Consider the following 54,942-nt stretch of genomic DNA (forward strand, 5'->3'; position numbering starts at 1 on the left):
GCCGCCCCCCCCCCCGGCCCCGGGCGGCGACTCGTTGGTGATGTCCCCCCTGTGCGCCCCGGCGCGGGGGCCCCGCGCCCGGGGCCCCCCCCGGCACCCGCCCCGGCGGGGGGTCAAAACGCGGGGCCCCCGGGCGCGGCGGGGGCGGGGGGGGCCCCCGGGGCCCCCCCCACACCCCGCCGGGGGGGCGGGGGGGGCGGGGGCGCCCCGCCGCCACGGCCTGCGGGTCCTCGGATTCATGTCGCCGTGGCTGATCGGGTTCGCGCTGTTCTTCGCCTACCCCCTCGCCGCGACGGTCTACTTCTCCTTCTACCGCTACAACCTGTTCCAGCTCACGCCGATCGGGCTGACCAACTACCGGTTCCTGCTCCACGACCCGTACGCGTGGACGGCGATCAAGAACACGTTGTGGCTGGTCGTGGTGCTGGTCCCGCTGCGGGTGTTGTTCGGCCTGGGTCTCGCGCAGCTGCTGACCAACATCCGGCAGGGCGGCAACATCCTGCGCTCGATCTTCTACCTGCCGTTCCTGATCCCGCCGGTCGCCGCGACGGTCGCGTTCGTGTTCGTGGTCAACCCGGGCACCGGACCGATCAACGACATCGCCGCCAAGATCGGCATCAACCTGCCGGACTGGTTCAACGACCCGACCTGGACCAAGCCGGGCCTGACGCTGCTCTCGCTGTGGGCCATCGGCGACGTCATGATCATCCTGCTGGCGGCGCTGCTCGACGTGCCCAAGACCCTGTACGAGGCCGCCGCGATCGACGGCGCGAACGCCTGGCAGCGGTTCCGGCGCATCACGCTGCCGACGATCTCGCCGGTGCTGATGTTCTCGGCGGTCACCGGTGTCATCGAGACCCTGCAGTACTTCACGCAGGCGATGGTCGCCGCGCACGTCTCCCAGGGCAACGCCGACCAGGCCGGCACCACCACCGCGCCCGGCTACCCCGACGGCGCCTCGCTCACCTTCCCGCAGGTCCTGTACGACGAGGGGTTCCGGCAGTTCAACATGGGCTACGCGTGCGTGCTGGCGCTCGTGCTGTTCGCCGTCGCCATGTTCTTCACCCTCATCCTGCTCCGCCAGTTCCACGCGTTCGCCGACGACAACTGAAGGGAGGCCCCATGACCAGCACGACTCTCGACGTACGCCGCGCCTCCGCCGCACGCCGCCCGCCGCAGGTCGCCCGGCGGGAACGGCGCAGGCAGCGCCTGTACTGGATCGCGACGCACGCGGTCGCGATCGCCCTGGCGATCATGTTCCTGGCGCCGCTGATCTTCATGTTCCTGACGGCCGTGATGAGCAGCAACGAGACCCTCACCGGCAGCCTGTGGCCCAAGAGCTGGCACTGGGAGAACTTCGGCCACGCGCTGACCACCGACCACGGCGCGATGCTGCACTGGCTGTTCAACACGCTGATGTACGCCGTGCTCGCGACGGTCTTCATGCTCGTCTCCAGCATCCCGGTCGCCTACGCCCTGGCGCGGTTCCGCTTCCGCGGCCGCAAGCTCGCGTTCGTCCTGGTGATCAGCACGATGATGCTGCCGCCGCAGGTGACGATCGTGCCGATGTACATCATGTGGGCGCGGTTCCACCTGACCGGGACGCTGTGGCCGCTGATCATCCCGATGCTGTTCGGGGACGCGTTCTCCATCTTCCTGCTGCGGCAGTTCCTGGTGACGATCCCCAAGGAGTACGCCGACGCGGCACGGGTGGACGGCTGCGGCGAGCTCCGTACGATGCTGCGGGTCATCCTGCCGATGGCCCGGCCGGCGATCGCCGCGGTCGCGCTGTTCCAGTTCTTCTACGCCTGGAACGACTACTTCGGGCCGCTGATCTACGCCAAACCGGACTCGTGGACACTGGCCGTGGGCCTGTCGACGTTCCGCGCCGCGCACCACGTGGAGTGGAACCTCACCATGGCCGCGACGCTCCTCACCGTACTTCCGGTGATCATTGTTTTCTTCCTCGCCCAGCGGGTGTTCATCCAGGGCGTGACCTTGACGGGAGTGAAGGGTTGAAGCTCTGTGTGGTCGGCGGCGGCTCGACGTACACGCCGGAACTCGTGGACGGCATCGCCCGCCTGCGCGACACGCTGCCGGTCTCCGAGCTCGCGCTCGTCGATCCCGACGAGCGCCGCCTGGAGCTGGTCGGCGGGTTCTCCCGCCGCATCTTCGCGCGGTACGGCCATCCGGGCGTGATCCGTACGACGACCGTGCTCGACGAGGGGGTCGAGGGCGCCGGGGCCGTGCTCCTGCAGCTGCGCGTCGGCGGCCAGGCCGCCCGGCACGTGGACGAGACGCTCCCGCCGACCTGCGGCTGCGTCGGGCAGGAGACGACCGGTGCGGGCGGGCTCGCCAAGGCGCTGCGCACCGTGCCGGTGGTCCTGGACATCGCCGACCGCGTCGCCGCCCTCGCGCCGGACGCCTGGATCGTCGACTTCACCAACCCGGTCGGCATCGTCACGCGCGCCCTCCTGGACGCCGGGCACCGCGCGGTCGGGCTGTGCAACGTCGCGATCGGAATCCAGCGGCACGTCGCGAAGCTGCTCGACGTCGCGCCCGCCGACGTCCGGCTCGGCCACGTCGGCCTCAACCACCTGACCTGGGAACGCAGCGTGCACGTGGGCGGCGAGGACGTGCTGCCCAAGCTGCTCGCCGACCACGCCGAGGACCTCGCGTCCGGTATCGGCCTGCCTCCCGCGCTCCTGCGGCGGCTCGGTGTCGTACCGTCCTATTACCTGCGGTACTACTACGAACATGACGCGGTCGTCGCCGAGCAGCTGTCCGCCCCGTCACGCGCCGAGGAGGTGACGGCCATCGAGGAGCGCCTCCTGGAGATGTACGCCGACCCCTCGCTCGACGTGAAGCCGCAGCTCCTGGAGCAGCGCGGCGGCGCGTACTACTCCGAGGCCGCCGTCGACCTCGTCGCGTCCCTGGCCGGCGACCGCGGTGACGTCCAGGTGGTCAACGTGCGCAACGGCGACCGGCTGCCGTTCCTGCCGCCCGAGGCGGTGATCGAGGTTCCGGCCCGCATCACCTCCGCCGGCGCGGACCCGCTGCCGGTGGACCCGGTCGAGCCGCTGTACGCGGGCCTGATCGCGCACGTGACCGCCTACGAGGAGCTGGCCCTGGAGGCCGCGCGCAAGGGAGGTGCCGACCGGGTGACCGACGCCCTGCTCGCCCATCCGCTGATCGGGCAGGTGAGCCTGGCCACCGATCTGGCCGGCCGCCTCATCGCCGCGAACGCGGCCCACCTGCCCTGGGCGGTGGACGCGTGATCGTCGCGATCGACGGCGGGAACAGCAAGACCGACGTGGCGGTCCTCACCACCGGCGGCAAGGTGCTCTCGACCGTACGCGGCGGCGGCTTCCGGCCCGTCGCCGACGGTGTCGAGGCGGCGGTGAACACCCTCACGGACGCGGTGACGCGCGCCCTGGAGGCCGCCGGGCTGACCGAGTCGTGGCCGGTCGCCGACCACGTGTCGGCCTACCTCGCCAACGTGGACCTGCCGGAGGAGGAACAGGAGTTCCACCGCATCATCACGGCCTGCAACTGGGGCCGGAACGTACGGGTCGGCAACGACACGTTCGCGCTGCTGCGCTCGGGCGTCACCGAACGCTGGGGCGTCGCCGTCGTGTGCGGTGCCGGCATCAACTGCGCGGGCGTCGGCCCGGACGGGCAGGTCGCCCGCTTCCCCTCGATCGGCCGGGTCACCGGCGACTGGGGCGGCGGCCACCACCTCGGCGAGGAGGCGCTGTGGCACGGCGTACGCGCCGAGGACGGCCGCGGCCCGCAGACGGCGCTCGCCGGCGCGGTCGCCGCGCACTTCGGCGTGGCCACCGCGCTGGAGGTCGGCCTCGGCATCCACTTCGGGGAGATCTCCGAGGACCGCCTCGGCGAGCTGTCGCCGGTGCTGTTCTCGGCCGCGGCGGCCGGCGACGAGGTCGCCGCCCGTCTCGTCGAACGCCAGGCGGACGAGGTGACGGCGCTGGCCACGGTCGTGCTGCGCCGGCTGGGGCTGCTGAACTCGCCGGTGGAGGTGGTCCTCGGCGGCGGCGTCCTGGCGGCGCGGGACGCACTGCTGATGACCGCGATCCAGGAACGCTTCTCACGCGTCGCACCGCAGGCCAAACTCGTCGTCGTCGACGCGCCGCCCGTCCTCGGCGCCGCACTGCTCGGCCTGGACGCCGCCGGCGCATCACCGGAGGCCCACGAGCGCCTGCGCGCCTACTACGCCTGAGGCGCGGGTCTCGTGACGCGATGATCGCGACTGGTCAGTCTTGTTCGCGTGGATGACGTCCCGGGTGACTTCCTCTCTTCGACCGAACCCGACCGGCTGTGGCTGTCGAAGATCGACGCGTCGCCGACCGTACGTTCGGAGGTGACGGCATCTCCCAGTTCCTCGACATCGGCACGGGCATCCCGACGGTGGGTCCCACTCACGACATCGCCCAGCGTGTCGACCGAGAGGCCCGGGGTGCCTGGGTCGACAACGACCGTTGCAAGTCGGATTATTCACACCGCAATTAGGACGCGCCGATTACCACGCAGATGTACGACCACCTTCAAGAGGTGAGCGTTGCAGCAGGCGTGTGCGGCGTGGCCGTAGGTGTCATAAGGAGCCCAGCCGTCATGCACCGCCACCCCGGTGAAGGCGGGCAGGCCCCGAGCGGCGTTCGTCGATCGGACGATGGTGGACCCCTGCAGGCACTCCACGTCAGCCTGAAGCGGCGTGTGGGGCCTTGATCGTCTTCTGCCGGGGCGGAGTGAGAATGCGGATAGCCCTGCGCCAAGACAAGGACGCGCGTGGCCGCGTCCAATTGCCAGGGCAGTGATCTATTGGATCCCCTTGCAGAGGGATACATTGAGCACATCTTGCTCAGGCTCGCCGGTGCGACGGAGGGTGACGTGGCGGATCCGAGGCGCTCAACGCCCAAGTGGGCGAATAAGAAGCGGAGATTACCCGCGGAGAAACCCTGGTACAAACGGACCGTGATTTGGGTCACCACCGTGATAATGGCCCCCGCACTCGTCGCCGCCATCACCGCAACCATCACCGGCCAGACCCAGAAGCTGATCGACAGACTACCGAAGCCCGGCTCGTCGACCTCCTCCGGCGTTTCCCCATCCCGCACGGCCGAACCGCCCCTCCTGATCGTGAAAGCGACGGCAGACACATCCGAGGACGCCGGCGGGACCTGGGCTGCGGCCGGCAAAATCCGGCTGACCAAGGCAGCGATCGCACAGTGGCAGAAGGAGATGGCCACGGAGGGCGGGACCGATGGTTACAGCCGGTTTATACTAGGGCTAGGCGCGGTCACGGCGCACGGCATGGTCATCGATCTGAAGATGTCCACCCTGACATCCCAGCAGGTGCGCCTAGAACGGGTGCGCATGGCCAAGACCTGCACCGATCCACTCAGCGGGACGCTCTTTTTCAACCCGCCTGCCGGGGGTCCCGGACGGCCTGGCGAAATTGGCTTCGACCTCGATCAGCAGGTGCCGATCGCACAAGAAGTGCGATTGGAAAATGATTTTCCGGAGTTCACCGGAAGAGACTTCTTCAGGACGCACATTCAGTATTTCACGAAGAACGACGGTTACGTTTACCACGTTATAGTGCATACCCGAAAGCACTACTGCACTTTCCGGCTGCTGCTGGACGTGACAGGGGACTACAGGTCCGAGACGATCACCGTCGATGATCACGGAGAGCCGTTCCGCGTCACGGGCGTCTATATGACCACCGACACCCATGGGTTCCCGATCGAAAAGTTCCGAGCCTATAAGAAGGTGTATGCCACAGCCGCCAGCGGATCGCACGGCCCGGACTGGTGGAACGAGGAAGACCCAAAGACTTTCAAACCGTATGGACCATGACAGCTTTGCAATCCACGCACACAACGGGCAACCCGAGAGGCCGGGATCCAGGCGGCAGGTTCTAAGGTGTTCTGGAAGGCGCATCGCTTCTCAAGATGTCTACGCCATCAACTTCGATCAGTCGAAATCCCAGCCCTGGGAAATCACACACTGCTTTCAGGCCGCTGCCGTCACAGCCGTTTCCTCGATCAGTTTGTTTCCTACCTGCATAACTGATCCGACGAAGACTATCGTTTCGAGGCCGCCCTATGGCTGAAGCGTCATGCCGACGACGAGGAATTACGACTCTTCGCCATGACTCTTATCGAAGAGCACCCAGATCGACGAGCGCTCCTGAACGAGCGGATGAGACGTGGCGAAATCACAGCCGATGATGTTGTCGAGCTCGGGAGTCCACCCGAGCCACTCGACACCTGACGCGACGCCGTGGGCCCTGCCTCCAGTTTCCCCACACGGTCGGGCCGGGAGTGTCTAATCAACGGCGGATCTGATGATCAAGGAGATGTGTCCGATGACGGAGATCGCCGTGGAGAACGAGCAGGCCGACCGGGTTCAGGCACTCTCGAGTGCGGTGCCGGACGAGGAGCTCGTTGCGATGCTGGTCGACCGGGCTCGGAACGAAAAGCTGCAGCTGACCGGTGCGCCCGCATCCGCAAGGCCATCCGCGCCCGCGGCCACCTTCCCGCTGCACTCAGCTCTTCTCAAGCCACGCGGCACCGTCGAGGCCGGGACACGGAGCGGCAGACAGTGGTCGTGAGGTCTACTTCGGCCTTGACGGTGCCGAAAGGCCCATGGTTCGATTCCGGCGATTCGTGACATACAACGCAGGCTTTCCCGGGGGAGACACAGGCTCGGGCGTGTCGCCGGACAGCGGCAGCGCCCACAACGCCGGGAGCTGACCATGGGCCGAAGAAGACGTGTGGCGGCGATCGCGACCGCGCTCATGACGCTCGCCCCCCTGGCCTCCGCCGGGACGCCCGCCGCAGACCCGGCCGACGAGACCGCGATGCGGCCCGCGCGCCAGGCGGCGGACCAGAACGTCGAGGCCCGCGTCAACGCCCTCCTGTCGCGGATGCGGCTCGACGAGAAGCTCCAGCAGATCCAGCTGCTCTCCGACGGCCAGGTGACCGACGACGACGCCGAGAAGGGCGTCGGCGGCGTCTTCAGCCTCACCGATCCGCGCAAGATCGATCACCTGCAGCACGTCGCCGTCGAACAGTCCCGGCTGCACATCCCCATCCTGTTCGCCTACGACACCATCCACGGATACCGGACGGTCTTCCCCACGCCGCTCGGCGCGGCGAGCAGCTTCGACCCCGGCGTCGCGACCGCCGACGACACGTACGGCGCCCGCGAGTCGGCCGCGGTGGGCATCAAGCAGATCTACTCCCCCATGGTCGACGTCTCCCACGAGCCGCGCTGGGGGCGGATCGCCGAAGGCGCGGGCGAGGACCCCTACCTCGGGTCGGTGTTCGCGGCGGCCCGCGTCAAGGCCGCGCAGGGCGCCGCCTACAGCGCGCCGGACAAGGTCGTGACCAGCGTCAAGCACTTCGGCGCGTACGGCCAGCCCGAGGGCGGCCGGGACTACAACACCACGGACATGTCCGAGCAGCGGCTCCGCAACCTGTATCTGCCGCCGTTCAGGGCCGCGGTCGACGCCGGCGCCGACACCGTGATGTGCTCGTTCAACTCGATCAACGGCTCGCCCGGCTGCGGCGACGGCCACACCGAGACCGACATCCTCAAGCGCGAGTGGGGCTTCGACGGGTTCGTCGAGAGCGACTACACGGCGGTCTCGGAGATGCGCACCTGCCCGCCCAGAACGCCGGACGAGGGCCCCTGCGGCCACGGCGTCGCGGCCGACGGGCCCGGCGCGGGCGCGCTCGCGCTCAACGCCGGCACCGACTCGGAGATGGTCAGCACCAACATCCGCGACTACGGGAGGCAGCTGCTCGCCGACGGCCGGATCTCCCAGCGCCGCGTCGACGACGCCGTACGGCGGATCCTGCGGGTGAAGTTCCGCGCCGGGCTGTTCGACCACCCCTACGTCGACCCGGCCAAGGCCGAGGCCGCGCAGCTGCTGCCCGACGCGGTGGCCGCGGCCCGTACGGCGGCCGGCCGCTCGATGGTCCTGCTGAAGAACGACGGCGACGCGCTGCCGCTCGACCCGGCCAAGTCCACCGCCGTGATCGGGCCGCTCGGCGACGACCAGCACGACATGCTCGGCCCCTGGTGGGGACAGGGCCGCGACCAGGACGCCGTGTCGGTCTACGCGGGCCTCAAGGCGCAGAGCCCCAGGACGACCTTCACCCAGGGCTGCACGATCGTCGACAAGGACCCGCCGGACAACACGCCCGGTGACGTCTGCGGGTCCGACGCGGGCTTCCCCCAGGCCGTCGCGGCGGCCAAGGCCGCCGACCAGGTCGTCCTCGCGCTCGGCGAGTCGCGCGGGCAGAGCGGCGAGGCCGCCGCGCGCAGCGACATCGACCTGCCGGGCCGGCAGCAGGAGCTCATCGACGCGATCAAGGCGACCGGCAAGCCGTTCACCGTCGTGCTGTTCAACGGCCGGCCGCTGACGCTGGCCAAGGTCGCCGCGAGTGCGCCGTCGATCCTGGAGGCCTGGTTCCCCGGCGTGCAGGCCGGCAACGCGGTCGCCGACGTGCTGTTCGGCAGGGTCGACCCGGGCGGCAAGCTCCCCGTGTCGTTCCCCCGCGCGCTCGGGCAGGTGCCGATCTACTACGACCACGAGCCGACCGGCCGCCCCTGCGACGCGAGCCAGAAGTACACCTCGCGCTACCGCGACCTGCCCTCCTGCGATCCGCTCTACCCGTTCGGCTATGGCCTGAGCTACACGACGTTCGACGTCTCCGCGCCGAAACTGAGTTCGTCCACGATGCCGTCGAACGGCCGGATCAGCGCGACCGTCGACGTGAAGAACACCGGGAAGCGGACCGGCGACGAGGTCGTACAGCTCTACGTCCACGACCCGGTCGCGAGCATCTCCCAGCCCGTACGCCGCCTGCGCGGCTTCCAGCGCGTCACGCTCGCCCCCGGCCAGACGAAGCACCTGACGTTCCGGCTCGGCCCGCAGGACGTCGGCTTCTACGACAACGGCGGCCGTTTCGTCGTCGAGCCCGGCACCATCGACGTCTATGTCGGCGACAGCTCTGCCGCCGGCGAGCACGTCTCCTTCAAGGTCCGCTGACGGCGATCCCGGTGAGTGGAACTCCGGTCCCGCGCGCGTCCCCGGCTGGGTCAGGCTGAGGCTGCCGACCAGGGACGCTGTCAGGGAGCCGCGATGAGCAAGACCAAGGTGGCCATCATCGGGTCCGGCAACATCGGAACCGACCTGATGATCAAAGTGATACGCCTGTCGGAGACGCTGGAGATGGCCGCGATGGTGGGCATCGACCCGGACTCCGACGGGCTCGCCCGTGCCGCCCGGATGAACGTTCCGACGACCGCCGAGGGCGTCGACGGGCTGATCGCGATCGACGGGTTCGCCGACATCGAGATCATCTTCGACGCGACCTCGGCGAAGGCGCACGTCGCGAACGCCGAGCGGCTGGCCCCGTACGGCAAGCGGCTCGTCGACCTCACCCCGGCCGCGATCGGCCCGTACGTCGTGCCGCCGGTCAACCTCGAGGAGCACCTGCGGCAGGACGCGCCCGACATCGACAACGTCAACATGGTCACCTGCGGCGGCCAGGCCACGATCCCGATGGTGTACGCGGTGTCCCGTGTCACACCGGTCCCGTACGCCGAGATCGTCGCCTCGATCGCCTCCAAGTCGGCCGGGCCCGGGACGCGGGCCAACATCGACGAGTTCACCGAGACCACCGCGGCGGCGGTCGCCGAGATCGGCGGCGCCGGCCGCGGCAAGGCCGTCATCGTCCTCAACCCGGCCGAGCCGCCGCTCATCATGCGCGACACGATCTTCTGCCTCATCGGCGACGCCGACCACGAGGCGATCCGCGCCTCGGTCGCCGAGATGGCCGAGCGCGTACGGGAGTACGTCCCCGGCTACCGGCTCAAACAGCAGGTGCAGTTCACCCCGATCGCCGAGGGCGAGCCCGTGCGGGGGCTCCTGCCCGAGGGCGCGGGCCCGGTGAACACCAAGGTGACGGTGTTCCTCGAGGTCGAGGGCGCCGCGCACTACCTCCCCGCGTACGCGGGGAACCTCGACATCATGACCTCGGCCGCGCTGCGCACCGCCGAGAGCATCGCCCGCCGGGCGGACCGGCAGACGGAGGTGGCCCGGTGACCAGGGTCTACATCCAGGACGTCACCCTCCGGGACGGCATGCACGCCATCCGGCACCGCATCAGCCCGCGCGACGTCGGGCGGATCGCGTCCGCCCTCGACCGCGCCGGCGTCGACGCGATCGAGGTCGCGCACGGCGACGGGCTGGCCGGCAGCAGCCTCAACTACGGCCCCGGCAGCAACACCGACTGGGAGTGGGTCCAGGCCGTCGCGGACAACGTCGAGAACGCCGTCATCACCACGCTGCTGCTGCCGGGGATCGGCACGATCGCCGAGCTGACGCGGGCGTACGCGCTGGGCGTCCGTTCGGTACGGGTGGCCACGCACTGCACCGAGGCCGACGTGTCCGCGCAGCACATCGCCAAGGCGCGCGAGCTGGGCATGGACGTCTCCGGTTTCTTGATGATGAGCCACATGGCCCCGGCCGCCGACCTCGCCGCGCAGGCGCGGCTGATGGAGTCCTACGGCGCGCACTGCGTCTACGTCACCGACTCGGGCGGCCGCCTGACCATGGACGGCGTACGAGAACGGATCCGCGCGTACCGCGACGTCCTGGACCCCGCGACCCAGCTCGGCATCCACGCGCACCAGAACCTCTCGCTCGCCGTGGCCAACTCGGTGGTCGCGGTCGAGGAGGGCGTCACGCGCGTGGACGCGTCCCTGGCCGGGCACGGCGCCGGCGCCGGCAACTGCCCGATCGAGCCGTTCGTGGCGGTGGCCGACCTGCAGGGCTGGGAGCACGGCTGTGACGTCTTCGCGCTGCAGGACGCCGCGGACGACCTCGTACGGCCCCTGCAGGACCGGCCGGTGCGGGTGGACCGGGAGACGCTCACGCTCGGGTACGCCGGGGTGTACTCCAGCTTCCTCCGGCACGCCGAGAGCGCCGCCGAGCACTACGGCATCGACGTACGGCAGATCCTCCTGGAGGTGGGCCGGCGCGGCCTGGTCGGCGGGCAGGAGGACATGATCGTCGACATCGCGCTCGACCTGACCGCCGCGACCACGGGCCCATGACGGCTCTCACCCTGCCCGGCGTCCTGCGCGCGACGGCGGGCGCTCACCCGGACCGACAGGCGATCCTGGACGGCGAGGTCTCCCTGTCGTACGCGGACCTGCACGCCGAGGTCCGCACGACCGCCCGCGCGCTCATCGGGCTCGGCGTCGAGCCCGGCGACCGGGTCGGCATCTGGGCGCCGAACTCCTGGCGGTGGGCGGTCGCCGCGCTGGCCGTCACCTATGTCGGCGCGGTCCTCGTCCCGGTGAACAGCCGGTACACCGGGCACGAGACGGCCGACATCGCGCGCCGTACGCGGATGCGGGTCCTGTTCGCCGCTGACGGGTTCCTCGGCCGGAACCAGTTCGAGGAGCTCCTGAAGGCCGCGGCGGGCGAGGGCCCCGACGCCTCTCCCGTACCCGGCCTGCCCGACCTGACCGCCCTCGTACGCATCCCGTACGCCGGAGGGGCCGACGGCGTCCTGACGTACGCCGAGCTGCCCGGCCTGGCCGAGAGCGTGCCCCTCGCGGCGGTGGAGGCGCTCGCGGACGCCGTCGCGCCCGGCGACGACGCCGACATCCTGTTCACCTCCGGGACCACCGGGCGGAGCAAGGGCGCGCGCTCGGCGCACCGCCAGACGGTGAGCACCGCCCGCGCGTGGGCCGGGCACGGGCGGATGAGCGCGGAGGACCGGTACCTGATCGTCAACCCGTTCTTCCACAGCTTCGGGTACAAGGCGGGCATCCTGGTGTGCCTGCTGCACGGCGCGGCGATGCTGCCCCAAGCCGTCTTCGACCTGCCCGAGACACTGCGGATGATCAACGAGGAGAAGGTCACGCTGCTCGCGGGCGCGCCGACCATCTTCCAGGCGCTGCTGGACGCTCCGGAGCGCGGCGACACCGGCTCCCTGCGGCTCGCGGTGACCGGCGCGACCATCGTCCCGGTCGCGCTGGTCGAGCGCATGCAGGCCGAGCTCGGCTTCGACCTCGTGCTGACCGCGTACGGGCTCACCGAGGCCGTGGTCGCCACGATGTGCCGGCCCGGCGACCCCGACGCGCTCGTCGCCGGCAGCGTCGGCCGCGCGGTGGACGGCTACGAGCTGCGGATCGGCGCGCAGGACGAGGTGCTGCTGCGGAGCGAGAACGTCATGCTCGGCTACCTCGACGACCCCGAGGCGACCGCGGCGGCGGTCGACGCGGACGGCTGGCTGCACACCGGCGACGTCGGCCGGGTGGACGAGCGGGGCTACCTCACCATCACCGACCGGCTCAAGGACATGTTCATCACGGGCGGCTTCAACGTCTACCCGGCCGAGATCGAACAGGTGCTGGCCCGGCTGGACGGCGTGGTCGAGTCCGCCGCCATCGGCGTCCCGGACGGGCGGCTCGGCGAGGTGGGCAAGGTGTTCGTCGTACGGCGCGGCGAGCTGTCCGAGGACGACGTGATCGCGCACTGCCGCGAGCGCCTCGCGCGCTTCAAGGTGCCACGTCAGGTGGCCTTCGTCGACGCGCTGCCGCGGAACCCGTCCGGCAAGGTGCTCAAGCGGAACCTCCGGCAGGACACGGTTGAGGAGCAGGCATGACCGAAGAACAGGTGGTCCTCTACGAGCGGCGCGGTCCCGTCGCGCTGGTGACCATGAACCGGCCGGGGTACGGCAACGCGCAGAACTCGGCGATGACCTACGCCCTGGACGCCGCCTTCACCCGCGCCGTCGACGACGACGAGGTCAAGGTCGTCGTCCTCGCCGGCAGCGGGAAGCACTTCAGCGGCGGCCACGACATCGGCACCCCCGGCCGTGACATCGACCGGTCGTTCGAGCGCAAGGCCGTGATCCACTGGGACCACGTCGACAAGGAGGGCGTCGAGTCCCGCTTCGCCCGCGAGTCCGAGGTCTACCTCGGCATGTGCCGCCGCTGGCGCGAGATCCCCAAACCGATGATCGCGATGGTCCACGGCGCCTGCATCGCCGGCGGGCTCATGCTCGCCTGGGCGTGCGACTTCATCGTCGCCTCCGACGACGCGTTCTTCTCCGACCCGGTGGTGCGCATGGGCATCCCCGGTGTGGAGTACTTCGCGCACCCGTGGGTGATGAACCCGCGCGCCGCCAAGGAGTTCCTCTACACCGGCGACCGGGTCCCCGCCGAGCGGGCGCGCGAGCTGGGCATGGTCAACCACGTCGTGCCGCGCGCGGACCTGGAGACCACGGTCCTGGGCATCGCGGAACGGATCGGCGCCATGCCGCGGCTCGGGCTGGCCCTCACGAAGAAGGCGGTGAACCAGGCCGAGGACCTGATGGGCATGCGCAGCGGGATGGACTCGGTCTTCGGCCTGCACCACGCCGCCCACGCCCACAACGCCGAGGTCGGCCGCGACTCCCTGGCCGGGATGGACGCCCGCGGCATGGCCGAGAAGAACGGCCGTACCTGAGGGGTTCAGTCCGCGATGAGGCCCCGCCTCGACCCGGCTCCTAGACGAGGTTGTCCTCGACGGTGAAGCCGAACTCACCGCGGCCGTACATCGCCAGGGCGCGCTCGACGTCGTTGGCGACGTGCACGCCTCCCGCGTGGGCGTCGCGCCAGGCGCGTTCGATGGGGTTGCCGCGCTTCAGGGAGTTGCCGCCCGCGGTCTTGAACAGGATGTCGATGGCCTCGAGGGCGCGCTCGGTCCCGCGCACCTGGTCGCGGCGGGTGCGCAGCCGCAGCTCCATCGGGATCTCCTCGCCCGCGGCGGCGCAGGCGTACAGCTCGGCGACGTTGCGGTTGAGCTGCAGGATCGCCGCGTCGATCTCGGAGGCGGCGCGGGCCACGGCGACCTGGGCGAACTGGTCCTCGGCGAAACGGCCGCCGCCGACGCTGAGGCGGATCCGGTCGCGCATCGCCGACAGGTACGCGTCGTAGCAGCCCGTCACCGCGCCGATCACCGGTGCGGTGACGGCCGAAGTGAAGATCGAGGCGAACGGCATGCGATACAGCGGGGCGGTGTTGACGCGCTGGCCCGGGCCGCGCAGGTGCGCCTGGTCGTGGTTGCGCAGGACGCGATGGTCCGGGACGAAGGCCCGCTCGACCACGATGTCGTCGCTGGCGGTCCCGCGCAGCCCGATGACGTCCCAGACCTCCTCGATCGCGTAGTCCGCCCGCGGCACGAGGACCGTGACGAAGTCCCGGCCCCGCTCCCCCGTCGCCAGGCCGCCGAGCAGGGCCCATGAGGCGTGCCCGCAGCCGGAGGAGAAGCTCCAGTGGCCGGTCAGCTCGTACCCGCCCTCGGCCGCCGTCAGCCGGCCGGCCGGCGCGTACGAGGACGACACCAGCGTGTCCGGGTCCTCGCCCCACACCTCCCGCTGGGCCCGCTCGTCGAAGAGCGCGAGCTGCCACGGGTGGACGCCGAGCACGGAGGCGACCCACCCGGTGGAACCGCAGACCCCCGAGATCGCCCGGACGACCTCATAGAAGTGCACCGGGTCGCTCTCCGCGCCGCCGAAGCGCGCCGGCTGCAGCATCCGCAGCACGCCCGCGGCCGTGAGCTCCTTCATGGTCTCCCCGGCGACGGACCCGCTCGCGTCCGTCGCCGCCGCCCGCTCGGCGATGCCGGGCAGCAGCGGGCGTACTCGTTCCAGGACCTCGTTCGTCATATCTCCGCTCCGTGAACGCGCGGAAGACTCATCGTGCTGCGAACCGGATCGGGCGGCGGGGGCGGTCCCGCCCAGTGGGACCTGGGGCCGGGCCCCGCGCTCGCGCCCGTAGCGTGCGGTACATGACCACAGCCCCCGAGAGCGGAGTCCGCGCGATCGAGGCCGCAGCGACACCCACACGCTTCGCACGCGGGTGGCACTGCCTGGGCCTGGCCGAGAGGTTCCGCGACGGAAAGCCGCATTCCATCCACGCCTTCGGGCAGAAGCTGGTCGTCTTCCAGGGCGGCGACGGCAGGCTCAACGTCCTCGATGCCTACTGCCGGCACATGGGCGGCGACCTGTCCCAGGGCACCGTCAAGGGCAACGAGATCGCCTGCCCCTTCCACGACTGGCGCTGGGGCGGCGACGGGCGGTGCAAGCAGATCCCCTACTCCCGCCGTGTGCCGCTGCGGGCTCGTACGGCGGCCTGGCCCACGCTCGACCAGGACGGCATGCTGTTCGTCTGGAACGACCCCGAGGGCAGACCTCCGCGCGAGGAGGAGGCCCTGCCGCGGATCGAGGGCGCGCTCGACGACGAGTGGACCGACTGGCTCTGGTACGAGACCGTCGTCGAGACGAACGTGCGCGAGGTCATCGACAACAACGCCGACATGGCGCACTTCTTCTACGTGCACCTGACGTTCCCGACCTACTTCAAGAACATCTTCGAGGGCCACATCGCGGCGCAGTACATGAACGGGAAGGCCCGCGAGGACGCCCGTCCCCGTCTCCCCGAGGGCAGCCCGCAGCTGATCGGCAACTCCTCGGTGGCCGCCTACTACGGGCCCTCGTTCATGACGGACGAGATCACCTACAACTACGACCGCATGGACGTCCGTACGACGCTCATCAACTGCCACTATCCGATCGACGCGAACTCCTTCGTCCTGCAGTACGGGATCATCGTCAAGAAGCAGGACGGCCTGGACGAGGAGGCGGCAATGGAGGTCGCCAAGACCCAGGCGATGTACGTCAAGCGCGGTTTCGAGCAGGACGTCCAGATCTGGAAGAACAAGGCCCGCATCGACAACCCGCTGCTGTGCGAGGAGGACGGGCCGGTCTACCAGCTGCGGCGGTGGTACGAGCAGTTCTACGTCGACGTCGCCGACATCGAGCCGGAGATGGTGGAGCGGTTCGAGTACGAGCTCGACACCACCAGGCCGAACGAGGTGTGGGAGAAGCAGGTCCAGGACAACCTCGCCGCCAAGGCGGCCGCGAAGGCCACCGAGGGCAAGGCCCCGGTCGCGTGATCCGCTCCGACGAGCGGCTCGACGACCTGCCGATGACTCCGGTGGAGTGCCAGCGGTGCCGGGCCACCGTACGGGTCCGCAAGTCGAGCTGGCAGCAGACCAGCGTGCAGTGGGACGAGGCCGGGACCCGGGCCTGCCCGGAGCGGCGCTCGCCGGCGGACGCCGGCGGGCCCGTCCGCGAGGCCGACTTCTTCACCTGCGCCGGGCTGCGCGAGTCGATCGCCCAGGCCACCCTGTCGGGGGCGATCCCGATGCCGGAGGGCTCAGTGGCGTACGGCGGCACGGCCGGCGCGGCGGCCGAAGAACGCGCCGTCCGCCAGTGAGGTGCCGCTGATGTAACCCGCGCCATGGATGCCCGAGCTCGCCCGGCCGGCCGCGTACAGGCCGCCGATCGCGACGCCCGAAACGTCCAGGACGGCGCCGTCCGTCGTGGTGCGCAGCCCGCCGAGGGTGAAACCCGAGACGCCGCCCGACGGGCTCTCGCCGCCGAAGCCGCGGTTCGGGTCGATCGCGGCGTACGGCGCCCGCAGCGGCCGCAGCCAGCGCCGGTTCTTGTGGAAGTAGGGGTCCTCGCCCTGCTCGGCGTGCCGGTTGTAGGTCGCGACCGCCGTCTCCAGCGAGCCGGGCGGCAGGCCGAGGTCCTTCTCCAGCCCGTGGAGGGTCTCGTCCGCGAACGCGGGGCGTACGTTCCACCGGTCGCGCTCGGGGATCTCGTCGTACCCCTGCTCGTCGACGATCACCCAGTACGGCCGGGGCTGGTGGCGTACGGCGGCGGCGCTCGCCAGGCCGGGGTAGACGTCCTCGTTGATGAAGCGCCGGCCGAGGGCGTTCACCAGCATCCCGCGGCAGATCATCGCGGGCAGGAACGACGCGGCGATCTGGGTGACCGCCATCCCGCGCGTGGCCGCGCCGATCGCGAGGCCCATCGCGATGCCGCTGCCGTCGTCGAGCCCGGCGCTCACCTTTCCGTGGCCGAGCAGAACCGGCGCGTGGTCGGCGAGCATCTCCTCGTTGTCGACGAAACCGCCCGTGGTGAGGATGACCGCCCGGCGCGCCCGGTACGTCACCGGCTCGCCGTACCTGCGCGCGACCACGCCCACGACCCGCCCGCCGTCCAGGACGAGGCGGGAGGCGGCGGTGTCCGTGTGGTGCCGCGCGCCGGCCGCCGCCACCGCGGCGACCAGCTTCTCCATGAGCAGCCAGCCGCCGAAGGACTCGGTGGCCGGGCGGTGCCCGCGCGGCACGGGGCGGGCGACCTCGTCGTAGGGATGGGCGTTCTCGCCGAGCCACATCAGGCCGTCCTGGGTCGGCGGCATCCAGCTCTGGCCGTCGTAAAGACTCGGGTTGAAGGTCAGCCCGATCTCGAGGTACCACTCGAACAGCTCCAGGCTCCCGTCGCAGAACAGCCGGAGCTTGTCCTCATCGCTGCCCGGCCCGAGCGCCGCCCGCAGGAAGGCGAACATGTTGTCCGCGCTGTCGTCGTACCCGCAGGCGCGCTGCACCGGCGTGCCGCCGCCGAGGTAGAGCTCGCCGCCGGACATCGCCGCCGAGCCGCCCGGCCCGCCGGCGCGCTCCAGGACCAGCACGTCGGCGCCGGCCCGCGCGGCCTCCCACGCCGCGGCGCCTCCCGCGCACCCGAACCCGACCACGAGCACGTCCGCCTCGTGATCGAAGGAGGCGATGTCGGCGGCCCGTACCGGAGCGAAGGAGCGCGCAGGGTCCATGGCCGGAAAGTAGCGCGCTCTCCCGTCCGGCGCCCGCCGATCCCGTTGAGCGAGATCCCCGCCCGGAGCCCGCGCACGCGCCCGGAGCCCGCTCGCGCGCGGGTTTCACTCATCGGGATGGGGCCGGGCCGCCCGTACGCCGCGTGTCTACGGTGCTCGCAGGAGCATGGACGGAGGCGGAGACATGAGCGTCACGACCTCGCCGGGTAAGGAGACCGGTCCGTCCCCGCAGGAGATGCGCCGGGCCATGGGCGCCTTCGCCAGCGGGGTGACGGTCGTCGCCGGCATCGACGGCGGCGAGCCGGTCGGCTTCGCGTGCCAGTCCTTCGCCAGCGTGTCCCTCGAACCGCCGCTGATCCTGTTCTGCGCCGACCACCGGGGCCGCTCCTGGCCCCGGATCCGCCCGGCGGGCCGGTTCAACGTCAGTGTGCTGGCCGAGGGCCAGGACGAGGTCTGCACGCGGTTCGGGTCCGGGCAGGGCCGCAAGTTCGAGGACCTCGCCTGGCACGCCTCGCCCTGGGGGACGCCGGTCATCGAGGGCGTGCTGCTGCGGGTGGAGTGCGTGGTCCACGACGTGCACGTCGCCGGCGACCACGACGTGGTGATCGGCCGCGTCCTCGCCGTCGACGCGCCCGGCGAGGAGGCCCAGCCGATGATCTTCTTCCGCGGCGGGTTCGGGCTCGGCCCCGCCGTCGCGGCGCCCGAGCTGTGGGGCTGGGGCGACCACTGGGGCTGACCGCCGCACCGGCCGTCAGAAGGTGTCTTCGCCGCGCAGGGTCGCGTCCGCGCCGCCGTCGACGAAGACGACCTGGCCGGTCATGTGGGTGTTCTCCGGGGCGACCAGCCAGAGCAGCGCGTGCGCGATCGCCTCCGGCGGGGCGTACCCGCCCAGCGGCATCGGGACGGACTCATCCACCAGCGCGCGGCCGTCGTCGGTGGACAGGAGCGCGGCGGTCATCGGGGTGACCACGACGCCCGGGGCGACGGCGTTCAGCGGGATGCCCGCGCCGGCCCAGCCGGGCTCGACGGACGTACGCCGGACCCAGCGGGCCAGCGCCAGTTTGGAGGCCGCGTACAGCTGGTACCCGCGGCCCTCGGCGACGGCCTTCCCGGCGAGCGACAGCGCCCGTTCCTCGTCCCGTTCCGCGCAGGCGGCGGCCACGTCCGCGTCGGAGGTCTGGATCGAGGAGATCGAGGAGATGACCGCGGCGCGCGGCTCCTCCGCGCGCACGAGGCCGGGCCGCAGCGCGCCGAGGAACTCGACCACGCCGAAGTAGTTGACCGCGACGGCCGCCTCGGTCGGCTCGGCCGTGCCGGCGCAGGCCACGACGGCGTCCACGACGCCGCCGGCGCGCCGCAGCGCGGCACCGGCGGCGTCGCGGCGGCCCTGGCGCGTGGACAGGTCGGCCACCACCTCGGCGTCGCGCAGGTCGACGCCGATGACCTCGTCGCCGCGCCCGCGCAGCAGGGCTGAGACGGCCGCGCCGATGCCCGACGCCGCTCCCGTGACGACCACCTGACGCGCCATCGCCGTTTCTCCTTGGTCCGGGCCGGATCGGCCCACGTCAGCCGGAGCGGGGAACGAAGGCGGCCAGGGGCTCCGAGCCCGACCAGTCGTGGCCCCAGTACGAGTCGGAGCTGATCTCCTCGGCCGTGTAGTGGCTCTCGTCGACCCGCAGGCCGTCGGTGCCGTACTCGATGTCCCACCCGCCGGGAGCGCGCACGTAGAAGGAGATCATCTTGTCGTTGGTGTGCCGTCCGAGCGTCGAGGACAGCGAGAAGCCGGCCTTGCCGATCCGGTCCAGGGCGCGTCCCACGGCGTCGAGCGAGTCGACCTCGACCATCATGTGGATCAGGCCGGGCGCGCCGCCGTGCGGCGCCGGGCAGATCGCCAGGCTGTGGTGGCGCTCGTTGACCCCCATGAACCGGATCCGCGGCGCCGTGCCGTCCCGGCCCGCCGCGCCCACCTTCATGGCGCCGCGCGGGAGGAAGCCCAGCACGTCCGTGTAGAAGGCCACGGTCTCCTCCAGGGCCGTGGTGGGCAGCACCACGTGGCCCAGGCCCTGCCCGCCGGTCACGAACCGCTGGCCCAGGGAGCCGACCACCGGGGAGTGGTCCAGCACCGGGCCGAAGAAGACCTCGACGGGCACGCCCGCGGGGTCGAGAAAGGTGACCGCCTGCTCGACCCGGCGGTCGGCGCACTCGGCCGCGGGCAGGGGCTTCACCGCGACCCCGGCGGCCTCCACGGCGGTGCTCACCGCGGCGAGACCGAACTGGTCGCGGACCTCCCAGCCCACCGACAGCACCTGGTCGGTCTCCCCCGGCAGCACGACGACCCGCGCGGACCGCTCGTCCATCCGCAGGTAGAGCCCGCCGGGGACCGGTCCGGTCCCCTCGGCGAAGCCCAGCGCCTCGACGGTCAGCTCGCGCCACCGCGCGAGGTCGGTCGCCTGCACTCTGAGGTAGCCCAGGCCGCGGATATCGCTCATTGCGTCGCCCTTTCCGAACGAGGTCAGATCATCGAGCGCATCGGGCCGGGGGGCGGCTCGATGCCGAGGTTCGTCAGCGCCGACGCGTGGAAGACCGGCCCGGGAACGTGGATCGCGTGCACCAGGCCCATGTGCGCGTCGCGCCAGAACCGCTGGATCGGGTTGCTCATCCGCATCCCGTTCCCGCCGGAGCGGCCGACGATCTCATCGACCGCCCGTACGGCGCGCCAGGCCGACTGCGTCTGGATGCGCCGGCCGACCGCGCGTTCCTCGATCGTCGAGCGCACCCCCGCCTCGGCCTGGTCGTAGAACCGGCAGATGTTCTCGATCAGCGCCGTACGGGAGGCGGCGATCTCGGCGGCGGCCTCGCTGACGGCGTACAGCGAATACGGGTCGTCCTTGATCTTGGTGCCGGTGATCTGCACGCGGGTCCTCTGGTACGCGAGGTGGTGGGCCAGCGCGCCCTCCGCGATGCCGATCACGGCCGAGGTGATGCCGAGCGGGAACGCCTGGGAGAACGGCACGTGGTAGAGCGTGCCGGCCAGCCCCGCCTCCTCGGCCGCGGACCCGTCGGATACCTTGGCGAACGGCAGCACCCGGTAGCCGGGCACGAAGGCGTCCTTGACGATGACGTCCTTGCTGCCCGTCCCCTTGAGCCCCACGACGTCCCAGGAGTCCTCGACGATCTCGTACGAGGCCCGGGGCAGGATCACGTGGTACTGCGTGGGCGGCCTGGCCATCTTGCCCTCGGCGTCCCCGAGCATGCCGCCGAGGAAGATCCAGTCGCAGTGGTCGGTCCCGGAGGAGAACTGCCAGCGGCCGTTGAAGACATAGCCCCCGTCGACGGGCCGCAGGATCCCCATGGGCGCGTACGGCGAGGCGATCCACGTGTCGGGGTCCTCTCCCCAGACCTCCTCCTGCACGCGCGGGTCCGCCATCGCCATCTCCCACGGATGGACCCCGACGACCCCGGCCACCCAGCCGGACGCGCCGTCGAGACTCGCGATCTTCATGATCGTCTCGGCGAACTCCCGCGGGTGGGCCTCCAGGCCGCCGTGCGTCTTCGGCTGCAGCATCCGGATGACCCCGGCCTCGCGCATGGCCTTGACCGCCTGGTCGTCCAGCCGCCCGAGGTCCTCGTTCACCGGCCCCAGCGCCGCGATCCGCTCCGCCGACTCCATCACGGCGTCGAGCACGTGGTTGCTCATGGTCGTCCTCGCTTCGTCGATCGATGGAGACGCGCGTCTCTACTGGTCATACGTCACCCGGACCGTGTCGCTGCGCGGGATCGACTGGCAGGCCAGGACGATGCCGTCGGCGATGTCCTCTTTCTCCAGCACCTCGTTGTGCAGCATCTCGACCTCGCCCTCGACGACGATGCACGCGCAGGCGCTGCAGCGGCCCTCGCGGCAGGAGAACGGCGCGTCGAGACCGGCGGCGAGGAGCACGTCGAGCAGCTTGTTGTTCTCCGGCCAGGCGAGCGTGGTCATCTCCCCGTCCAGCTCGACCTCGACGGTGCCGGCCGCGCCGTCCTCATCCAGGACGACCTCCGGCTCGGCGAACGGGTCGTTGTCCAGCGACACGAACCGTTCGTGGTGCACGCGCCCGGCCGGCATCCCGAGCCCGGAGACGCCCTCGGTGACCGCGTCCATGAACGGCGTCGGCCCGCAGATGAACACGTGCCGGGCGGTGTAGGGCCGGGCCAGCTCCCGCAGGGTCGGCACGCTCGGGATGCCCTGCACGGACTCCAGCAGGTGGACGGCGTGCAGGCGGCCGGCGTGCTGCTTCTCCAAGGCGACGAGCTCGTCGCGGAAGATCACCGACCGTTCGTCGCGGTTCGCGTACACGAGGGTCACGTGCCCGCGGCCCGCGTGCAGGGCGGACTTCAGGATCGACATGAGCGGGGTGATCCCGCTGCCGCCGGCGAAGAGCAGGAGGTCGGTGTCGAGCGTGTGCGGCGTGAACGTGCCCGAGGGCCGGAGGGACTCGATCTCGTCGCCCTCGTGCAGGTTGTCGCAGATCCAGTTCGAGCCGTAGCCGTCGGCGGTGCGCTTGACCGTGACCTTGAGCCGCTCGCCGAGGACCGGGGAGCTCGACAGGGAGTAGCAGCGGGCCGCGCCGCCCGCGCGGTCGGTCGGGATGTTGAGGGTGAGGAACTGGCCCGGCCGGTACGCGAGGTCCCCGTCGCCGGCGTCGGCCGGTTCGAAGACGATCGAGTGGGCGTCCTCGGTCTCGCGCACCACCTCGACCACCCGGAGCCTGAACGAATGCTGTCGGATCACGGCCTCCCCGGGTAGCTACGCGATCCGCTCGGAGTCGGCCGGCGCCGCGGCGCGCGCGGCGGCGTGCCGCGCCGCGATGTAGCCGAAGACGATGGACGGGCCGATCGTGCCGCCGGGTCCGGGGTAGTCGTTGCCCATGACCGAGGCGGTGGTGTTGCCGGTCCCGTACAGGCCCTCGATGGCCGAGCCGTCCGGGCGCAGCACGCGGGAGTTCTCGTCGCACACGAGCCCGCCCTTGGTGCCCAGATCCCCGGCCTCCACCCGGATCGCGTAGAACGGGCTCTTCTCGATCACGTCGAGGGTGGGGTTGGGCAGGGTCGGGTCGCCGTAGTAGCGGTCGTAGGCGCTGTCGCCGCGGCCGAAGTCGGTGTCCTTCCCGTCGCGGGCAAAGCGGTTGAAGCGCTCGACGGTCGCGGTCAGCGCGCCGGCGGGCACCCCGATCCGGCCGGCGAGCTCTTCGAGCGTGCCGGCCCGGTACATGACGCCGCCGTCGTAGAAGGACCGGTGGAACTCCGCGCCCGGCAGCACCTGGGCGAACGGGTAGCGCGCCCGCGCCGTGGCGTCCATCACGAACCACAGGGGCACGTGCCCGCCGTCGAGCTGGTCGTGCACGAAGTTCACGTACGGGGCCGCCTCGTTGGTGAACCGCTCCCCGGTCCGGCCCGAGACGATGACCGAGCGCGGGATCGACCGTTCGGAGACCAGCGGGATCACGGCGCCGGACGGGTGCCGTACGGATGGCATCCACCACGCGTCGTCCATCAGGTCGACGGCCGCGCCGAGTGCGCGGCCGGCCAGGATGCCCTCGCCGGTGTTGCCGGGCGCGCCGCCGCTGACGTCGGCCTGGCCGCCCTCGGGCAGGTACTCGCGCCGCATCTCGGCGTTGTGGTCGAAACCGCCGCTCGCCAGCAGCACGCCGTGCCGGGCACCGATGCGCGTCGGCCGGCCGTCCCGTTCGACGACGACGCCGCGTACCGTCCCGTCCTCGACGACGAGCTCGGTCATCGGCGTCTCCAGCCACAGCGGGACGCCCGCGTCCCTCACGGCCAGCCGCAGCCGGGTGACGAGCGCGCGCCCGGTCGCGGCCATGTGCCGGCGCCGCACGAGGTTGGTGGAGACCCGCCAGGCCGCGACGACCGATGCCCCGCGGCCCCGCCACGTCCGCTTGACCATCGCCAGGTCGTGGTAGTTCCGTGCCGTGATCCACAGGCCGAGCGGGCCCTTCAGCCCGTTCCGCGGCAGGGTCGCCTCGTCCTCCCCGAGCTTTCGGGTGTCGACGGGCAGGGCCTCGATCGAGCGTCCCAGGGGGCTGCCGCCCTCGACCTCGGGGTGGTAGTCCGGGTAGCCCTTCACCCAGGCGAACCTCATCCAGCGGTTCTTCTCCAGCAGCTCCAGCGCCGGCGGGCCCTGGTCGACGAACGCGTCGATCCTGGCCTCGGGCACCTTTCCCTCGGTGAGCCGGCGAAGGTAGGTCCGGATGGTCTCCCGGTCGTCGCCGCGTCCCTTGCGGCGCAGGGCCGGGTTGTCCGGCACCCAGATTCCGCCGCCGGACAGCGCGGTCGTCCCGCCGAAGTGCCGGCTCTTCTCGACGATCAGGGTGTCGAGTCCCACGTCGACCGCGGCCAGCGCGGCGGCCATGCCACCGCCGCCGCTGCCCACGACGAGGAAGTCCACCTCGCGGTCCCAGTCTGCGCTCATGATCCTGCCACGTAACCACCCGTCGCCGGCGGTCGAGCCGGGCATCCCGATGAGCGAGACCGCCGCCCCCGCACGGGACGAGCCGAGGCGAGGCCCGCATCGACGTGCCCACCTGCCGGGACTACGCTGAGGCTCCCCGCCCGGAGACGATCACGCGAGGACTGCAGAGTGGCCAGCGATGTTCTCGAGTCCGTTCGTGAGCTGCTGCCCGCCATCCGCGAGCGCGCGTCTCGCACCGAGTCGGAGCGCAGGGTCCCGGAGGAGACGGTGTCCGCGCTCGTCGACGCCGGATTCTTCGCCATGCTCCGCCCGGCGCGGTACGGCGGTGGCGAGAGCGACCCGGTCGACTACTTCACGGCCGTACGGCTGCTCGCCTCCGCGTGCCCGTCGACGGGCTGGGTCGCGTCCCTGCTCGGCATCACGCCCTGGCACGTGGCGCTGCTCGAACCCCGGATGTGCGCGGACGTCTGGGGCGAGGACCAGCGCGCGCTCGTGTCCTCCTCGTACGCGCCGACCGGCCGCCTGGTACCCGCCGACGGCGGCTACCGGCTGACCGGGGCCTGGCGCTCCGCGCCCGGCGCCGAGCACTGCGACTGGATCCTGCTCGGGACCCTGATGATCGGCTCGACCGGCGACCCCGTCGACTACACCGCGGCCGTGGTGCCCCGCTCGGACTACACGCTGAAGGACGGCTGGAACGTCGTGGGGCTGCGCGGTGCGGGCGGCATGGACGTGCAGGTCGACGACGTCTTCGTCCCGCCGCACCGGATCTTCGGCGCCGCCGGCCGCCGGCGCATCGCCAAGGTCCAGCGCGGCCCGGACGCCCCGGCGCTCTACCGCGTCCCGTTCGCCGCCATCCACGGCACGGCCCTCGTCGCGCCGCTGCTCGGCGCGGCCGAGGGCGCCTACCAGTACCACCTCGCCCGCATGCGGCGGCGGAGCGAGCTCAGCCACGGCGGGCGCAAGCCGTCCGGCGACGAGTTCGCGCCGGTCGCGGTGGCCCGCGGGTCGGGCGAGATCGACGCGTCCGTGCTGCAGCTGGAGCGCGACCTGCGGGAGTTCATGGACCACGCGCTCCGCAACGAGCGGACCCCCATCGAGCTCCGCCTGCGGGCGCGGCGCGACCAGGTCCGCAGCGCGGAACGGGCGGCCGAGGCGGTCGACCTGCTGCTCAAGGCCGCCGGCGGGCACGGCGTACAGGCCGGCAACCCGATCCAGCGCGCCTGGCGGGACGTCCACACCGGCGCGGCGCACGTGGTCAACGACGTCGACCAGGGGCTGTCCCTGTACGGCCGCTGGGCCTATGGCCTCGGGGTCGACGACAGCCTGATCCTGGTCTGAGACGAGCTGGAGGTGCACCCGGAGTGACCCAGGAGAGTTCGGGCGGGTCCGCCCCGCCGTCGATGATCGAGCGGATGACGCTGATCATGGAGGCGTTCGGCGACCGTTCCGCGCGGCTGCGGCTGGATGAGATCGCCGCCTGTACCGGGCTGCCCCGGTCGACCTCCCACCGCATCCTCGAACAGCTCGTGCGCCTGGGCTGGCTGCGGCACACGCAGGGCGGGTACGCGCTGGGCCAGCGGGCGCTGCAGCTCGGCGGGTCGGTCAGCGACCACGCGGAGGTACGCGCCGCCGCCGTCCCCCTCCTGGAGGAGCTGCACGCCAACACCGGGAAGATCATCCACCTCGGCATCCTCGACTTCGCGGACGTCGTCTACCTCGACAAGATCGGCGGGAAGGGCGCTGCGGCGCTGCCGTCGCGCGTCGGCGGGCGCGCCCCCGCGCACGCCGTCAGCCTGGGCAAGGCGATGCTCGCCTGGCTGCCGCCCGAGGAGGCCGACACCCTCCTCGAAGGCGGCATGAAGGCCCGTACCCACAACACGATCACCAACCTGATGGTGATGCACCAGGAGCTGCGCCGGATCCGTGGCCGGCACGGGCTGGCCTTCGAACGCGACGAGTACGTCGTCGGCATCTCGTGCGTGGGCGCGGCCGTACGGGGGCCGGACGGCGCGGTGGCGGGGATCTCGCTGTGCGGCGAGACCAGCGCCGGGCCGCTGGACCGCTACGCCCCGCTCGTGCTCGACGTCGCCAAGCGCATCTCGCTGCGGTTGTTCCCGGAGACCTCGCCGGACGACATGCCCTCGACCGTGTGGTCGGACGGGATGATGGAGCGCATCCTCAGTCTCCTCGACGACGACACTCTGATGTGAGCGGGCGTCCTCAGAAGCCGGCCCCGGTCGTCATCCCCCCGTCGACGACGAACTCCGATCCGGTGCAGTAGCTCGAGTCGTCGCAGGCGAGGAACAGCACCACGGTGCTGACCTCCTGGGGCTTGGCGAACCTCGGGATCGGCAGCCGGGAGATCATCCCCTTCGTGTGCCGCCGGGTGTCGTCGGGGTCGGCGCCGGTCATGGGCGTGGCCACCGCTCCCGGATGCACCGAGTTCACCCGGATCCCGCGCGGGGCGAGCTCGAGGGCGGCGGACTGGGTCAGTCCGCGGACACCGAACTTGCTCGCGCTGTAGCCGGTCATCCCGGCGCTGCCGACCAGGCCGTTGACCGAGGAGATGTTGACGATCGAGCCGCCCTCGCCCATCACCGGCGCGGCGTACTTGACGCCGAGCCACTGCGAGACGAGGTTGACGTCCAGGAACCGGCGGAAGTCGTCCACGCTCATGTCGGCGACGGGTTGGAACCCCAGGATGCCGGCGTTGTTGACCAGGATGTCCAGCCGCCCGAACGTGTCCGTCGTGTACTCCACGATCGCGGACCAGTCCGCCTCGGAGGTCACGTCCTGCGGGACGAACCGGCAGTCGTCGCCGAGCTTCTCGCCCAGCGCCCGGCCCTCGTCCTTCAGGACGTCGCCGAAGACGACCTTCGCACCCTCGTCCAGGAAGGTCCGTACGTGCGAGGCGCCCATCCCCCGCGCGCCGCCCGTGACCAGTGCGACCCTGCCGTCCAGCTTGCCCATCACCGCACCTCCGGAGCGGCGAAGCGGTCCTCGGTGAGCCGGAACGTCGGTGTGTCGTCCAAGGAGACCTCCGACTCGTAGAGCCGTTCGTAGGTGGTCCGCGCGATCCGCCAGGCGCCGTCGGCGCCGCGACGGTACCGGTCCCGGTAGATGGACGCGCCGTCCAGCAGGACCCGGTCCCGCTTGCGGATCACGCGGTCCGTCAAGGCCCACACGCCGGTCGCCTCGTCGCCGTCGATCGCGATCTCGGGCTGGCTCAGGCGGTGCACGGTGATGATGTCGTCGGTCATGATCCGGCTCAGTGTCCGGACCAGCTTCTGGGCGCCCTCGAAGGTGAGCCGGTGGCCGTACTCCGCGGTGACGCCGGGCTCCAGCGTCGAGGCGAGCAGGTCCCAGTCCTTGGTGTCGACCGCGCGCATGTAGCGGTACTTCAGCTCCTCGATCGCCCGGTACTCGACCAGGTCCTGGACGTCCATCGACCCCTCCTTATCGGCCCGCGGCCATGTCGAGCGCCGCCAGGTGAGCGAAGACCATCGCGGATCCGATCGGGGTGCCGCCGCCCGGGTAGACGGTGCCGCTGACCGCCGCCATGGAGTTGCCCGCGGCGTACAGGCCCTTGATCACCCGTCCGGAGGTGTCGAGCACCCGCGCCGTCGCGTCGGTGCGCAGGCCGCCCTTGGTGCCGAGGTCGGACAGGCCGAACGCGGCGGCGTGGAAGGGCGCCCGCTCGACCGGGACCAGGGGCGAGGCGCCGTCGGAGAAGGACCGGTCGTACGGCTCGTCGCCGCGGCCGAAGTCCTCGTCCCGGCCCGTGCGGGCGAACGCGTTGAACCTCGTCACCGTCGCGGCGAGCGTGTCCGCGGGCACGCCGATCCGGCCCGCGAGCTCCTCGATCGTGGCGCCGCTCACCCATAGTCCCGCGTCCTCGTACGCCTGCGTCTCTCCCATCGGGACGCTGGTCGAGCGCACCGGCGGGCGCGCGCCGTGGCGGTCGTCGTAGACCATCCAGAACGGCAGGCTCAGGAGGCCCTGGTCCATGCGCTCGATGGCCACCCGGCCGATCCGGTCGTAGGGCCACGACTCGTTGACGAAGCGCTCCCCGTCGTCGCCGACGAAGATCCCGCCGGTGAACCACAGGGAGAAGGTCGAGGTCCCGTCCGGGTGAGTGAGGCCCGGCGACCACCAGGCCTCCGACATCAGGTCGGTGGCGGCGCCGGCGTCGATCCCGGCCTGGAGCGCCCGGCCGAGGTTGCCGGCCGGGCCCATCGCGTCCCGGACGTCCCCGGGGACGCGGTGCTCGGCCCGCATCTCGGCGTTCCGCTCGAACCCTCCGGCGGCCACGAGCACGCCCCGCCGGGTCCGGATCCGGTGCCGCCGCCCCTGGCTCGTGACCACGGCGCCGGCGATCGTGTCGCCGGTACGGACGAGCTCGTCGCAGACCGTCTCGGTCCGCAGCTCGGCGGACTCGTGCCTGGACAGCGCGAGCAGCAGCCGGCCGATGAGCGCCTGGCCTCCGCTGACGAGGTCGGGCAGCGGCCGTCCGGCGCGGTCGGCGCCGAGCGGCGGCCGCAGCACGTCACGGAGCGCGCCGAGCCGTTCGGGCTTGAGCGGGCGCGGCATGATGTGCCGCCCGGTCGGGCTCGCCTTCGGCGCGGACCCGAAGTAGTCCGGCCACGGGTAGACCATGAAGGCGAAGTCGTCGTCGCCCTCCAGGTAGTCGACCAGCGGCGCGCCGCCCTCGAGGAACGCGTCCTGCAGGTCGCGGGGCGTACGGTCGCCGACGACGGCGCGGAAGTAGGCCTTGGCGTCGTCCAGGCTGTCGGTGTCCCCGGCGCGCCGGAGCACCGCGTTGCACGGGAACCACAGGCCGCCGCCGGAGTAGGCGGTCGTGCCGCCGAACCGGTCGGTCGCCTCGACGACGATCACCGAGAGTCCTTCGCGGGCGGCCGTGTACGCGCCGGTCAGCGCGCCGCCGCCCGAGCCGGCCACGAGAACGTCGCACTCTTCGTCCCAGGTCCGCTCCGCCGTCATGGGCACATGGTCACCGGCGCCCGTACGCCTGTCTCGCCCGGTCTCACTCAACAGGACCGCCGCACCGGGGTACGCCCCGGGCGATCCATGCTTGTACGCCCCCCGCCGAAGGAGGCTCCGTGCTGGACCTAGGCCAACTCTCGGACCGGATCGAGATCGCCGACCTGCTCACCTCTTACACGCGGGCGGTCGACCTCGGCGAGTGGGACCGGCTGGACGCGGTCTTCACCCCGGACGCGCACATCGACTACCGGGCCACGGGCGGCATCGAGGGCACGCTCCCGGCGGTGAAGGCCTGGCTGGCGGAGGTGCTGACGGCGTTCGTCCGCCGCCAGCACGTCATGGGCCAGTCCGAGGTCGTCCTCGACGGCGACGCGGCGAAGGTGACGGCGTACTTCGCGAACCCGATGATCAGCCTCGGCGGGGACGGCGGCGAACGCCTGTTCGCCTGCGGCGGCTACTACCATCACGACCTCGTACGGACCGGTGAGGGCTGGCGCTCGCGCAGCCTCGTCCAGGAGCTCACCTGGACCCGCTGACCGGTTCGGCTCAGCCGCGGGCGTGTGACGGCGCGGACGTGAGCGTGTCCCAGGCGGCCATCGCGCAGGTGATGACCGCCTCCAGCTCGGCGCGGTCGGCGCCGTCGCGAGCCTGTACGGACAGGCCCTGCACCACGGTGGTGTAGTAGCGGGCGATGGCGTCGAGGCCGGCGGCCGGCACGGTGAGGTCGCCGTCGGCGGCGCCACGGGCGAGCCGGTCCCTGACGGTCGTGAACATGTCGCGCCGGATGCCGGCCAGGAACTCCCGGACCGAGTGGTTCTCCACGGCGCCGGTGGGCGCGGCGAGGATGAGCATGCAGTAGTGCGGGGCCTCGGGGCGGGTGATCTCGTCGGCGGTGGCGCGCAGCATGGCGTGGATCGCGCCGCGCGTGGTCGGTTGCTCGCGCAGCGCGCGCCTGGGCGGCTCGCCCGAGGTCGCGCCGTAGAGCGCCATGACCTTGCGGAACAGGTCCTCCTTGCTGCCGAAGTAGGCGTAGATGCTGGCCGAGGCGATCCCCATCGCCTGCGCCAGGTCGTTGAGCGAGGTGCCCTCGTAGCCCCGCTCCCAGAACACGTCCAGTGCCTGGCGCAGAGCGGTGTCCGGGTCGAAGGTGCGCGGCCTGCCGCGGGTGGCCATCGAGATGCACCTCCATTTGTTTGTCGTTCGACCAAGTTTACCTTGATCCGCACTGAAGAGGTGTGACACGGTTTGTTTGTCGTTCGATAATCAAAAGGAAGCCGATCATCATGAGCGTTCCCTCGACCATGCGCGCCCTGCGGCAGACGTCGCTGAACGGCCCACAGGACCTGCGCCTGATCACCGACGCGCCGGTGCCACGCCCGGGTCCGGGCGAGGTCCTGATCCGCGTCACCGCCGCCGGAGTCAACTTCGTCGACATCTCGCAGGGCCGCGGAACGTTCGCGGGTGGCCCGCGGCCGCCGTACCTGGCGGGCATCGAGGGCGCCGGTGAGGTCACCGCCGCCGGCGAGGGGGTGACCGGCCTGGAGCCCGGCGCCCATGTGATCGGCGTGGGCATGGGCGGCGGCGCCTTCGCCGAGTACATGGTGCTGCCCGCGGCCGGCGCGATGCCGGTGCCGGCGGGCTGGACGGACGAGCAGGCGCTGGGCCTGGTCGTGAATCTTCCGACCGCGCTGGCGGCGCTCAAGCCGCTGGGCGGCGTCACCGCGGGGCAGACCGTGCTGATCCACGCCGCGGCGGGCGGGACCGGCCAGGCCGCGGTGACGATGGCCAAGCACTACGGCGCGACGGTCATCGCCACGGCGTCGCCGGGCAAGCACGAGGTGGTACGGGCGCTCGGCGCCGACCACGTCCTCGACTCCCGCGGCGCCGGCATCGCCGCCGAGGTCCGGCGGCTGACCGGCGGCGCGGGCGCCGACCTTGTGCTGGAGTCGGTCGGCGGCGCCACCCTCGAGGCCGGTCTGGCGGCGGCCAAGCGGGTCACCGGCCGGGTCGTCGTCTACGGCATGGCCGGCGGCGAAGCCGCGATCACCAACTGGGAGCTGGTCTACAAGCACCAGATCCACGTCATCGGCCTGAACATCGGCACCCTGATCCAGGCCGCACCGCAGATCTTCGGCGAGGTCATGGGCGAGTTGTCCGGGCTTCTCGCGGCCGGGGTGCTCGGCCCCGGCCGGCCCACCGTGTACGAGCTGGCGGAGGGGCCGAAGGCGCTCGCGGAACTCGAGGCGCGGGCCACCGTGGGCAAGCTGGCGCTGGTGCCCTGACCGTGACGCCTGGGGCTACTTCCTGGTCAGGAAGGCCAGGACGACGCTCTCCCAGGCGTCCTTCTGCTCGATCATCGCCCAGTGGCCGCAGTCGGGGAAGACGTGGAGCTCGGCGTCCGGGATGGTGCGCATCGGCACGATCGCCATGTCGAGCGGGCTGACCCGGTCGTCGCGGCCCCACGTGATGAGGGTCTTGGCGGTGATCTTGTGCAGCATCGCCCAGTACGGCGGGACGTCTCCGGGCGGGCGGGCCGCCATCGCCTTGCGGCCGTACATGCGGCGGGCGCTCGCCAGCGTGGCCGGGTCGGTGGCCTGGGTCCAGCGCTCCTCGATCAGCTCCTCGGTGATCAGGGCGGGGTCGTGGACCATGGAGTTCAGCCACTGGACGAGCCGCTCGCGGGTGGGGTCCTCGGTGAACTCCACCAGCAGCCGGATGCCCTCGCTCGGGCCGGGGCTGAACAGGTTGCGGCCCACGCCGCCGATCGTCACCAGCCGCCGTACGCGGTCGGGCTGGGCGCTCGCGACCTGGGCGGCGACGATGCCGCCCATGGAGTTGCCGATGACGTCGACCTGCTCCAGCCCGAGCTCGTCGAGGAAACGGATCACGGACTCGGGGGCGGCGACCATCGGGTGCCGGTCGGTCGGGTCACTGACGCCGAAGCCGGGGAACTCCAGGACCATGCAGTGGAACCACTCGGCGAACACCGGGAGGTTCCCCCGGAAGTTGCGCCACCCGGTCACGCCGGGGCCCGAGCCGTGCAACATCAGCAGCGGCGGGCCGTCGCCGGCCTCGTGGTAGCGCAGCGTTCCCTTGTCCGTCCGCAGTTCACGCAGCGTGGAGTCGTGGTTGAGTTCCGCCATCGTCGACCTCAGCTCCTCCGCGAACGTGTTGCGGGCACGTTAACCGGGACCGGGTACGGACGGCCGCGATCATCCCGATCAGCGAGACCACGGCCCCGTACGCCGCCGGTCGTCCCCGACCCTGGCGGGATGGACTCCCGCTCTGAGGACTTCGCCGGCCGCCGTGGAGCGGCGCTCGTGCTCGGTGCCAGCGGCGGGCTGGGGGCCGAGATCGCCGGGACGCTGATCCGCCGGGGCGGCTCGGTCGCGCTGACGTTCCGGCGCGAGTCGCCCCGGATCGAGGAGCTGCTCGGGACGTCGGCGGCGGCGCGGGCCTACCGGCTGGACCTGGGAGACCCGGAGGCGTGCGCGAAGGTCGTCGACACGGTCGTGGCCGACTTCGGCGGCCTGCACACGCTCGTGTACGCCGCGGGCCCTCACGTGCCGATGGTCCACCTCAGCAAGGTGACCCCGGAGCGGTTCCGCGCGCAGGTGCTCGACGACGCCGTCGCGTTCTTCAACGCCCTGAGCCCGGCCCTGCCCCACCTGCGTACGGCGGGCGGCTCGATCGTGGCGGTGACCACCGCGGCGACGAGCCGGTTCCCCGTACGTGACGGGCTCTCGTCGGCGCCCAAGGGCGCGGTCGAGGCGCTCGTACGCGGCATCGCCGCCGAGGAGGGGCGGTTCGGCGTCCGCGCCAACTGCGTCGGGCCCGGCATGCTGACCGACGGGATGGCCGAACGGCTCATCGCCTCCGGCGAGCTGGACGACCGCGCCCTCGACGCCGCCCGCGCTCGCATCCCGCTGCCGCGCTTCGGCACGGCCGCCGACGTCGCCGAGGCCGTCTGCTTCCTCGCCTCCGACCGGGCCGGCTTCATCACCGGCCAGAAGCTCGACGTCGACGGCGGTTACGGCGTGTAGGTCGCTACTTGAACGTCAGCGAGACGGAGCCGAGCCCGGTGAAGTCGGCGGTGAAGGTCTGCCCGCGCGCCGCGTCGATCGCCCGGGTGCACGACCCGGGCAGCACCACGTGCCCCGCGTGCAGGCGGACGCCGAAGGAGGCGACCTTGCGGGCCAGCCAGGCGACCGCGATGACCGGATCGCCCAGCACCGCGTCGGAGCGGCCGGCGACGACGAACTCGCCGTCGCGGCGCAGCGTGGCCTCGATCGCGGTCAGGTCCAGGCCGGCGGGCGGCACGCCCTCCCCGATCACGTAGCCGGCCGAGGAGGCGTTGTCGGCGATGGTGTCGGCGAGCTTGATGCGCCAGTCGGCGATCCGGCTGTCGATGAGCTCGATCGCCGGGACGACGCGTTCGGTGGCGGCGAGCACGTCGGCCTCGGTGCAATCCTCACCGGGCAGGTCCGCGCCGAGCACGAAGCCGACCTCGACCTCCACGCGGGGGTAGCAGTAGCGGTCGGCGGCCACCGGCTCGTCCTGACGCAACGCCATGTCGGCGAGCAGGTGGCCGTAGTCGGGCTCGTCCACGCCCATCATCTGCTGCATCGCCTCGGACGACAGCCCGACCTTGTGCCCGTTGACGGCACCACCGGCCGCGAGACGACGCCGGATGTTGACGAGCTGGATCTCGTAGGCGTCCACCGCGTCGATGTCCGGATGGGTCTCGGTGAGCGGGGGAATCGGCGCCCGCTCCCGCTCGGCGGCCCGCAGCCGATCGGCGATCTCCACGCGCTGTTCCTCGGTCAGCATGCCGTGACGCTACCCGCGCCGCCCCGCGCGGACCGCCCCGATCCCACTGGCCGGGAACATCACCTCGGCCCCCGGACACCGGGAGAGCCGGCGCCGCCTTCACCACCGGGCCCGGCTCGGCCGGACCGCAACGGGCGCCCTTGTCAGCGGCCGTCCTGTGCCCGGCGACGTCCGCGAAGGACACCCCGGACGGGCGGCCGGGCCTGCTGGTAATGGCCCTCGGACGCAGGTGACCGGCGGGCCGGCTCGCCCGCCGGCCGCTCTTTCAGGCTCCGAAGACCGGAATCGCGGGTGCCGCCTTCGCCACCAGGCTCGTGACCACCGGGCCCAGGTCGGCAGGGTCCCAGCGGGCGCCCTTGTCGGTGGACGGGCCGTGGCGGAAGCCGTCGACCACGCAGATCTCGCCGCCCTTGACCTCGAACACCCGGCCCGTGACCTCGCCCGACTCCGCCGAGCCCAGCCAGGTCACCAGCGGTGAGACGTTCTCCGGGGCCATGACGTCGAACGCGCCCTCCTCCTCCGGCGCGGCCATCATGTCGTCGAAGAGTCCCTCCGTCATCCGCGTCCGGGCCGCCGGGGCGATCGCGTTGACGGTCACGCCGTAGCGGGCCAGTTCGGCGGCGGCCACGAGAGTCAGCCCGACGATGCCGGCCTTGGCCGCCGAGTAGTTGGCCTGCCCGACGTTGCCGTACAAGCCGGCGCCGGAGGAGGTGTTGATGACCCGGGCCGCCACCGGCCGCCCGGCCTTGGTCTCGGCCCGCCAGTGCGCGGCGGCGTTCCTCAGCGGCAGGAAGTGGCCCTTGAGGTGCACGCGCATGACCGCGTCCCACTCGTCCTCGCCGAGGTTGACCAGCATCCGGTCGCGCAGGAACCCGGCGTTGTTGACGAGCGTGTCGAGCCGGCCGAACGACGAGACGGTGGTGGCGACCAGCGCCGCGGCGCCGTCGGCCGTGGCGACGTCGTGGTCGCTCGCCACCGCACGGCCGCCGAGCGCCTCGATCTCGTGCACCACGTCGTGGGCGGGGCCCTCGCCGGCGGACCCGGCACCGTCCCGCGTCACCCCGAGGTCGTTGACGACGACGGCGGCCCCCTGCCGGGCGAACTCCAGGGCGTGCGCCCGCCCGAGACCGCGTCCGGCACCGGTCACGATGACGACTCGTCCCGCGCAGATCATCGCGTGGCCTCCTCTGCTAGATTCCTTCTAACAAATGTTTGGTGGAAAGGTAGCACTATGGGAGTCTCCACCACAGTCCACCCGGACGGGGTGGCCGAGATCGTCGTGGCCGTGCCGCCGGTGAACGCGCTCACCGTGCGGGGCTGGTACGACCTGGCCGACGCGGTCACCGCCGCGGGCCGTGACCACCGGGTTCGCGCCGTGGTGCTGCGCGCGGACGGCCGGGGCTTCAACGCCGGCGTGGACATCAAGGAGATGCAGGCCGCGGAGGGCTTCGAGGCGCTGCTGGGCGCCAACCGGGGCTGCGCCGCCGCGTTCGCCGCCGTCTACGAGTGCGAGGTCCCGGTCATCGCCGCCGTGCACGGCTTCTGCCTGGGCGGCGGCATCGGCCTGGCCGGCAACGCCGACATCATCGTGGCCAGCGAGGACGCCACCTTCGGGCTGCCCGAAGTGGACCAGGGCGCCCTCGGCGCCGCCACCCACCTGGCCCGGCTCGTCCCCCAGCACCTGATGCGCGCCATGGTCTACACGTGCCGCACCGCGACCGCCCGGCAGCTCCACCAGTACGGCTCGGTGCTGGAGGTCGTGCCGCAGGCCGAGCTGCGCGAGACGGCGATGGAGGTGGCCGGGCGGATCGCGGGCAAGGACCCGCTGGTGATCCGGCGGGCCAAGGAGTCGCTCAACGGCATCGACCCGGTCGACGTCCGGCGCAGCTACCGGTTCGAGCAGGGCTTCACCTTCGAGCTCAACCTCGCCGGCGCCGGCGACCGGCACCGCGACGCGTTCGTCGCCCGGAAGGAGCGGACGTGAAGGTCATGTCGATCGAGGAGATCGTCGGCTCGCTGGAGAGCGGGATGACGATCGGGATCGGCGGCTGGGGGTCGCGGCGCAAGCCGATGGCGCTGGTCCGGGCGATCTGCCGCTCGCCGCTCACCGACCTCACCGTCATCTCCTACGGAGGCCCCGACGTCGGCCTGCTGTGCGCGTACGGGAAGGTCCGGCGAGTCGTCGCCCCGTTCGTCACGCTCGACTCGATCCCGCTGGAACCGCACTTCCGCGCCGCGCGGCGCGACGGGTCGATCGCCTTCACCGAGTACGACGAGGGCATGTTCATGTTCGGCCTGTACGCGGCGGCGCACCGGCTGCCGTTCCTGCCCACCCGCGCCGGGCTCGGCTCGGACGTGATGCGGGTCAACCCGGAGCTGCGCACCGTCCGCTCCCCCTACGACGACGGCGAGGAGCTCGTGGCCGTGCCGGCGTTGACGATGGACGTCGCCCTCGTCCACATGAACCGCGCCGACGCGCGCGGCAACGCCCGCTACCTCGGCCCGGACCCGTACCTGGACGACCTGTTCGTGAAGGCGGCGACGACGGCCTCCTACGTGTCCTGTGAACGCCTCGTGGACACCGCGGACCTGCTCGGGGACGGCCACGTACGGTCGCTGCTGATCAGCCGCGTCCACGTGACCGGCGTGACCGAGACGCCGCGCGGCGCTCACTTCACCGACTGCGAGCCCGACCACGGGCGCGACGAGGCGTTCCAGCGCGCGTACGTGGAGGCCGCGGCCGACCCGGACGCGTGGGAGGCGTTCCGGCGGCGCTACCTCGACGGGGACGAAAAGGCTTACCAGGAGGCGATCCGATGACGGCGACCCGTGCCGAGGTGTGCGTGACGGCGTGCGCCGAGGCCTGGCGCGGCGACGGGGAGGTCCTGGCCGCGGCGATGGGCACCTGCTCTGTCCTCGGGGCGCGGCTGGCCCGGCTGACGTTCGAGCCCGCGCTGCTCACCACGGACGGCGGCGCGCTGCTCACCGCCGAGCCGATCCCGCTCGGCGCGGAGGCGGGCGCCATCGAGGGCGGCCTGCCGTTCCGCGACCACCTGTGGCTGGTCGCGGCCGGGCGGCGGCACGTGATGATGGGCGCGAGCCAGATCGACCGCCGCGGCAACACCAACATCTCCGCGATCGGCGACTGGGAGCGGCCCAAGTCCCAGCTCCTCGGCGCGCGTGGCGCGCCCGGCAACACGCGCTGCAACCCGACGAGCTACTGGATCCCCCGCCACTCGACTCGCGTGTTCGTGGAGCGGGTCGACTTCGTCAGCGGCGTCGGCACCGACCGCGGCGCGTTCGACCTGCGCCGGGTCGTCACCGACCTGGGCGTCCTCGACTTCGCCGGGCCGGACGCCACGATGCGGCTGGTCTCGGTGCACCCCGGCGTCACGGTGGAGCAGGTCGTGGCCGCGACCGGCTTCGCGCTGGACGTCCCCGCCGACGTGCCCGAGACCCGTACGCCCACCGAGGAGGAGCTGCGGCTGCTGCGGGAGTTCCTCGACCCGGGCTCTCAGCGCGATCGCGAGGTGCGGACATGATCCGCACCGCGCTCACCGAGCTCACCGGCGTCCGGCACCCCGTCGTGCAGACGGGGATGGGCTGGGTGGCCGGGCCGCGGCTGGTGTCGGCGGTGGCCGAGGCCGGCGGGCTCGGCGTGCTGGGGTCCGCGACGATGACGACCGGGGAGCTCGCGTCCGCGATCGGCGAGGTCAAGGACCGTACCGGCGCGCCGTTCGGGGTCAACCTGCGGGCCGACGCCGGCGACGCCGCCGAGCGCGTCGACCTGCTGATCCGCGAGGGCGTCAAGGTCGCCTCGTTCGCGCTGGCGCCGAGCCGGGACCTGATCGGCCGGCTGAAGGACGCGGGCGTCGTGGTGATCCCGTCCGTGGGCGCGCGGCGGCACGCGGAGAAGGTCGCGGGCTGGGGCGCGGACGCGGTCCTGGTGCAGGGCGGCGAGGGCGGGGGGCACACCGGCCCGGTCGCCACCACGCTCCTGCTCCCCCAGGTGGTCGACGCCGTGGACATCCCGGTGATCGCGGCCGGTGGCTTCTTCGACGGCCGCGGACTCGCCGCCGCGCTCGCGTACGGCGCGGCGGGAGTGGGGATGGGCACGCGGTTCCTGCTCACCTCCGACAGCTCCGTGCCGGACGCCGTCAAGCAGGTCTATCTGAGCATGGCCGAGACCGTCGTGACCCGGCAGGTGGACGGGCTGCCGCACCGGGTGCTGCGGACCGGCCTCATCGAAGCGCTGGAGACGCGCGGGCGGGTACGGCGGCTGTCCGGGGCGATGCGCAACGCCGCCCGGTTCCGGCGGCTGTCCGGCATGAGCGTACGGGCCATGCTGCGCGACGGGATGGCGATGCGGCACGGCAAGGACCTGTCGTGGTCGCAGGTGCTGATGGCGGCCAACACCCCGATGCTGTTGAAGGCGGCCATGGTGGACGGCCGCCCGGACCTGGGCGTGATGGCCTCCGGGCAGGTCGTCGGCGTGATCGAGGACCTGCCCTCGTGCGCGGAGCTGATCGGGCGGATCGTGCGTCAGGCCGCCGAGGCGATCGAGGCCTCCCACGGCCTCCTGCGGCAGGACGTCACAGGCGCTCGATGACGGTCACGTTGGCCTGACCGCCGCCCTCGCACATGGTCTGCAGGCCGTAACGCCCGCCGGTGCGCTCCAGGTGGTGGAGCAGCGTCGTCATCAGGCGCGCTCCGGTGGCGCCCAGGGGGTGGCCCAGCGCGATCGCGCCGCCGTTGGGGTTGACGCACGCCGGGTCGGCGCCGGTCTCCTTGATCCAGGCCAGCACGACGCTGGCGAACGCCTCGTTGATCTCCACGGTGTCGATCTGCCCGATGGTCATGCCCGCCTTCTTCAGCGCGTACGCGGTAGCGGGGATGGGCGCGGACAGCATCCGGATCGGGTCCTCGCCGCGGACGGACAGGTGGTGGACGCGGGCGCGCGGGGTCAGCCCGTGGTCACGGACGGCCTGCTCGGAGGCGATCAGCAGCGCGGCGGCGCCGTCGGAGATCTGCGAGGACACCGCGGCGGTCAGCCGCCCGCCGTCGACCAGGGTCTTCAGCCCGGCCATCTTCTCCAGCGAGGTGTCGCGGCGCGGCCCCTCGTCGGTCGTGACGTCCTCGTACGGGGCGATCTCCTTCTCGAACAGGCCGCCGTCGATCGCCCGCAGCGCCCGAGTGTGGGACTCGTAGGCGAACCGCTCCATGTCATCGCGGCCGATGTCCCAGTCACGGGCGATCATCTCCGCGCCGTTGAACTGGGAGACCTCCTCGTCGCCGTAGCGGGCGGTCCAGCCCTTCGATCCGTGGAAGGGCCCCTCGGGGTAGCCGATCGTGGCACCGCCCGCCGTACCGATCGGGACCTGCGACATGTTCTGCACGCCGCCGGCGACCACCAGCTCGGCGGTGCCCGACATGACGGCCTGGGCGGCGAAGTGCACCGCCTGCTGGGACGAGCCGCACTGGCGGTCGACGGTGACCCCGGGCACCTCCTCGGGCAGCCCGGCCGCGAGCCAGCAGGTGCGGGCGACGTCGCCGGCCTGCGGGCCGAGCGTGTCGACGCACCCGAAGATCACGTCCTCGACCGCGGCGGGGTCGGCGCCGGTCCGCTCCATGAGTGCGCGCAGCACGTGGGCGCCCAGGTCGGCGGGGTGCACCGTGGACAGCCCGCCGCCACGCCGGCCCACGGGGGTGCGGACCGCCTCGACGATGTAGGCCTCGGCCATCGCGTTTCTCCTCAGCTCTCGGGTGCCGCCTGGATCCCTTCGAGGACCATGGCGAGATACTGCTTGGCGACCTCGGCCGGCGACAGCCGCTCGCCGGGCTGGTACCAGCTCGCGGCGACCCACACGGCGTCGCGGATGAACCGGTAGACCAGCGACCGGTCCAGGTCGGCGCGGAAGTCGCCCTCGGTCACGCCGCGTTCGAGCAGCCCCAGCCACATGTCCTGGTGGCGGCGCCACGACTCGGCGAGGAAACCGAAGCGCTCCCAGGAGGCGGCGAGGTAGCGCGACTCCCTCTGGTAGATCATGACCGCGTGGCGGTGCTCGTCCATGCACCGGAACGACTCGGCGACCAGTGCCTCAAGGGTCTGCCGGGCGCCGAGACCGGCGTCCAGGACGCGCTCGAACCCGGCCCACATGTCGCCCAGGAAGGTGGCCAGGATCTCCTCCACCATCGACTCCTTGGAGTCGAAGTGGTAGTAAAGGCTGCCGCCCAGGATGCCGGCCGCGTCGGCCACCTCGCGGACGGTCGTGGCGGCGTAGCCCCGCTCGGCGAAGACCTCGGCCGCCGCGGAGAGCAGCTCGGCACGCCGGACCGCGCGGGCGCTGGTCGTGCCTTCGGCGTCGCGGCGTCGTGGACTCATCGAAGAGGCTCTCCTGGTCTGTCTCAGGGATGCTGGCTGGACACGGAGACGACCTCCCCGGTCAGGTACGAGGAGTAGCCGCTCGCCAGGAACACTATGACGTTGGCCACCTCCCACGGCTCGGCGGACCGCCCGAACGCCTCGCGGGCGGTCAGCTCCTCCAGCACCTCGGGTGAGGTGACCTTCACCAGATGCGGGTGCATCGCGAGGGACGGCGCGACCGCGTTGACGCGCACGCGGTAGTCCGCCGCCTCGAGTGCCGCGCACCGGGTCAGCGCCATCACGCCCGCCTTGGCGGCGGCGTAGTGCGACTGGCCGCGCTGGGCCCGCCAGCCGACGACCGAGGCGTTGTTGACGATCACGCCGCCGTCGTCCTGGCGCCGCATCGCCCGCAGGGCCGCGCGGGTGCAGCGCATCGTGCCGTTCAGCGTGACGTCCAGGACGCGGTCCCACTGGTCGTCGGCCATGTCCACCAGGTCGGTGGTGCCGCCCAGGCCGGCGTTGTTGACCGCCACGTCGATGCGGCCGAACCTGTCCAGCGCCGCGTCGTACAGCGCCCGTACCTGCTCGTCGGAGGTGACGTCGCAGGGCCGCGCGGCGACCCGCTCCGCGCCGAACTCCGCGGCCAGCGCCTCCCGCGACGCCTCCAGCCTCCGCTCGTGCGCGTCGCTGACGAACACGCGGGCGCCCTCTTCGAGGCAGCGGCGGGCGGTGGCTCCGCCGATGCCCGCCCCGGCCGCCGCGGTGATCACCACGACGTCGTCGCGAAGGAGTCCGTGCGCGGGAACGGGAGGCGGGGCCCCCTTCTGCTGTTCCGTCACGTCGGTTACTCTACCAAACAGTTGTTAGAAAGAAGGCCTCATGGACCTGGATTTCGGCCCCGCCGAGGAGGAGTTCCGCGCCGAGACGCGCGCCTGGCTGCACGAGCACGTGCCGGCCGAGCCGCTGCCGTCGCTGGAGACCGAGGCGGGCTTCGCCGCACACCGGCAGTGGGAGCGCACCCTGGGCGAGGCCCGGCTGGTGGCGGTGTCATGGCCCGAGGAGTACGGCGGCCGCGGCGTGACCCCGCTGCAGTGGCTCGTCTTCGAGGAGGAGTACTACGCCGCGGGCGCGCCCGGGCGGGTCAACCAGAACGGCACCGACCTGCTCGCCACCACGCTCTTCCGTCACGGCACGCCTGAGCAGCTCGCGCGGATCCTGCCGCCGATCGCGGCCGGCGAGGTGATCTGGGCGCAGGCGTGGTCGGAGCCGGGGGCGGGCAGCGACCTGGCCGGGCTCCGCTCGACCGCCACCCGCGCCGACGGCGGCTGGCTGCTCCACGGGCAGAAGACCTGGAGCTCGCGGGCGCCCTTCGCCGACCGGGCGTTCGGGCTGTTCCGCTCCGACTCCGAGGCCGGCCGGCACCGGGGCCTGACGTACGTGATGTTCCCGCTGGACGCCGAGGGCCTGACCGTACGGCCGATCGGCCGTCTCGACGGCAAGCCCGCGTTCGCCGAGCTCTTCTTCGACGGAGTGTTCGTGCCCGACCACGAGGTCATCGGGACGGCCGGCGAGGGCTGGACCGCCGCGATGAGCACGGCGGGCAACGAGCGCGGGCTCACGCTGCGGCCGCCGGGGCGGTTCATGGCCTCGGTCGACCGGCTGGCGGCACTGTGGCGGGAGCGGGCCGACCCCTCCGACTCCGCGCTGCGCGACCGGCTCGCCGACATCTGGATCCGGTCGCGGGCGTACCGGCTCAAGGGCTTCGAGACGATCTCCCGCGAGGAGGACGTCGGCATGGAGGCCAGCCTGACCAAGGTGTTCTGGTCGGAGCTGGACGTGGCGCTGCACGAGACCGCGCTCGACCTGCTCGGCCCGGACGGCGAGCTGGACTCGCCCTGGCTGGAGGGCTACGTCTTCTCGCTGGCCGGGACGATCTACGCGGGCACGAACGAGATCCAGCGGAACGTCATCGCCGAGCGGCTGCTCGGCCTGCCGAGGGGAGCACGGTGAAGTTCGTCCTGGACGCCGAGCAGCGGCTGTTCGCCGAGACCCTGCACACGCTGCTGGCCGACGCCGGCACCGCGCCGGCCGTACGCGCGTGGGCGGCCGGGGACGCCAAGCCCGGCCGTGCTCTGTGGTCGGCGCTCGCCGACGCCGGCGTGTTCGCGCTCGCCGTTCCGGAGGCGCACGGCGGCGCCGGGACGCTGCCGGTGGAGCTGGTCTGCGCGGCGGAGCAGCTCGGCCGCCACGCCGTGCCCGGGCCGTACGTGGAGACGCTCGCCGCCGCCGAGCTGCTCGGCCGCCTCGGCGACGTCCCGCTCGCCGCGACATGGCTCCCCCGGATCGCCGCCGGCGACGCGCTCGTCTCGCTCGCGCTGCCGCCCGCGGTCCCGTACGCGCTGGACGGCGACGTCGCCGACCTGGTGCTGACCGCCGATGACTCCGTACGCGAGGCGGCGGTGCGCGGCGGCACGCCCTCGCTCGACCCGGCGCGCCGGTTGCTGCCGGTCGTGCCCGGTGAGGCGCTGGCCACCGGGACGGGCGAGGCGACGGCGGCGGCCTACGACCTCGGCGCGCTGGTGTGCGCGGCGCAGCAGTTCGGGCTGGGCCGTGCGCTGCTGGACGTGTCGGTGGAGTACGCGAAGACGCGGCGGCAGTTCGGGCGCCCGATCGGGGAGTTCCAGGCGGTCAAGCACCACCTCGCGGGCGTCCTGGTGGAGCTGGAGTTCACCCGCCCGCTCCTCTTCGGCGCGGCGCTGTCGTACCGCACGCCGGACTTCTCCCGCGACGTGTCCGCCGCCAAGGCCGCCGCGTCGGCCGCCTCCTACACCGCGGCCCGGGTCGCGCTGCAGGTGCACGGCGCCATCGGCTACACCGACGAGTACGACCCCTCGCTGTGGATACGGAAGGCGCGGGCGCTGTACGCGGCGTGGGGCTCCCCCGCCGTGCACCGGGCCCGGGTCGTCGACGCGCTGTCCGCCCGATGAGCGCGGCGGCGGACTTCGGCGGCCGCGCCGTCCTGGTCACCGGAGGAACGCGCGGCATCGGGGCGGCCATCGCGCGGTCCTTCCTGGACGCCGGCGCCGAGGTCGTGGTGTGCGGGCGGCACGACCCCGCCTCGCCGCCGGAGGCGGGCGGCCGCACGGCGCGGTTCCTGGCCGCCGACATCCGCGACCCGGACGCGGCGGCGGAGCTGGTGGAGCGGGCGGCCGGGCTGATGGGCCGGCTGGACGTACTGGTCAACAACGCCGGCGGCTCACCGGACGCGGACGCGGCGACGGTCTCACCCCGGTTCGTCCAGGGGGTCGTACGGCTGAACCTGCTCGCCCCGTTCTACGTCGCGCAGCCCGCCAACAAGATCATGCAGGGCCAGCCGGACGGCGGGGTGATCATCAACATCGGCAGCGTCTCGGGCGAGGACCCGCAGCCGGGCACCGCCTTCTACAGCGCCGCCAAGGCGGGCCTCCTGGCCCTGACCCGTGCCCTGGCGCTGGAGTGGTCCCCGAAGGTGCGGATCAACCACGTCACCGTCGGCCCGGTACGGACCGAGGACGCCGCGGCCCGCTACGGCGAGGACGGCGGCCAGGCGATCGGCGACGTCATCGCGATGGGCCGGCTGGCCGACCCGCAGGACGTCGCCAATGCCTGCCTCTATCTGGCCGGCGGCCTGGCGTCGTACGTGACCGGCGCGGACCTCGCCGTCCACGGAGGCGGCGAGGTCCCGGCGCGTTACGTCGCGACTCGGAACTGAGCCCGGCCGTCCGTGAGCACGGTCGTCCCGTCGACGGCCGCCTCGAACAGCAGGGCGTCTTCTTCGTGCCAGCCGCTCACCCGGAGCCGGTCGCCGGGGAACACCGGCGCGGCGAACCGCCCGTCCAGCGCCACCAGGTCGGCCGGGTGCGCCCCGATCTCACCGGCCAGCGGGAGCGTGACCGCGGCCAGCGTGCACAAACCGTGCAGGATCGGGCGGGGCATCCCGGCGGCCCGCGCGGCCTCCGGGTCGATGTGCAGGTGGTGACGGTCGCCGAGCAGCCGGTACAGCGCGGCCTGGCCGGGCGCGGTGGCCACGTCGAACTCCAGGTCGGGCGGGCCGTCCGGCCTACGCCGCGCCGAGGGGCCGCGCTCGCCGCCGAAACCGCCGTGGCCGGGGGCGAACAGCGACCAGGTGGCCTCGAAGTACGCGCATTCCACGACGACCTCGAAGATCGCCGCGCTGCCCTTGTCCCAGACCTCCCCCACGCGGGCGGTCAGCTCCAGCTCGCCCTCCCGCGGCAGCGGCGCGCGCACCCGGAGCCGCTGCGACCCGTGGACCGCGGTCGCGACGTCGAAGGCGCCGGCCGAGCCGAGGACGTCCGGAGCCCACTGCGCGCACGTGAGCGCGAACGTGGGCAGCACCCGCAGCCGCTCCTCGAACACCAGGTCCAGGTCGGCCGCCGCCGCGCCGACGGCGAGCGCGTACAGGATCGCGTCGCGGTCGTCGTAGCGGACCGTACGGGTCCCGAGGTCGCGGTGGCGCCACCGTGCCGCGCTCGCCGGTTCACGCAGATCCATGGACGCCCTTTCAGGGGAGGAAGCGGTGGCGGCCGTTCGCGGCGAACTCCTCGCGCAGCGCCGCCTTGTCTTCGGGGGTCATCAGCGCGTACTCGGGCGCGCCGCGGCCGGCCCAGCGGTACACCGGGTCGGTGGTGCGCCAGCCCTCGACCTGCACCTGGCTGCGGCCGACCTTGCCCGAGCCGGTGGTGGGCAGGGCGTGGGAGACGCGTACGAAGCGCGGGGCGCCCTTGGTGCCGAGGTCGGCCTGGCGGGCCAGGAAGGCCGCCAGGCCGAGGTCGTCGAAACCGGTGCCCTCCGGCACCTCGATCGCCGCCATCACCTGGTCGCCCGACCGGGGGTCGGGCACGCCGAACGCGACGGCGTCGATGACCTTCGGGTGCCGGCGCAGCGCCGCCTGGGTCGGCAGCGCGGAGATGTTCTCTGAGTCCACCCGGATCCAGTCGCCCGAGCGGCCCGCGAAGTACAGGAAACCGGCGGTGTCGACGTAGCCGAGGTCGCCGGTCCAGTACCAGCCGTGCCGGACCCGCTCGGCGTCGGCCTCGGGGTTGTCGTAGTAGCCCTCGAACCGGGCCGCGCCCTCGACGTCGACGATCTCGCCGACGGCCTCCTCGGCGTTGGCCACCCGGCCGTGCTCGTCCAGGACCGCGCGGGCGCAGGTCTCCCGCGTCCGCGGGTCGACGATCCGCACGCCCTCGCGCGCGGGACGGCCGAGCGCGGCGGGCGGGGTGTCCTGCGGCCGTACGATCATGCCCGCGCTCTCGCTGGAGCCGTACCCCTCCATCAGCCGGCAGCCGAAACGGCGCTCGAACGCGGCCTGGTCCTCCGGGGAGGCCTCGGTGCCGAACGCGTGGGTGAGCGGGTTGTCGCCGTCGCCGGGCCGCTCCGGCGTCGCCAGGACGTAGGCGACGGCCTTGCCGACATAGGAGAAGAACGTCGCGCCGAAGTAACGTACGTCCGGCAGGAAGCCCGTCGCGGAGAAGCGCGGGGTGAGCGCGACGGTCGCCCCGGCGACCAGCGCCGGCGCCCACAGCGCCATCAGCGCGTTGCCGTGGAACAGCGGCATCGGGCAATAGCAGACGTCGTCGCGCGTGACGTCGTACTTGGCGCTCATGACGTGCGCGCGGTCGGCGAGCCTGCCCTGTGAGCACCGGGCCGCCTTGGACGCGCCCGTGGTCCCGGAGGTGAACAGCAGCAGCATCTGCGTGGCCGCCGTGATCGAGGGGTCGCGTACGGGCTCGCCCGCGTGCCCGGCGACCCGCGCGGCGTAGGCGTCGTCGTCCACGAGCAGGAACCGGCCGGGCGGGACGCCGACGTCCAGCCCGTCCAGCAGCGCCAGCCCGGGCCGGTCGGTGACCAGAAGCTGGAGGTCGGTGTGGCGTACCTCCTGTTCGAGGTTCGCGCCGCGCCGGGTGGAGTTGACGCCGACGACCGTGGCACCGCCGAGGGCCGCCGCGCCGAGCCAGAAGACGTACTCGGCGACGTTGTCGAGCAGGACGCCGACGTGGAACGGGCCGTCCCGGCGCAGCTCCGCCGCCAGCGAGGCGCGCGCCGCGCTCTCGCGTACGACCTCGTCCCACGTCCAGTCCCGCTCGCGGGTCCGCAGCCCCGGCCGCCCGTCGCCGAGCCGGTCGAGCAGCAGATCCGCGATGGTGTCGTGCGTCATGGTCGCCGACGCTAGCCAGGCGCACGCCCTTACGGCCGCAGCGTCCCGCTGACCGGGAAACCGCTCAGCGCCGTCGCTCCACCGCCCGGTGGTACTGCCGCCACACCTCCCCCGGCGTCACGACGCGATCGAGGAACATCAGGGCGTCCATGCGGCAGTCGCACGGGTTCTTCTCCTCGGTGTTCTGCGGGAAGCTGCCCCCGATCTTGATGCCACGGGGGTCGGTCGCCGAGGTGAGGTCGGGCTCCGGCGGCCCGGCGACGGCCCACGGGTCGCCGGGCAGCACGTACGAGCCCGCCAGCGGCCTCCCGTTCTTGTACAGCCGCATGGTCCCGTCGTCGAAGTCGAACGTCGCGGCCAGGAAGACCCACGTGTCCGGCGGCAGCACGCTCTGCCAGTCGCCGTCCGCGGCGAAGGTCTGGGAGCTGCCGGTGTCGATGCGCCGGCCGAGGGCGACCACGCGCAGCTCCCCCGACACGCTGATCACTTCGAGCAGCGCCCGTACGTTGTGGCCCTGGGAGTCGCCGCTGAGGAGGCCCGCCAGGCCGACCGCGTCGTAGTGGTCGGACGGGTCCGGGGTGGTGGTGTTCAGGCCCGGGTTCGGGCCGGTCGTCTTGAACCACCCCATGATCGAGGCTTCCCGCACGCCGTTGAAGGCGTGCAGGCCGGGCACGCCGGTCGCCGAGTAGACGCCGGCCTTCCAGTCGTCGTTGCCGGTGACCGCGGGGGCGACCTGACGCGTCTGGATCGAGTGGCGGCCGCCCGGGAACGCGGCGTCGCGCACGCGCATCGCGGCGCCGCCGTTGACGAGGCCGATGTCCGTGCCCGACCGGCCCTGGTCCCGCTCGACTGCGGGATCGCCCGGGGCCGGGTGCTCGAAGTCGTAGTAGGCGACGAGGTTCGGTCTCAGGGCGGGCGGCACCGCCGGTCCGGGGTGCGCCTGCGCGGCCGCCGGGGTCAGCGGCGCGCACACCAGCGCGAACGCGAGAGCCGTACGCCGCCACCGGCGGCCGGGGCAGGAGCGCATGTCTCTCCCCGATCAGCCGGTCGCGGCGGTGCCGGTGACCGTGAGGTGGCGCACCCGCCCGATGTTGTCGAACGACCCGAACCCGACCCGCCCGGACGTGAACGTCCTGTCGACGGCCGTCATCAACGGGTTCCTGGAGTGGTCGAGGTACACCGCGATCTCACCGGTGTCGGCGTGGCGGACGACCTGGACGTGATGCCACTTCGTGTCGGTGATGGCGGGCGGCGCGCCCCGCGAGCGGACCGCGTCCCACTGGTCCTCGATCCGGAGCCGGTCGGCGTCGTTCACGACGAAGACGCCGTTGTGCGGGTAGATCGAATTGTCCTGCGACAGATGGGCGTAGTAGAAGTGCGTGTCGGACTGGTAGCCGAACACGATGATCACGTCACGGTTACTGACGTCCGTGGGGGTGTCGATCCGCACGTCGGCGTCGATCCGTTCGGTGCCGTACGCGGGGCCCTTCGTCAGCACTGCGTACTCAAACGGGCGGCGCGGGCCGGGGCGTTCGACGCCGGCCTCGGCCAGGATCACCTGGCCGTTCTCGAACCTCCACTTCGGCGGGGTGACCGGGGCCCAGTTCGCCGCGGTCGCCGTGCCGGAGACGTGGGTACGGCCGACCGGGCCGGCGGCGAAGTGACGCGTGCCGACGACCTTCCAGATCTTGCCGTTCGCCTTCGAGATGAGGTAAAGCTCGCCCTTGCTGTCACGGCCGAAGCGCAGGTCGACCCGGGTGTCCCCGGCCAGCTGCCGCATCGTCACGCGCTTGCCGGTCCGATCGAAGACCATGAGCTTGTGGATCGGGGCGCGCGGGGCGCCGCGGCGCATCTCCCGCTCGTTGGTGTAGAACACGCTGCCGTCGACGAGGTCGCCGAAGACGTACTTGCCGTAGAGCTCGGGCAGCTTGTGGCCGCGGTAGACGTAGCCGCCGGAGATCGCGCGACCGATGTCGGCGTCGCAGGTCCAGTCCGGCGGCGGGTCGTGGTCGTAGGCGGCCACCGGGTAGTCGTAGTGGTACTGCGCGTCGTCGGCGGGCAGCGGGTACAGGTTGCACCGGTCGGCCTTGTCGAAGACGAACGGCCCTTCCCGGTTCGGCCAGCCGAGGTTGTCGCCCGCGCGTACGTCCCACACGCCCTCGATGGCGTGCTCGCCGATGTGCCCCAGGAACAACCGGTGCGCCCCTCCGGTGTCCCAGCTGAAGCGGTGCGGGTCGCGCATGCCGTACGCGTAGATCTCGCCGATGTGACCGGGCTGACCCACGAACGGGTTCGAGGCCGGGACGCCGTACCTGCCGTTGGCGCTGTTCGTGCCGTGCGGGTCGATCCGCAGGATCTTCCCCTGCGGGATGGCGAGGTTCTGGGGGTCGGTGTTGCCCGCCGCCTGTCCCTGGCCGCCGTCTCCGGCGGCGATGTAGAGCAGACCGTAGTCCGCGTCGCCGCGCTCGGCGTTCGGGTTGAAGCCGATCTCCTGGATGCCGTGGATCTGGCCGGCGAACCCGAGCCGCAGGACCTCGCGCCGGGTTCCGTGGAAGGTGCTCGCGGCGGGGTCGTCCGCCGTCCACTCGTCGATGACGCCGTGGTAGATCGTGTTCGGCTGGGGCGTCAGGTCCGGGACCTTCGTGGTCATGGAGGCCAGCTCGGTATGGACCGTGTAGAACTTGCCGTTCCGCTTGTAGCCGGGGTCGAAGGCCACGATGCCGAAGCCCTGCCCGAGGCCGCGGCCGGAGAAGAACTGCGGGGCGAACGTGGCGCCGACGTCGAGGTACTCCTGCGGAGTGCCGTGATCGAGGAGGTACATCTTGCCGTTGAGGTCGGGCACGTACATGCGTCCCGAGCCGTCCGGGATCTCACCGATGTAGTTGATCCTGGCCCAGCGCATCAGCCGGGGGTCGACCGGCGCGGGGGTCGGCTCCGACTTGGGGAACGAGGCGAACTCCTGGACCGTGAGCCCTAAGTCGGAGGTGATCGGGCTCTCCGGGATCGGATCGGTGATCGGCTGACCGGCCGCTCTCGCCGCCGGCCGCGGCACTGCGACCAGTGCCGCGAGCACGGCGACGATGGTCAGCAGGCACCGAAGGGACTTCGTCATCTCTGCCACCCGGGGGGTTGCTGGGAAAGCGCTTTCCCGAACGTAAGAGACGATCTAGGAGGCGTCAAGGATCAAAATCGTGCGCGCCGGTCACTCCGGCCACGGAGAGTTGAGAATGATCTCGACGAAGTCCTGACGGGTGAAACCGGGGACGAAGTGCGCGAGGACGTCGTCGTTCATGGTCCCGAACGTGGTGTCCGGGCGGTCCTTCATGCCTTCGGTGAAGGCCCGCAGGATGTTCTGCTTGAAGTCCGGCCGCTCGTGCGCGGCGGTGACCGCCGCGACGTCCCGGTCCTCGATCTCCTCCAGCTCGAAGCCGAGCACGTCGGTCTCGACGCCGGCGGTGACGAGGGCGACCTCGGGCCCGAGGTGTTCGGGCACGCCGGGCGTGGTGTGCAGGGCGATGCCCAGCCAGACGGCGCGGGCCTCGGCCTCCGTACGGCCGTGCCGTAGCAGGAAGTCACGGGCCAGGTCGGCGCCGTCGATCTCGAACCGCTGGTCCGTACGGCGGTAACGTTCGGTGAGGCCCAGGTCGTGGAACATCGCGCCGACGTAGAGCAGTTCGGGGTCGGCGTGGAGGCCTCGGTGGCGGCCCTTGAGGCTGCCGAAGAGGAACACGCGGCGGGAGTGGTCGAACAGCACGGGCGTGGCCGCCTCGCGTACGAGCTCGGTGGCCTCGCGGGCCAGCGGGGTGTCGGGGATCGCGATCCCGGCGATGGTCTGGGTCATCGGTCGTCTCCGTTGGTGTGGTCGGTCGTTGCGGGCCTGTTCCCAGCCTGGCGACGGCGGCCGTTCGCCGCCCCCCGCCGACGGCCAGGTTTCGCACGGAAACGGACACGAAAGGAGCGCGCAGTGCAGCACCGGGTCGGGGTCGTGGTCTTCGACGGCGTCAAGATGCTCGACGTCGCCGGGCCCAGCGAGGTGTTCGCCGAGAGCAACCGGCACGGCGCGGACTACGGGCTGTCGGTCTGCGCCGTGGGCGGAGGCTCGGTCATGTCCTCGACCGGCATGCGGATCACCGCCGACACCGACGCGAGCGCCGACGGTCTCGGGTTCGACACCCTGCTGGTCGCGGGCGGCGACCTGCTGCCGACCCGCCCCATCGACCCCGCACTGCTCCGGGCCGTCCGCGGCCTGGCCGCCCGGTCCCGGCGGGTCTGTTCGATCTGCACGGGAGCGTTCATCCTGGCCGCGGCCGGGCTCCTGGACGGTCACCGGGCGACGACCCACTGGCAGCATACCCGGCTGCTCGCCGATGCCTACGCCTCGATCACCGTCGAGCCGGACGCGATCTTCGTACGGGACGGCGACCTGTTCAGCTCCGCCGGCGTCACCGCGGGCATCGACCTGGCCCTGGCGCTGCTGGAAGACGACCACGGCGAGGGACCGGCGCGGCAGGTGGCCCGGTCGCTCGTCGTCTTCCTGCAGCGCCCGGGCGGCCAGTCGCAGTTCTCGCCGGCGCTGCGCGGGCCGCGCCCGCGCACGCCGGTGCTGCGCGCCGTCTTCGACGGCATCGTCGCCGACCCCGCCGCGGACCACTCGGCCGCGGCGCTGGCCGCGCGGGCGTCGGTCAGCACCCGGCACCTGACCCGGCTGTTCCGAGACGAGCTGGGCACGACGCCCGCGAAGTACGTCGAGGCCGTACGGTTCGACAGCGCGAAGGCGGCCCTCGACGGCGGCCTCGGCGTCGGCGCGGCGGCCGAACGGGCCGGCTACGGCAGCCCGGAGTCGTTGCGCCGCGCGTTCGTCAGCCGGCTCGGCGTGTCGCCGCGGGCGTACCAGCAGCGGTTCGCTCGTCCCGGCGCCACGACGCGTGATCGCCGCTAGGAGGAGACCTCGCTGATGCCGGGCGTCGGGCAGAGCATCTTCTTCTCCGCGTGGAACTCCTTCTCGGCCGCCCAGGGCACCGTCTTGCCGGGCGCCACGGGGACGAGGGCCTCGGCGTAGTCCAGCGTCGTCGCCTGCCTCGTGGTGAAGTGCACCGTGATCTTGTACGTCACCGGCTTCTTGCCGGGGTTGGTGGCGGTCCCCTCCGCGCTCCAGCCGCCGGGGATCTCCGCGCACTTGGTCAGTGCGACGTTCTTGCGGACCTTCGGCTCATTGGCGATCTTCGTCGGAACCGGGTTCGTGGCGTTCGAGGACACCGCGGCGGTGTTGCGCACCGGGTGGTCGTCCGATGAGCACCCCGTCACCGCCGCGCCCGCGAGCGTTCCGAGTGCGACGATGCTGACAACGTTTCGCATGTTCATCGAATTACTCCTGACTGCGCTACGGCCGATACGACACACGGTTCACGAACGCGGCGTGCGGGCGCGCGTACCGGCGTTGTTCTTTGTCGTAAATGACCGCGATTTGATGAGCGGTCTCTGTTCGGGGCCCTTTCAGTGCCGGCGGTGGCCCTTGTGGTGCCGGTGCTGGTGGTGCCGTACGTGGTGGTGCCCGTGGTGACTCACCCGGTGTCCGTGGTCCTGACGGTCGCGCGGAGCCGACCACCGTGCCGTCCGGGAGCGTGCCCGTGGCGACCGCGCCGTTGACGATGCCCCCGCGTTGACGTCGGCCCGGCTCGTGACGTACGTCCCGGTGCAGGTCACGGTCCGCCTCGCGCCGAGCGTCGTCGTCGGGCACGTGATGACCGGCGGTGTGCCCGTGCCGGAGAACGCCGGAACGAGTAGGTCACCGTCTGGCCCGCCGCCGTCACCGACGACGGAGCGGGCCGTCTTGAGGAGCCGGATCGCCGGACCGGGCGTCGTGGTCACCGTCGCCGTCGACGGAGCCGACGTCACCGCCGGGCCGGTCGGCGGCGTGCCGGAGGCGGTCGCGCTGTTGACGATCACCCTGCCGGTTGCCCGGTGTCCGTCTCCGGGTGCAGTAACGGGGGGGTGTGTTCGCGCCGCCACGATCTTGAGCGCGACCCTAGGAATAGCCGGCTTGAAAAGACCTGGAGCAACGACGATTCATTTCAGATCCAAGCCGTCCAACTAGGCCGTTATCAGCTACTTATGTCGCAATGGCTCGCCGCCGTGTCCCGGCCAATTCCGGACAGATCTGCCGGTCTAGAGCTCGTTGCCCCAGTAGTAACGGGCGGCCGTCTCGACGAGCTCGAGCCGGGCGTGCTGGCCGGCCCAGCTCACCCGGCCCGGAGCGCCGGCGGCCGGGGCGAAGCCGCCGTTGGTGCTGATCGCGATGTCTTCCAGGTCGAGGACCGAGGACGCCGTGTCGATCCGGTCCAGCAGGTCCTCGACGGACTCCGGCGAGGCGGAGCCGACGTCGACGACGCCGAGCGCGATGACGCGTCCCGCCGGGACGAGTTCGAGCGGGAAGCGGGAGTTCACCGCCTCCGGGTACTCCACGTGGATCCGGCCCACCGCGAGCCGTTCGAAGAAACGCGTCACGGCCGTGGCGTCGTACCCGTCGGCGAGGACCGGGGCGCCACCCGTGGTGAGGTCCAGGCTGACGCGGAAGTCCTCCCCCACGTCCAGCGCGACGATCGAGGCGGCGTCCGTGTCGGTCATCCGGTCGAGCAGCTCGTCCGGGTCGGCGCCGGCGGCGCGCAGCCGTTCCCGGCCGGCGCTCGCCAGGACCAGCGCGTACGCGGGGTTGGCCAGGCGGACGTGGTCGATCCCGTCGCCGGCCAGCGCCTGGACCTCCTCGCGGATTACGCGGGCGAGCTCCGCGCCCAGGAGGCCCGGCGAGGCGTACGCCGCCGAGGACCGGTCGGCGTCGAAGGACCGCTCCGTGACGAAGGCGGCGGACGGGAGCGTCACGACCGTCGAGCGCCGGGTGGCGCTCCGCAGGAACGACGCCTCGTGCGCGGCGAGCCGGCCGGCCGGCTCCAGCTTGGCGACGGCCGCCGGGCCGGGCGGCAGGGAGGCGATCTCGGCGAACAGCTCCGCGAGCGGCGTGGCCGCGGTCCCGCCGAAGCCCTTGACGGCGTCGTAGACGACGGAGGTCGTGTCGTCCCGGCGGTACTCGCCGTCGCCGATCGCGGACAGGCCGATCCGGCGCTGCAGCCGGGCGGCCTCCGCGACGGCCTCATCCTCGGCGGCCCTGACCTCCGCGTCGCCGGCCCGGCCGGCGGCGCGCGCCTGGCGGGCCTCGATCAGGGCGGGCGGCCGGACCAGGCTCCCGGCGTGGTCGATGTGGTACTTGAAATCGTCAGCCATGACGGCTCCTCACGATGGGGAACGGCGGTCAGGAACGCTTGGCTCCCGCCCACGCCTGGAAGGTCATGTCGAAACCCGCTCCGGCGACGACGGCCGAGCAGATCTCCTCGTCCTCGTCCGGGCTGCCGCCCGACACCCCGAAGCCGCCGAGGAACTCATCCCCGCGCTTGAGGGTGTAGCCGCCGCGGGTGGCCACGATCGGGTGGTGGCCCATGCGCGCGACCTGCCCGAAGAACACCGGGTCGGAGGCCGACCAGTCCTTGAGGAGTGCGCTGGGCCGCTGCATCACGGCCGCGGTGTAGGCCTTGGCGGTGGCGATGCTCGGGGTCATCGGGCGCGCTCCGTCCATGCGTTCGAGCGCCACCAGGAAACCGCCGGCGTCGACGACGCAGAAGGTCATCGCCTTGCCGAGGGCGGCGGCCCGGCCGCGTCCGTCGTCGATCAGCGCGCGCGCCTCTTCCGACGTGATCCTCACACTCGCACCGGCCCATCCGTGTCCGTCATCGTTTCGGGGTCGCGCTCGTGGACGCGTCGTAGGACGCGCTCGACGGCGGAGTTGAACTTCTCCGGCGCCTCCCAGTACATCGAGTGGGGCGCGCCCGCCACGACGTCGAGGTGGGAGCCGGTCACGACCCGCGCCGCGCGTTCGACGGTCGCGACGCTCAGCACCGCGTCCAGCTCGCCGGCGAGGAAGAACACCGCGATCCCGGACGCGACGACCTGCTCGACGGTCGGGCCGTCGGCGTTCAGGTTGCGCAGGTCGGCCATCTTCGCGGTGTTGAAGGTGCCCATCTGCCGGAACAGGAAGGTCAGGTCCGGGTGCTCGTCGCGGAACCGCGCGCTGAGCAGACGGTCGAGGACGGGCAGCCGCGTGGCCGCCTCGCGGTCGGCCGCCACGAGCCGCGCGAGCTCGGGATGGTCGATGCCGCCGAGCGAGTGGGCCAGGACCACTCCCGCCGCGCTCTCCGGCCGCGCGATCGCGGCCTTCAGCGCCGCCGCGGC

Annotated in this window: 55 protein-coding genes and 1 pseudogene (1 of these 56 only partly in view); 28 read left to right on the plus strand and 28 right to left on the minus strand. The window is 72.1% G+C overall.

The window, feature by feature from the left end:
- Positions 1-238 precede the first annotated feature (238 nt).
- The 5 genes from QWU11_RS41010 to QWU11_RS41030 all read left to right on the plus strand — a co-directional run bounded on the left by QWU11_RS41010 (position 239) and on the right by QWU11_RS41030 (position 4,530).
- Positions 239-1,111 (plus strand): sugar ABC transporter permease, encoded by an 873-nt coding sequence (locus QWU11_RS41010; RefSeq protein ID WP_290119975.1) that lies wholly within the window; start codon positions 239-241, stop codon positions 1,109-1,111.
- A gap of 11 nt (positions 1,112-1,122) precedes the next feature.
- Entirely contained in the window at positions 1,123-2,019 is an 897-nt protein-coding gene (locus QWU11_RS41015) for a carbohydrate ABC transporter permease (RefSeq protein ID WP_290119976.1), read from the plus strand.
- A complete protein-coding gene (locus tag QWU11_RS41020) occupies positions 2,016-3,278 on the plus strand; it encodes a 6-phospho-beta-glucosidase (protein WP_290119977.1) in 1,263 nt (420 codons plus the stop codon). The genes QWU11_RS41015 and QWU11_RS41020 overlap by 4 nt, the downstream gene beginning before the upstream one ends.
- Positions 3,275-4,240 carry a BadF/BadG/BcrA/BcrD ATPase family protein gene (locus tag QWU11_RS41025; protein ID WP_290119978.1) on the plus strand — a complete coding sequence of 322 codons (966 nt, stop codon included), beginning with the start codon at positions 3,275-3,277 and terminating at the stop codon, positions 4,238-4,240. The genes QWU11_RS41020 and QWU11_RS41025 overlap by 4 nt, the downstream gene beginning before the upstream one ends.
- A gap of 98 nt (positions 4,241-4,338) precedes the next feature.
- Entirely contained in the window at positions 4,339-4,530 is a 192-nt protein-coding gene (locus QWU11_RS41030) for an SAM-dependent methyltransferase (protein ID WP_290119979.1), read from the plus strand.
- Between the two features lie 33 nt (positions 4,531-4,563).
- On the opposite strand, the pseudogene QWU11_RS41035 reads toward QWU11_RS41030, so the two are convergent.
- Positions 4,564-4,836: pseudogene (locus QWU11_RS41035) on the minus strand (transposase); the annotation flags it as partial.
- A 156-nt stretch (positions 4,837-4,992) separates the two neighbouring features.
- Here QWU11_RS41035 and QWU11_RS41040 point away from each other — a divergent pair.
- The 7 genes from QWU11_RS41040 to QWU11_RS41070 all read left to right on the plus strand — a co-directional run bounded on the left by QWU11_RS41040 (position 4,993) and on the right by QWU11_RS41070 (position 13,564).
- Positions 4,993-5,880: a hypothetical protein gene (locus QWU11_RS41040; protein WP_290119980.1), complete on the plus strand. Its 888-nt coding sequence runs from the start codon at positions 4,993-4,995 to the stop codon at positions 5,878-5,880.
- A gap of 490 nt (positions 5,881-6,370) precedes the next feature.
- Positions 6,371-6,637, plus strand: coding sequence for a hypothetical protein (locus tag QWU11_RS41045; protein ID WP_290119981.1), 267 nt, complete (start codon positions 6,371-6,373; stop codon positions 6,635-6,637).
- A 144-nt stretch (positions 6,638-6,781) separates the two neighbouring features.
- On the plus strand, positions 6,782-9,085 hold the full coding sequence (bglX, locus tag QWU11_RS41050; RefSeq protein WP_290119982.1) for a beta-glucosidase BglX: 2,304 nt from the start codon (positions 6,782-6,784) through the stop codon (positions 9,083-9,085).
- A gap of 93 nt (positions 9,086-9,178) precedes the next feature.
- Positions 9,179-10,144 carry an acetaldehyde dehydrogenase (acetylating) gene (locus QWU11_RS41055; RefSeq protein WP_290119983.1) on the plus strand — a complete coding sequence of 322 codons (966 nt, stop codon included), beginning with the start codon at positions 9,179-9,181 and terminating at the stop codon, positions 10,142-10,144.
- Entirely contained in the window at positions 10,141-11,157 is a 1,017-nt protein-coding gene (gene dmpG / locus QWU11_RS41060) for a 4-hydroxy-2-oxovalerate aldolase (protein WP_290119984.1), read from the plus strand. Before QWU11_RS41055 ends, dmpG begins: the two co-directional genes overlap by 4 nt.
- Complete coding sequence (locus tag QWU11_RS41065) at positions 11,154-12,719, plus strand: FadD3 family acyl-CoA ligase (protein WP_290119985.1); 1,566 nt, start codon at positions 11,154-11,156, stop codon at positions 12,717-12,719. The genes dmpG and QWU11_RS41065 overlap by 4 nt, the downstream gene beginning before the upstream one ends.
- A complete protein-coding gene (locus QWU11_RS41070) occupies positions 12,716-13,564 on the plus strand; it encodes an enoyl-CoA hydratase (RefSeq protein ID WP_290119986.1) in 849 nt (282 codons plus the stop codon). Before QWU11_RS41065 ends, QWU11_RS41070 begins: the two co-directional genes overlap by 4 nt.
- A 40-nt stretch (positions 13,565-13,604) precedes the next feature.
- Here the strand turns inward: QWU11_RS41070 and hsaA (QWU11_RS41075) are convergent, their stop codons facing one another.
- Complete coding sequence (gene hsaA, locus QWU11_RS41075) at positions 13,605-14,765, minus strand: 3-hydroxy-9,10-secoandrosta-1,3,5(10)-triene-9,17-dione monooxygenase oxygenase subunit (RefSeq protein WP_290119987.1); 1,161 nt, start codon at positions 14,763-14,765, stop codon at positions 13,605-13,607.
- Between the two features lie 122 nt (positions 14,766-14,887).
- Between hsaA (QWU11_RS41075) and QWU11_RS41080 the strand changes: the two genes are divergently transcribed.
- Together QWU11_RS41080 and QWU11_RS41085 are read left to right on the plus strand one after the other, a co-directional pair.
- A complete protein-coding gene (locus QWU11_RS41080; protein WP_290119988.1) occupies positions 14,888-16,054 on the plus strand; it encodes a Rieske 2Fe-2S domain-containing protein in 1,167 nt (388 codons plus the stop codon).
- The gene (locus QWU11_RS41085; protein WP_290119989.1) at positions 16,051-16,377 is read left to right on the plus strand and encodes a ferredoxin; all 327 of its coding nucleotides are present in this window, start codon (positions 16,051-16,053) and stop codon (positions 16,375-16,377) included. Before QWU11_RS41080 ends, QWU11_RS41085 begins: the two co-directional genes overlap by 4 nt.
- Here the strand turns inward: QWU11_RS41085 and QWU11_RS41090 are convergent.
- A complete protein-coding gene (locus tag QWU11_RS41090) occupies positions 16,318-17,778 on the minus strand; it encodes an FAD-dependent oxidoreductase (protein WP_290119990.1) in 1,461 nt (486 codons plus the stop codon). The genes QWU11_RS41085 and QWU11_RS41090 overlap by 60 nt on opposite strands.
- 184 nt (positions 17,779-17,962) lie before the next feature.
- Between QWU11_RS41090 and QWU11_RS41095 the strand changes: the two genes are divergently transcribed.
- The gene (locus QWU11_RS41095) at positions 17,963-18,514 is read left to right on the plus strand and encodes a flavin reductase family protein (protein ID WP_290119991.1); all 552 of its coding nucleotides are present in this window, start codon (positions 17,963-17,965) and stop codon (positions 18,512-18,514) included.
- 15 nt (positions 18,515-18,529) lie between these two features.
- On the opposite strand, the gene QWU11_RS41100 is transcribed toward QWU11_RS41095, so the two are convergent.
- From QWU11_RS41100 to QWU11_RS41120, 5 genes are read right to left on the minus strand one after another with little or no spacing between them, the layout of a single operon-like run.
- Positions 18,530-19,306, minus strand: a complete 777-nt coding sequence (locus tag QWU11_RS41100) for an SDR family oxidoreductase (protein WP_290119992.1) — start codon at positions 19,304-19,306, stop codon at positions 18,530-18,532.
- A gap of 37 nt (positions 19,307-19,343) precedes the next feature.
- On the minus strand, positions 19,344-20,267 hold the full coding sequence (locus tag QWU11_RS41105; protein ID WP_290119993.1) for a VOC family protein: 924 nt from the start codon (positions 20,265-20,267) through the stop codon (positions 19,344-19,346).
- Between the two features lie 23 nt (positions 20,268-20,290).
- Positions 20,291-21,475: an acyl-CoA dehydrogenase family protein gene (locus QWU11_RS41110; RefSeq protein ID WP_290119994.1), complete on the minus strand. Its 1,185-nt coding sequence runs from the start codon at positions 21,473-21,475 to the stop codon at positions 20,291-20,293.
- A gap of 39 nt (positions 21,476-21,514) precedes the next feature.
- Positions 21,515-22,549, minus strand: coding sequence for a ferredoxin--NADP reductase (locus tag QWU11_RS41115; protein WP_290119995.1), 1,035 nt, complete (start codon positions 22,547-22,549; stop codon positions 21,515-21,517).
- Positions 22,550-22,564: 15 nt separating this feature from the next.
- On the minus strand, positions 22,565-24,247 hold the full coding sequence (locus tag QWU11_RS41120) for an FAD-binding protein (protein ID WP_290119996.1): 1,683 nt from the start codon (positions 24,245-24,247) through the stop codon (positions 22,565-22,567).
- 168 nt (positions 24,248-24,415) lie between these two features.
- On the opposite strand from QWU11_RS41120, the gene hsaA (QWU11_RS41125) reads away from it, so the two are divergent.
- Entirely contained in the window at positions 24,416-25,588 is a 1,173-nt protein-coding gene (gene hsaA / locus QWU11_RS41125; protein ID WP_290119997.1) for a 3-hydroxy-9,10-secoandrosta-1,3,5(10)-triene-9,17-dione monooxygenase oxygenase subunit, read from the plus strand.
- A 23-nt stretch (positions 25,589-25,611) separates the two neighbouring features.
- Entirely contained in the window at positions 25,612-26,460 is an 849-nt protein-coding gene (locus tag QWU11_RS41130) for an IclR family transcriptional regulator (RefSeq protein WP_290119998.1), read from the plus strand.
- A 10-nt stretch (positions 26,461-26,470) separates the two neighbouring features.
- Here the strand turns inward: QWU11_RS41130 and QWU11_RS41135 are convergent, their stop codons facing one another.
- From QWU11_RS41135 to QWU11_RS41145, 3 genes are read right to left on the minus strand one after another with little or no spacing between them, the layout of a single operon-like run.
- On the minus strand, positions 26,471-27,220 hold the full coding sequence (locus tag QWU11_RS41135; RefSeq protein WP_290119999.1) for a glucose 1-dehydrogenase: 750 nt from the start codon (positions 27,218-27,220) through the stop codon (positions 26,471-26,473).
- The gene (locus tag QWU11_RS41140; protein WP_290120000.1) at positions 27,220-27,696 is read right to left on the minus strand and encodes a nuclear transport factor 2 family protein; all 477 of its coding nucleotides are present in this window, start codon (positions 27,694-27,696) and stop codon (positions 27,220-27,222) included. Before QWU11_RS41140 ends, QWU11_RS41135 begins: the two co-directional genes overlap by 1 nt.
- Positions 27,697-27,706: 10 nt before the next feature.
- Positions 27,707-29,251 carry an FAD-binding protein gene (locus tag QWU11_RS41145; RefSeq protein ID WP_290120001.1) on the minus strand — a complete coding sequence of 515 codons (1,545 nt, stop codon included), beginning with the start codon at positions 29,249-29,251 and terminating at the stop codon, positions 27,707-27,709.
- A 119-nt stretch (positions 29,252-29,370) separates the two neighbouring features.
- On the opposite strand from QWU11_RS41145, the gene QWU11_RS41150 reads away from it, so the two are divergent.
- Positions 29,371-29,790, plus strand: a complete 420-nt coding sequence (locus tag QWU11_RS41150; RefSeq protein ID WP_290120002.1) for a nuclear transport factor 2 family protein — start codon at positions 29,371-29,373, stop codon at positions 29,788-29,790.
- A 10-nt stretch (positions 29,791-29,800) separates the two neighbouring features.
- Here QWU11_RS41150 and QWU11_RS41155 read toward each other — a convergent pair whose 3' ends face one another.
- On the minus strand, positions 29,801-30,427 hold the full coding sequence (locus tag QWU11_RS41155) for a TetR/AcrR family transcriptional regulator (protein ID WP_290120003.1): 627 nt from the start codon (positions 30,425-30,427) through the stop codon (positions 29,801-29,803).
- A gap of 110 nt (positions 30,428-30,537) precedes the next feature.
- Here QWU11_RS41155 and QWU11_RS41160 point away from each other — a divergent pair, with 110 nt between their 5' ends.
- Complete coding sequence (locus QWU11_RS41160; RefSeq protein WP_290120004.1) at positions 30,538-31,536, plus strand: NADPH:quinone oxidoreductase family protein; 999 nt, start codon at positions 30,538-30,540, stop codon at positions 31,534-31,536.
- Between the two features lie 15 nt (positions 31,537-31,551).
- Here QWU11_RS41160 and QWU11_RS41165 read toward each other — a convergent pair whose 3' ends face one another.
- Complete coding sequence (locus QWU11_RS41165) at positions 31,552-32,397, minus strand: alpha/beta fold hydrolase (RefSeq protein ID WP_290120005.1); 846 nt, start codon at positions 32,395-32,397, stop codon at positions 31,552-31,554.
- Positions 32,398-32,526: 129 nt separating this feature from the next.
- Here QWU11_RS41165 and QWU11_RS41170 point away from each other — a divergent pair, with 129 nt between their 5' ends.
- Complete coding sequence (locus QWU11_RS41170) at positions 32,527-33,297, plus strand: SDR family oxidoreductase (RefSeq protein ID WP_290120006.1); 771 nt, start codon at positions 32,527-32,529, stop codon at positions 33,295-33,297.
- A 4-nt stretch (positions 33,298-33,301) separates the two neighbouring features.
- Here the strand turns inward: QWU11_RS41170 and QWU11_RS41175 are convergent, their stop codons facing one another.
- Positions 33,302-34,084 carry a 2-keto-4-pentenoate hydratase gene (locus QWU11_RS41175; protein WP_290120007.1) on the minus strand — a complete coding sequence of 261 codons (783 nt, stop codon included), beginning with the start codon at positions 34,082-34,084 and terminating at the stop codon, positions 33,302-33,304.
- Positions 34,085-34,349: 265 nt separating this feature from the next.
- A complete protein-coding gene (locus QWU11_RS41180) occupies positions 34,350-35,258 on the minus strand; it encodes an SDR family oxidoreductase (RefSeq protein ID WP_290120008.1) in 909 nt (302 codons plus the stop codon).
- Between the two features lie 57 nt (positions 35,259-35,315).
- On the opposite strand from QWU11_RS41180, the gene QWU11_RS41185 reads away from it, so the two are divergent.
- The 4 genes from QWU11_RS41185 to QWU11_RS41200 are packed head-to-tail and all read left to right on the plus strand — an operon-like array spanning position 35,316 to position 38,693.
- Complete coding sequence (locus tag QWU11_RS41185; protein WP_290120009.1) at positions 35,316-36,068, plus strand: enoyl-CoA hydratase family protein; 753 nt, start codon at positions 35,316-35,318, stop codon at positions 36,066-36,068.
- A 5-nt stretch (positions 36,069-36,073) separates the two neighbouring features.
- Positions 36,074-36,904 carry a CoA-transferase gene (locus QWU11_RS41190; RefSeq protein WP_290120060.1) on the plus strand — a complete coding sequence of 277 codons (831 nt, stop codon included), beginning with the start codon at positions 36,074-36,076 and terminating at the stop codon, positions 36,902-36,904.
- Positions 36,901-37,626, plus strand: coding sequence for a CoA-transferase (locus QWU11_RS41195; RefSeq protein ID WP_290120010.1), 726 nt, complete (start codon positions 36,901-36,903; stop codon positions 37,624-37,626). The genes QWU11_RS41190 and QWU11_RS41195 overlap by 4 nt, the downstream gene beginning before the upstream one ends.
- Positions 37,623-38,693: a nitronate monooxygenase gene (locus QWU11_RS41200; protein ID WP_290120011.1), complete on the plus strand. Its 1,071-nt coding sequence runs from the start codon at positions 37,623-37,625 to the stop codon at positions 38,691-38,693. The genes QWU11_RS41195 and QWU11_RS41200 overlap by 4 nt, the downstream gene beginning before the upstream one ends.
- On the opposite strand, the gene QWU11_RS41205 is transcribed toward QWU11_RS41200, so the two are convergent.
- Genes QWU11_RS41205 through QWU11_RS41215 form a run of 3 tightly spaced genes read right to left on the minus strand, consistent with a single transcriptional unit; the run spans position 38,677 to position 41,287 of the window.
- Positions 38,677-39,825, minus strand: coding sequence for an acetyl-CoA C-acetyltransferase (locus QWU11_RS41205; protein WP_290120012.1), 1,149 nt, complete (start codon positions 39,823-39,825; stop codon positions 38,677-38,679). The genes QWU11_RS41200 and QWU11_RS41205 overlap by 17 nt on opposite strands.
- Before the next feature lie 11 nt (positions 39,826-39,836).
- Positions 39,837-40,466: a TetR/AcrR family transcriptional regulator gene (locus tag QWU11_RS41210; RefSeq protein WP_290120013.1), complete on the minus strand. Its 630-nt coding sequence runs from the start codon at positions 40,464-40,466 to the stop codon at positions 39,837-39,839.
- Between the two features lie 23 nt (positions 40,467-40,489).
- Entirely contained in the window at positions 40,490-41,287 is a 798-nt protein-coding gene (locus QWU11_RS41215; RefSeq protein ID WP_290120014.1) for an SDR family oxidoreductase, read from the minus strand.
- Positions 41,288-41,327: 40 nt separating this feature from the next.
- Between QWU11_RS41215 and QWU11_RS41220 the strand changes: the two genes are divergently transcribed.
- Genes QWU11_RS41220 through QWU11_RS41230 form a run of 3 tightly spaced genes read left to right on the plus strand, consistent with a single transcriptional unit; the run spans position 41,328 to position 44,199 of the window.
- Entirely contained in the window at positions 41,328-42,458 is a 1,131-nt protein-coding gene (locus QWU11_RS41220) for an acyl-CoA dehydrogenase family protein (protein WP_290120015.1), read from the plus strand.
- The gene (locus tag QWU11_RS41225) at positions 42,455-43,435 is read left to right on the plus strand and encodes an acyl-CoA dehydrogenase family protein (RefSeq protein WP_290120016.1); all 981 of its coding nucleotides are present in this window, start codon (positions 42,455-42,457) and stop codon (positions 43,433-43,435) included. Before QWU11_RS41220 ends, QWU11_RS41225 begins: the two co-directional genes overlap by 4 nt.
- Positions 43,432-44,199: an SDR family oxidoreductase gene (locus tag QWU11_RS41230; RefSeq protein WP_290120017.1), complete on the plus strand. Its 768-nt coding sequence runs from the start codon at positions 43,432-43,434 to the stop codon at positions 44,197-44,199. Before QWU11_RS41225 ends, QWU11_RS41230 begins: the two co-directional genes overlap by 4 nt.
- Here QWU11_RS41230 and QWU11_RS41235 read toward each other — a convergent pair.
- The 5 genes from QWU11_RS41235 to QWU11_RS41255 form a co-directional block, all read right to left on the minus strand.
- Positions 44,178-44,999 (minus strand): MaoC/PaaZ C-terminal domain-containing protein, encoded by an 822-nt coding sequence (locus tag QWU11_RS41235; protein ID WP_290120018.1) that lies wholly within the window; start codon positions 44,997-44,999, stop codon positions 44,178-44,180. The two genes, QWU11_RS41230 and QWU11_RS41235, sit on opposite strands and share 22 nt — an antisense overlap.
- Before the next feature lie 10 nt (positions 45,000-45,009).
- A complete protein-coding gene (locus tag QWU11_RS41240) occupies positions 45,010-46,665 on the minus strand; it encodes an AMP-binding protein (RefSeq protein ID WP_290120019.1) in 1,656 nt (551 codons plus the stop codon).
- Positions 46,666-46,729: 64 nt separating this feature from the next.
- The gene (locus QWU11_RS41245) at positions 46,730-47,692 is read right to left on the minus strand and encodes a LamG-like jellyroll fold domain-containing protein (protein ID WP_290120020.1); all 963 of its coding nucleotides are present in this window, start codon (positions 47,690-47,692) and stop codon (positions 46,730-46,732) included.
- Between the two features lie 12 nt (positions 47,693-47,704).
- Positions 47,705-49,777, minus strand: a complete 2,073-nt coding sequence (locus tag QWU11_RS41250) for a PQQ-dependent sugar dehydrogenase (RefSeq protein WP_290120021.1) — start codon at positions 49,775-49,777, stop codon at positions 47,705-47,707.
- A 90-nt stretch (positions 49,778-49,867) separates the two neighbouring features.
- Positions 49,868-50,506 (minus strand): HD domain-containing protein, encoded by a 639-nt coding sequence (locus tag QWU11_RS41255; protein WP_290120022.1) that lies wholly within the window; start codon positions 50,504-50,506, stop codon positions 49,868-49,870.
- Between the two features lie 123 nt (positions 50,507-50,629).
- On the opposite strand from QWU11_RS41255, the gene QWU11_RS41260 reads away from it, so the two are divergent.
- Positions 50,630-51,604 (plus strand): DJ-1/PfpI family protein, encoded by a 975-nt coding sequence (locus tag QWU11_RS41260; RefSeq protein ID WP_290120023.1) that lies wholly within the window; start codon positions 50,630-50,632, stop codon positions 51,602-51,604.
- Here QWU11_RS41260 and QWU11_RS41265 read toward each other — a convergent pair.
- From QWU11_RS41265 to QWU11_RS41285, 5 genes are all read right to left on the minus strand, one after another.
- Positions 51,601-52,026 carry a hypothetical protein gene (locus QWU11_RS41265; RefSeq protein ID WP_290120024.1) on the minus strand — a complete coding sequence of 142 codons (426 nt, stop codon included), beginning with the start codon at positions 52,024-52,026 and terminating at the stop codon, positions 51,601-51,603. The two genes, QWU11_RS41260 and QWU11_RS41265, sit on opposite strands and share 4 nt — an antisense overlap.
- Positions 52,027-52,158: 132 nt before the next feature.
- Positions 52,159-52,611 (minus strand): hypothetical protein, encoded by a 453-nt coding sequence (locus QWU11_RS41270; protein ID WP_290120025.1) that lies wholly within the window; start codon positions 52,609-52,611, stop codon positions 52,159-52,161.
- 219 nt (positions 52,612-52,830) lie between these two features.
- Positions 52,831-53,940, minus strand: a complete 1,110-nt coding sequence (locus QWU11_RS41275) for a hypothetical protein (protein WP_290120026.1) — start codon at positions 53,938-53,940, stop codon at positions 52,831-52,833.
- Positions 53,941-53,968: 28 nt separating this feature from the next.
- Positions 53,969-54,415, minus strand: a complete 447-nt coding sequence (locus QWU11_RS41280; RefSeq protein WP_290120027.1) for a heme-binding protein — start codon at positions 54,413-54,415, stop codon at positions 53,969-53,971.
- Positions 54,412-54,942, minus strand: partial view of an alpha/beta hydrolase gene (locus tag QWU11_RS41285; RefSeq protein ID WP_290120028.1) — the 3' portion only. Its footprint extends 288 nt past the window's final position; only the last 531 of its 819 coding nucleotides appear in the window; the start codon falls outside the window, past its right edge — the gene reads right to left on this strand; the stop codon is at positions 54,412-54,414. Before QWU11_RS41285 ends, QWU11_RS41280 begins: the two co-directional genes overlap by 4 nt.

The sequence above is a fragment of the Actinomadura sp. DC4 genome, assembly GCF_030406325.1.
In the GTDB taxonomy this organism is placed as follows: Bacteria; Actinomycetota; Actinomycetes; order Streptosporangiales; family Streptosporangiaceae; genus Actinoallomurus.

Bases quoted from the DNA above. Each gene is read 5' to 3' on its own strand.
- QWU11_RS41055 (WP_290119983.1), top strand. From the start codon at position 9,179: ATGAGCAAGACCAAGGTGGCCATCATCGGGTCCGGCAACATCGGAACC.
- QWU11_RS41100 (WP_290119992.1), bottom strand. From the start codon at position 19,306: ATGGCGCGTCAGGTGGTCGTCACGGGAGCGGCGTCGGGCATCGGCGCG.
- QWU11_RS41090 (WP_290119990.1), bottom strand. From the start codon at position 17,778: ATGGACCCTGCGCGCTCCTTCGCTCCGGTACGGGCCGCCGACATCGCC.
- QWU11_RS41015 (WP_290119976.1), top strand. From the start codon at position 1,123: ATGACCAGCACGACTCTCGACGTACGCCGCGCCTCCGCCGCACGCCGC.
- hsaA (WP_290119987.1), bottom strand. From the start codon at position 14,765: ATGACGAACGAGGTCCTGGAACGAGTACGCCCGCTGCTGCCCGGCATC.
- QWU11_RS41255 (WP_290120022.1), bottom strand. From the start codon at position 50,506: ATGACCCAGACCATCGCCGGGATCGCGATCCCCGACACCCCGCTGGCC.
- QWU11_RS41070 (WP_290119986.1), top strand. From the start codon at position 12,716: ATGACCGAAGAACAGGTGGTCCTCTACGAGCGGCGCGGTCCCGTCGCG.
- QWU11_RS41210 (WP_290120013.1), bottom strand. From the start codon at position 40,466: ATGAGTCCACGACGCCGCGACGCCGAAGGCACGACCAGCGCCCGCGCG.
- QWU11_RS41135 (WP_290119999.1), bottom strand. From the start codon at position 27,220: ATGGGCAAGCTGGACGGCAGGGTCGCACTGGTCACGGGCGGCGCGCGG.
- QWU11_RS41220 (WP_290120015.1), top strand. From the start codon at position 41,328: ATGGACCTGGATTTCGGCCCCGCCGAGGAGGAGTTCCGCGCCGAGACG.
- QWU11_RS41230 (WP_290120017.1), top strand. From the start codon at position 43,432: ATGAGCGCGGCGGCGGACTTCGGCGGCCGCGCCGTCCTGGTCACCGGA.
- QWU11_RS41180 (WP_290120008.1), bottom strand. From the start codon at position 35,258: ATGATCTGCGCGGGACGAGTCGTCATCGTGACCGGTGCCGGACGCGGT.
- QWU11_RS41200 (WP_290120011.1), top strand. From the start codon at position 37,623: ATGATCCGCACCGCGCTCACCGAGCTCACCGGCGTCCGGCACCCCGTC.
- QWU11_RS41245 (WP_290120020.1), bottom strand. From the start codon at position 47,692: ATGCGCTCCTGCCCCGGCCGCCGGTGGCGGCGTACGGCTCTCGCGTTC.
- QWU11_RS41010 (WP_290119975.1), top strand. From the start codon at position 239: ATGTCGCCGTGGCTGATCGGGTTCGCGCTGTTCTTCGCCTACCCCCTC.
- QWU11_RS41235 (WP_290120018.1), bottom strand. From the start codon at position 44,999: ATGGATCTGCGTGAACCGGCGAGCGCGGCACGGTGGCGCCACCGCGAC.
- QWU11_RS41080 (WP_290119988.1), top strand. From the start codon at position 14,888: ATGACCACAGCCCCCGAGAGCGGAGTCCGCGCGATCGAGGCCGCAGCG.
- QWU11_RS41240 (WP_290120019.1), bottom strand. From the start codon at position 46,665: ATGACGCACGACACCATCGCGGATCTGCTGCTCGACCGGCTCGGCGAC.
- QWU11_RS41275 (WP_290120026.1), bottom strand. From the start codon at position 53,940: ATGGCTGACGATTTCAAGTACCACATCGACCACGCCGGGAGCCTGGTC.
- QWU11_RS41105 (WP_290119993.1), bottom strand. From the start codon at position 20,267: ATGAGCGATATCCGCGGCCTGGGCTACCTCAGAGTGCAGGCGACCGAC.
- QWU11_RS41145 (WP_290120001.1), bottom strand. From the start codon at position 29,251: ATGACGGCGGAGCGGACCTGGGACGAAGAGTGCGACGTTCTCGTGGCC.
- QWU11_RS41190 (WP_290120060.1), top strand. From the start codon at position 36,074: ATGTCGATCGAGGAGATCGTCGGCTCGCTGGAGAGCGGGATGACGATC.
- QWU11_RS41250 (WP_290120021.1), bottom strand. From the start codon at position 49,777: ATGACGAAGTCCCTTCGGTGCCTGCTGACCATCGTCGCCGTGCTCGCG.
- QWU11_RS41110 (WP_290119994.1), bottom strand. From the start codon at position 21,475: ATGAGCAACCACGTGCTCGACGCCGTGATGGAGTCGGCGGAGCGGATC.
- QWU11_RS41170 (WP_290120006.1), top strand. From the start codon at position 32,527: ATGGACTCCCGCTCTGAGGACTTCGCCGGCCGCCGTGGAGCGGCGCTC.
- QWU11_RS41175 (WP_290120007.1), bottom strand. From the start codon at position 34,084: ATGCTGACCGAGGAACAGCGCGTGGAGATCGCCGATCGGCTGCGGGCC.
- QWU11_RS41065 (WP_290119985.1), top strand. From the start codon at position 11,154: ATGACGGCTCTCACCCTGCCCGGCGTCCTGCGCGCGACGGCGGGCGCT.
- QWU11_RS41165 (WP_290120005.1), bottom strand. From the start codon at position 32,397: ATGGCGGAACTCAACCACGACTCCACGCTGCGTGAACTGCGGACGGAC.
- QWU11_RS41155 (WP_290120003.1), bottom strand. From the start codon at position 30,427: ATGGCCACCCGCGGCAGGCCGCGCACCTTCGACCCGGACACCGCTCTG.
- QWU11_RS41095 (WP_290119991.1), top strand. From the start codon at position 17,963: ATGAGCGTCACGACCTCGCCGGGTAAGGAGACCGGTCCGTCCCCGCAG.
- bglX (WP_290119982.1), top strand. From the start codon at position 6,782: ATGGGCCGAAGAAGACGTGTGGCGGCGATCGCGACCGCGCTCATGACG.
- QWU11_RS41160 (WP_290120004.1), top strand. From the start codon at position 30,538: ATGAGCGTTCCCTCGACCATGCGCGCCCTGCGGCAGACGTCGCTGAAC.
- QWU11_RS41185 (WP_290120009.1), top strand. From the start codon at position 35,316: ATGGGAGTCTCCACCACAGTCCACCCGGACGGGGTGGCCGAGATCGTC.
- QWU11_RS41140 (WP_290120000.1), bottom strand. From the start codon at position 27,696: ATGGACGTCCAGGACCTGGTCGAGTACCGGGCGATCGAGGAGCTGAAG.
- QWU11_RS41195 (WP_290120010.1), top strand. From the start codon at position 36,901: ATGACGGCGACCCGTGCCGAGGTGTGCGTGACGGCGTGCGCCGAGGCC.
- QWU11_RS41265 (WP_290120024.1), bottom strand. From the start codon at position 52,026: ATGAACATGCGAAACGTTGTCAGCATCGTCGCACTCGGAACGCTCGCG.
- QWU11_RS41120 (WP_290119996.1), bottom strand. From the start codon at position 24,247: ATGAGCGCAGACTGGGACCGCGAGGTGGACTTCCTCGTCGTGGGCAGC.
- QWU11_RS41205 (WP_290120012.1), bottom strand. From the start codon at position 39,825: ATGGCCGAGGCCTACATCGTCGAGGCGGTCCGCACCCCCGTGGGCCGG.
- QWU11_RS41045 (WP_290119981.1), top strand. From the start codon at position 6,371: ATGATCAAGGAGATGTGTCCGATGACGGAGATCGCCGTGGAGAACGAG.